General features: G+C 62.8%; 42 protein-coding genes and 3 pseudogenes (2 of these 45 cut by a window edge). 30 read left to right on the top strand and 15 right to left on the bottom strand.

Features of this window, described 5'->3' with window-relative positions; all coding sequences use genetic code 11:
• The 4 genes from PAB09_RS03200 to PAB09_RS03215 form a co-directional block, all read left to right on the top strand.
• Window positions 1-154 carry the end of a DUF6912 family protein gene (locus tag PAB09_RS03200; RefSeq protein ID WP_271034635.1) on the top strand. Its footprint begins 353 nt before the window's first position, so the window shows 154 of its 507 coding nt (coding positions 354-507); its start codon lies off the left edge, out of view; its stop codon occupies window positions 152-154.
• A gap of 445 nt (window positions 155-599) precedes the next feature.
• Entirely contained in the window at window positions 600-1,658 is a 1,059-nt protein-coding gene (locus PAB09_RS03205; RefSeq protein WP_271034636.1) for a ferredoxin reductase, read from the top strand.
• Window positions 1,659-1,699: 41 nt separating this feature from the next.
• Window positions 1,700-2,968: a fatty acid desaturase family protein gene (locus PAB09_RS03210; RefSeq protein ID WP_271034637.1), complete on the top strand. Its 1,269-nt coding sequence runs from the start codon at window positions 1,700-1,702 to the stop codon at window positions 2,966-2,968.
• A gap of 463 nt (window positions 2,969-3,431) precedes the next feature.
• Window positions 3,432-4,505, top strand: a complete 1,074-nt coding sequence (locus PAB09_RS03215) for an alkene reductase (protein ID WP_271034638.1) — start codon at window positions 3,432-3,434, stop codon at window positions 4,503-4,505.
• 219 nt (window positions 4,506-4,724) lie between these two features.
• On the opposite strand, the gene rsgA is transcribed toward PAB09_RS03215, so the two are convergent.
• Entirely contained in the window at window positions 4,725-5,747 is a 1,023-nt protein-coding gene (rsgA, locus tag PAB09_RS03220; protein ID WP_271034639.1) for a ribosome small subunit-dependent GTPase A, read from the bottom strand.
• Window positions 5,747-7,084 carry a 3-phosphoshikimate 1-carboxyvinyltransferase gene (gene aroA, locus PAB09_RS03225; protein WP_271034640.1) on the bottom strand — a complete coding sequence of 446 codons (1,338 nt, stop codon included), beginning with the start codon at window positions 7,082-7,084 and terminating at the stop codon, window positions 5,747-5,749. Before aroA ends, rsgA begins: the two co-directional genes overlap by 1 nt.
• Before the next feature lie 18 nt (window positions 7,085-7,102).
• Here aroA and PAB09_RS03230 point away from each other — a divergent pair, with 18 nt between their 5' ends.
• Window positions 7,103-7,789: an SOS response-associated peptidase gene (locus PAB09_RS03230; protein ID WP_271034641.1), complete on the top strand. Its 687-nt coding sequence runs from the start codon at window positions 7,103-7,105 to the stop codon at window positions 7,787-7,789.
• A gap of 27 nt (window positions 7,790-7,816) precedes the next feature.
• Here PAB09_RS03230 and ybaK read toward each other — a convergent pair whose 3' ends face one another.
• Complete coding sequence (gene ybaK / locus PAB09_RS03235) at window positions 7,817-8,323, bottom strand: Cys-tRNA(Pro) deacylase (protein WP_271034642.1); 507 nt, start codon at window positions 8,321-8,323, stop codon at window positions 7,817-7,819.
• A gap of 305 nt (window positions 8,324-8,628) precedes the next feature.
• Between ybaK and PAB09_RS03240 the strand changes: the two genes are divergently transcribed.
• Window positions 8,629-9,258, top strand: a complete 630-nt coding sequence (locus PAB09_RS03240) for a sigma-70 family RNA polymerase sigma factor (protein WP_271034643.1) — start codon at window positions 8,629-8,631, stop codon at window positions 9,256-9,258.
• Complete coding sequence (gene rsrA / locus PAB09_RS03245; RefSeq protein ID WP_271034644.1) at window positions 9,251-9,520, top strand: mycothiol system anti-sigma-R factor; 270 nt, start codon at window positions 9,251-9,253, stop codon at window positions 9,518-9,520. The genes PAB09_RS03240 and rsrA overlap by 8 nt, the downstream gene beginning before the upstream one ends.
• Before the next feature lie 114 nt (window positions 9,521-9,634).
• Here rsrA and PAB09_RS03250 read toward each other — a convergent pair whose 3' ends face one another.
• Window positions 9,635-18,547 (bottom strand): type I polyketide synthase, encoded by an 8,913-nt coding sequence (locus PAB09_RS03250; RefSeq protein ID WP_271034645.1) that lies wholly within the window; start codon window positions 18,545-18,547, stop codon window positions 9,635-9,637.
• Between the two features lie 257 nt (window positions 18,548-18,804).
• Between PAB09_RS03250 and PAB09_RS03255 the strand changes: the two genes are divergently transcribed.
• Genes PAB09_RS03255 through PAB09_RS03265 form a run of 3 tightly spaced genes read left to right on the top strand, consistent with a single transcriptional unit; the run spans window position 18,805 to window position 20,624 of the window.
• Window positions 18,805-19,923 (top strand): pirin family protein, encoded by a 1,119-nt coding sequence (locus PAB09_RS03255; protein ID WP_271034646.1) that lies wholly within the window; start codon window positions 18,805-18,807, stop codon window positions 19,921-19,923.
• A complete protein-coding gene (locus PAB09_RS03260) occupies window positions 19,904-20,158 on the top strand; it encodes a GNAT family N-acetyltransferase (RefSeq protein ID WP_271034647.1) in 255 nt (84 codons plus the stop codon). The genes PAB09_RS03255 and PAB09_RS03260 overlap by 20 nt, the downstream gene beginning before the upstream one ends.
• Window positions 20,139-20,624: a hypothetical protein gene (locus PAB09_RS03265; RefSeq protein WP_271034648.1), complete on the top strand. Its 486-nt coding sequence runs from the start codon at window positions 20,139-20,141 to the stop codon at window positions 20,622-20,624. Before PAB09_RS03260 ends, PAB09_RS03265 begins: the two co-directional genes overlap by 20 nt.
• Window positions 20,625-21,072: 448 nt before the next feature.
• Here the strand turns inward: PAB09_RS03265 and PAB09_RS13300 are convergent, their stop codons facing one another.
• Window positions 21,073-21,147 (bottom strand): 50S ribosomal protein bL37, encoded by a 75-nt coding sequence (locus PAB09_RS13300; RefSeq protein WP_370443781.1) that lies wholly within the window; start codon window positions 21,145-21,147, stop codon window positions 21,073-21,075.
• 120 nt (window positions 21,148-21,267) lie between these two features.
• On the bottom strand, window positions 21,268-21,528 hold the full coding sequence (locus PAB09_RS03270) for a WhiB family transcriptional regulator (protein WP_271034649.1): 261 nt from the start codon (window positions 21,526-21,528) through the stop codon (window positions 21,268-21,270).
• 779 nt (window positions 21,529-22,307) lie between these two features.
• Between PAB09_RS03270 and PAB09_RS03275 the strand changes: the two genes are divergently transcribed.
• Window positions 22,308-22,700, top strand: a complete 393-nt coding sequence (locus PAB09_RS03275) for a hypothetical protein (protein WP_442873733.1) — start codon at window positions 22,308-22,310, stop codon at window positions 22,698-22,700.
• A gap of 316 nt (window positions 22,701-23,016) precedes the next feature.
• Here the strand turns inward: PAB09_RS03275 and PAB09_RS03280 are convergent, their stop codons facing one another.
• Window positions 23,017-23,799 (bottom strand): glucosamine-6-phosphate deaminase, encoded by a 783-nt coding sequence (locus PAB09_RS03280; RefSeq protein WP_271034650.1) that lies wholly within the window; start codon window positions 23,797-23,799, stop codon window positions 23,017-23,019.
• Between the two features lie 66 nt (window positions 23,800-23,865).
• Entirely contained in the window at window positions 23,866-25,038 is a 1,173-nt protein-coding gene (locus PAB09_RS03285) for an N-acetylglucosamine-6-phosphate deacetylase (RefSeq protein WP_271034651.1), read from the bottom strand.
• A 222-nt stretch (window positions 25,039-25,260) separates the two neighbouring features.
• Here PAB09_RS03285 and PAB09_RS03290 point away from each other — a divergent pair, with 222 nt between their 5' ends.
• The 3 genes from PAB09_RS03290 to PAB09_RS03300 all read left to right on the top strand — a co-directional run bounded on the left by PAB09_RS03290 (window position 25,261) and on the right by PAB09_RS03300 (window position 28,099).
• Entirely contained in the window at window positions 25,261-26,211 is a 951-nt protein-coding gene (locus PAB09_RS03290; RefSeq protein WP_271034652.1) for a dihydrodipicolinate synthase family protein, read from the top strand.
• A 99-nt stretch (window positions 26,212-26,310) separates the two neighbouring features.
• Complete coding sequence (locus PAB09_RS03295; protein ID WP_271034653.1) at window positions 26,311-27,360, top strand: ROK family protein; 1,050 nt, start codon at window positions 26,311-26,313, stop codon at window positions 27,358-27,360.
• Between the two features lie 16 nt (window positions 27,361-27,376).
• Window positions 27,377-28,099 carry an N-acetylmannosamine-6-phosphate 2-epimerase gene (locus tag PAB09_RS03300; protein WP_271034654.1) on the top strand — a complete coding sequence of 241 codons (723 nt, stop codon included), beginning with the start codon at window positions 27,377-27,379 and terminating at the stop codon, window positions 28,097-28,099.
• Window positions 28,100-28,564: 465 nt separating this feature from the next.
• On the opposite strand, the gene PAB09_RS03305 is transcribed toward PAB09_RS03300, so the two are convergent.
• A complete protein-coding gene (locus tag PAB09_RS03305; RefSeq protein WP_271034655.1) occupies window positions 28,565-29,293 on the bottom strand; it encodes a FadR/GntR family transcriptional regulator in 729 nt (242 codons plus the stop codon).
• 519 nt (window positions 29,294-29,812) lie between these two features.
• Between PAB09_RS03305 and PAB09_RS03310 the strand changes: the two are divergent.
• The 3 pseudogenes from PAB09_RS03310 to PAB09_RS13305 all read left to right on the top strand — a co-directional run.
• Window positions 29,813-30,157: pseudogene (locus PAB09_RS03310) on the top strand (twin-arginine translocation signal domain-containing protein); the annotation flags it as partial.
• Window positions 30,156-30,692, top strand: a pseudogene (locus PAB09_RS03315) (oligopeptide/dipeptide ABC transporter ATP-binding protein); the annotation flags it as partial. The pseudogenes PAB09_RS03310 and PAB09_RS03315, both read left to right, overlap by 2 nt.
• Window positions 30,693-30,844: 152 nt before the next feature.
• Window positions 30,845-31,003 (top strand): annotated as a pseudogene (locus tag PAB09_RS13305) (ABC transporter ATP-binding protein); the annotation flags it as partial.
• Window positions 31,004-31,171: 168 nt separating this feature from the next.
• Here PAB09_RS13305 and PAB09_RS03325 read toward each other — a convergent pair.
• Window positions 31,172-32,422: an Rv3212 family protein gene (locus PAB09_RS03325; RefSeq protein WP_271034657.1), complete on the bottom strand. Its 1,251-nt coding sequence runs from the start codon at window positions 32,420-32,422 to the stop codon at window positions 31,172-31,174.
• Between the two features lie 109 nt (window positions 32,423-32,531).
• A complete protein-coding gene (locus PAB09_RS03330; protein ID WP_271034658.1) occupies window positions 32,532-33,881 on the bottom strand; it encodes a DEAD/DEAH box helicase in 1,350 nt (449 codons plus the stop codon).
• Window positions 33,882-34,105: 224 nt separating this feature from the next.
• On the opposite strand from PAB09_RS03330, the gene PAB09_RS03335 reads away from it, so the two are divergent.
• The 10 genes from PAB09_RS03335 (at window position 34,106) to PAB09_RS03380 (ending at window position 48,861) form a co-directional block, all read left to right on the top strand.
• Entirely contained in the window at window positions 34,106-34,333 is a 228-nt protein-coding gene (locus PAB09_RS03335; RefSeq protein WP_271034659.1) for a DUF3107 domain-containing protein, read from the top strand.
• Window positions 34,334-34,338: 5 nt separating this feature from the next.
• Window positions 34,339-35,223, top strand: coding sequence for a DUF3152 domain-containing protein (locus PAB09_RS03340; RefSeq protein ID WP_271034660.1), 885 nt, complete (start codon window positions 34,339-34,341; stop codon window positions 35,221-35,223).
• 121 nt (window positions 35,224-35,344) lie between these two features.
• Window positions 35,345-36,478 (top strand): CE1758 family FMN-dependent luciferase-like monooxygenase, encoded by a 1,134-nt coding sequence (locus PAB09_RS03345; RefSeq protein ID WP_271034661.1) that lies wholly within the window; start codon window positions 35,345-35,347, stop codon window positions 36,476-36,478.
• Between the two features lie 29 nt (window positions 36,479-36,507).
• Entirely contained in the window at window positions 36,508-37,176 is a 669-nt protein-coding gene (locus tag PAB09_RS03350) for a CE1759 family FMN reductase (RefSeq protein ID WP_271034662.1), read from the top strand.
• A gap of 143 nt (window positions 37,177-37,319) precedes the next feature.
• A complete protein-coding gene (locus PAB09_RS03355; RefSeq protein ID WP_271034663.1) occupies window positions 37,320-38,159 on the top strand; it encodes a TIGR02569 family protein in 840 nt (279 codons plus the stop codon).
• A 3-nt stretch (window positions 38,160-38,162) separates the two neighbouring features.
• Window positions 38,163-41,312 (top strand): ATP-dependent DNA helicase, encoded by a 3,150-nt coding sequence (locus PAB09_RS03360; RefSeq protein ID WP_271034664.1) that lies wholly within the window; start codon window positions 38,163-38,165, stop codon window positions 41,310-41,312.
• The gene (locus PAB09_RS03365) at window positions 41,309-44,644 is read left to right on the top strand and encodes an ATP-dependent helicase (protein WP_271034665.1); all 3,336 of its coding nucleotides are present in this window, start codon (window positions 41,309-41,311) and stop codon (window positions 44,642-44,644) included. The genes PAB09_RS03360 and PAB09_RS03365 overlap by 4 nt, the downstream gene beginning before the upstream one ends.
• A 253-nt stretch (window positions 44,645-44,897) precedes the next feature.
• A complete protein-coding gene (locus PAB09_RS03370) occupies window positions 44,898-45,971 on the top strand; it encodes a potassium channel family protein (protein WP_271034666.1) in 1,074 nt (357 codons plus the stop codon).
• 25 nt (window positions 45,972-45,996) lie between these two features.
• Complete coding sequence (locus tag PAB09_RS03375) at window positions 45,997-46,710, top strand: NUDIX domain-containing protein (RefSeq protein WP_271034667.1); 714 nt, start codon at window positions 45,997-45,999, stop codon at window positions 46,708-46,710.
• A gap of 99 nt (window positions 46,711-46,809) precedes the next feature.
• Entirely contained in the window at window positions 46,810-48,861 is a 2,052-nt protein-coding gene (locus PAB09_RS03380; protein ID WP_271034668.1) for an ATP-dependent DNA helicase UvrD2, read from the top strand.
• A 166-nt stretch (window positions 48,862-49,027) separates the two neighbouring features.
• On the opposite strand, the gene PAB09_RS03385 is transcribed toward PAB09_RS03380, so the two are convergent.
• Window positions 49,028-50,227 (bottom strand): hypothetical protein, encoded by a 1,200-nt coding sequence (locus tag PAB09_RS03385; RefSeq protein ID WP_271034669.1) that lies wholly within the window; start codon window positions 50,225-50,227, stop codon window positions 49,028-49,030.
• Window positions 50,228-50,345: 118 nt separating this feature from the next.
• On the opposite strand from PAB09_RS03385, the gene PAB09_RS03390 reads away from it, so the two are divergent.
• Window positions 50,346-50,867, top strand: coding sequence for a M48 metallopeptidase family protein (locus tag PAB09_RS03390; RefSeq protein ID WP_271034670.1), 522 nt, complete (start codon window positions 50,346-50,348; stop codon window positions 50,865-50,867).
• A gap of 187 nt (window positions 50,868-51,054) precedes the next feature.
• Here PAB09_RS03390 and PAB09_RS03395 read toward each other — a convergent pair whose 3' ends face one another.
• Window positions 51,055-52,515 (bottom strand): zinc-dependent metalloprotease, encoded by a 1,461-nt coding sequence (locus PAB09_RS03395; protein ID WP_271034671.1) that lies wholly within the window; start codon window positions 52,513-52,515, stop codon window positions 51,055-51,057.
• A gap of 232 nt (window positions 52,516-52,747) precedes the next feature.
• Between PAB09_RS03395 and PAB09_RS03400 the strand changes: the two genes are divergently transcribed.
• A complete protein-coding gene (locus PAB09_RS03400) occupies window positions 52,748-53,797 on the top strand; it encodes a YlbL family protein (RefSeq protein ID WP_271034672.1) in 1,050 nt (349 codons plus the stop codon).
• 7 nt (window positions 53,798-53,804) lie between these two features.
• Here the strand turns inward: PAB09_RS03400 and PAB09_RS03405 are convergent, their stop codons facing one another.
• A complete protein-coding gene (locus tag PAB09_RS03405) occupies window positions 53,805-54,515 on the bottom strand; it encodes a hypothetical protein (protein WP_271034673.1) in 711 nt (236 codons plus the stop codon).
• 73 nt (window positions 54,516-54,588) lie between these two features.
• Complete coding sequence (locus PAB09_RS03410) at window positions 54,589-55,140, bottom strand: PPA1309 family protein (protein ID WP_271034674.1); 552 nt, start codon at window positions 55,138-55,140, stop codon at window positions 54,589-54,591.
• Window positions 55,141-55,326: 186 nt separating this feature from the next.
• On the opposite strand from PAB09_RS03410, the gene PAB09_RS03415 reads away from it, so the two are divergent.
• On the top strand, window positions 55,327-57,671 hold the 5' portion of the coding sequence (locus PAB09_RS03415; RefSeq protein ID WP_442873734.1) for a UPF0182 family protein. 664 nt of this gene lie beyond the right edge of the window; only the first 2,345 of its 3,009 coding nucleotides appear in the window; it begins with the start codon at window positions 55,327-55,329; the stop codon falls past the right edge of the window.

Raw genomic sequence — 57,671 nt, forward strand, 5'->3', positions numbered from 1 at the left:
GGTCAGCGAGGAAGCTACCGCCAAGGCCATCGAGGCCATCGATGCCGCCGACCTTGGTGATGAGGATGCGGAGCTTATCGTGGGTGACGCCGTCGACAACTTCATGGCGTGGTACGACCCCACCGAACTGCCGGTGCTGGTGCAGCTACTCTAACATCGCTCATTGTCAACCCTGGCCTGACGGTCAGGGTTTTTTATTGCCTGCGGCCGGGCATGCACAGGACAAACGCGGAACCCACGGTTGGTGGTTGTTAGCGAGGCAGTGGTTTTCTTAAGTGAAAATCGGAGGTTGGATCAAAGCAGATCGACGAGGTACCGGGGCTGGAAAACTAGGGTGAGTTTGCTCATCGCGTCCATAGGACCCACGGGGTAAAGGAGAGTGGGGCCGGTGGATGCCTGGGGGCGTCGGAAAGCAGCAATCCGAGGGTGACAACCGCTAAAGGATGGGCATCCACGGGTTGCTAAGAATTGCGCAGGGTCGGTGCGTGGGAAGCTGTATGGCACCCGCGCCCACCCTTCGGTCTGGACAAATAGCCTACGTTAACGTAAGCTACGTACCCGTAACTTTTTGAACCGAAACTTCTTCGAAGGGGGAATGAGTGCCTTCCGACAAGCTGGCAGCCGTTCGCGGCATCCTGAAAAGGTTCACCACACCGCTGCTCCCGGACGACTATTCCGCGCTGATCAACCCGCTGTGGTCCACGCGCGAGCTGCGGGGCAAGATCGTGCGCGTGCAACGCGATTTAGAGGTCGTGCATCTCGACATCATCCCAGGCTGGGGTGTGCCCACCGATTTCCATGCGGGCCAGTACATTGGCATCGGGGTGCTTGTCGATGGCCGCTACACCTGGCGCTCCTACTCGCTGACCAACGCACCCGGTCATGACCATGGAACCTTGAGCATTACGGTGCGCGCTGTGGAAAAGGGCAAGCTGTCGAATCATCTGGTCGACAACGTCGTACCCGGTACCACGATCCGCCTCTTGGCGCCGGCGGGCGAATTTCACCTCACCGATCCGTTGCCGCCGGCGATCGCGTTCGTCACCGCCGGTACGGGGCTGACCCCGGTGATCTCCATGCTGCGCACGATGGATGAGCGCGGCCAGTTCGAGGATACCGACGTTGTGCTCGTGCATTCGGCCCGTACCCAAGACGACGTCTTGTTCGCTAGCGAGCTGCGCAGGCTTGCCGACGCCCACCCCAGGCTGCATGTTCACACCCAAATCACGGGCGAACAAGGCCGCATCAGCCCGGCGCAGCTGCCCGAGCTCATCCCCGGAATCGGCGACCGAGTGGTCTATGCCTGCGGGCCCGCAGGAATGCTTGATGAGCTCGAGGACTGGGCCAAAGAAAACCGCGTTGAGCTGAAAACCGAGCGCTTCACACTAGAGCGCGAATCGGATGCGCAGGGCGGGACGATCACCTTCCCCGGGCGCGCCACCGTCGAGGTCGATGGCGCCACCACCATCCTCGAGGCTGGCGAGAAGGCCGGAGTCAACCTTCCGTTCGGGTGTCGCATGGGCGTGTGCCACACCTGCGTGCGCCCGCTGGTGGAGGGACATGCCCATAACCTGGTCACCGGCGAAGTCCACGAACCCGGTTCCCGGGTGCGCACCTGCGTCAGCGTGGCCGCGGGCGATCTGACCATCGAACCTTAAAGTTTGTGGCCTCACAATGAACCTGCCGGAAGGAAAAACTCATGGCAATCGATAACATCAAAGCCTATTCGCACCTGACCGACGAGGACATCGCCGAGATCGGTGCCCGCCTCGATCAGATCAAGAAAGAAGTTACGGATTCCCTCGGTCCCACAGACGTGGCCTACATCAAAAACCTCATCCGCGTCCAACGCAGCTTCGAGGTTGCCTCGCGCGTGGCGCTGCTATTTTCGGGGAACAAGAAGATGTGGTGGCTCGGTACCGGCCTGTTGTCTACGGCCAAGATTCTGGAGAACCTGGAGATCGGCCACAATGTGCTGCACGGCCAGTGGGACTGGATGAATGATCCGACCATCCACTCCACCACCTGGGAGTGGGACATCGTCTGCCCGTCCTCGCAGTGGATGCACTCGCATAACTACGTCCACCACACCTACACCAACGTCCTCGGCATGGACAACGATGTCGGATACGGCATTCTGCGCGTGACCCGCGACCGCAGGTGGACACCCATGCACGCCTTCCAGCCGGTGATCAACACCGTGCTGGCCACCTTGTTCGAGTGGGCGGTGGGCTACTACGACGTGGAGCTGGGCCGCTACTTCGTCGGCCGCGCCACGTGGGACGAGACCAAGGAAAAATTCTGGGAGACCACCCGCAAGGCGGGAAGGCAGACCGGGCGCGACTACCTTTTCTATCCGGCGCTTTCCGGCAAGAACTTCAGGCACACGCTCACCGCCAACCTCACCGCCAATCTAGTGCGATCCATCTGGGCTTACGCGGTGATCTTCTGCGGGCACTTCCCGGATGAGGCGGAGACCTTTACCAAGGAGCAGTTCAAGAACGAAGACCACAACCAGTGGTACCTGCGTCAGATGCTGGGCTCGGCCAACTTCCGTGGCGGCAAGCTCCTGACGATCATGTCGGGCAACCTCAACTATCAGATCGAGCATCACTTGTTCCCGGACATGCCCTCGAACCGGCTGGCGGAGGTCGGTCGCAAGGTGGAGGCATTGTGTAAGGAATACGATCTGCCCTACAACGTGGATTCCTTCCCGGTCCAGCTGTTCAAGGTGCAAAAGACCCTGCTCAAGCTGGCCCTGCCGAATAAGTACCTGGTTGCCGATCCAGATAACGCGCCGGAGGTGCGTTCCAACCGGGCATTTAGCAAGAACCCGGCCGTGGAGGAGCAGCTGTGGGTGGGTGAGCGCGAGCATTCCCGCAAGGGTCTGCGCACCGGCCTGAAGCTGCTCAAGAAGCTGCGCCCCGGCGTCGGCGATGTGATCAAGCACTACACCGGTCGTCGTTAGTAGGTAGCACGCATCGCTCGCCCTTGTTGCTTTCCGACGTCCAAGCTCGCAAGGCACGCAGTTCAAGGACTGAAGCGAGGGGAAGAAGCCAATAACACCTCACCCGGCATCACGCAGTGTGATCATGCCGGGTGAGGTGTGCTCACTTCAGGCAGATCCCCCTACATCGACAGGACCTACCGCGGGGCAGGGGAGTGCGGTTGGGATGGGTAGATCATGAAGGCTTCCAGCCTGAAGGCCATTGGCTCCCGCATGTTGTCCATGTCTGGGTGCATTGGACTGCGAAGCCGTCGGCGCATGGAAGGAGCGGTCTCAGCGTAACCACCGGCGCGCGGTGGACGTCGGAAAGCACAAAGCGCGCCCTACACTATTGCCCAACCTACGGGATGGGTGTTGGGTGCTTGTGCCGTTTAATTCTCGCGAGTTGGGAATATTGTGCGCCGGGGGTGTTGTTGAACCACTCATGACTTCCTTGTTTGAAAGTGCCCGCGCGGGCGAGATGAATCTGAGCAATCGCGTCACCATGGCGCCGCTGACGCGCAAGCGTGCCGAAGAAGATGGTGTGCCTGGTCAGCTGCATGTCGACTACTACTCGCAGCGTGCAAGCGCGGGCATCGTGGTCACCGAGGGGACCTTCCCCTCCTTCGTCAGCCGCGGCTTCGAAGGCCAGGCGGGCATCGTCAATGCCGACCAGCAGGCGGGCTGGCGCAAGGTGGCCGACGCCGTGCACGCGAAAGGTGGCACTCTAGTGATGCAGATCATGCACGCGGGACGAATGACGCATCCCTCGATGAACCGTGGACAGGAGCCGGAGGCGCCGTCGGCGATCGCGCCGGGGGTCAGCGCCCATACCCCGGCGGGCAAGGTGGAACTACCCACCCCGCGCGCGCTCGAGGCCAACGAGCTTTCCCGGGTGCGCGATGAGTTCGTCAGGGCTGCCCACCGGGCGGTGGACGCCGGCCTTGACGGCGTGGAACTTCACGGCGCCAACGGCTACCTGTTGCATGAGTTCTTGGCGCCGTCGTCGAATACTCGTACCGACGCCCACGGTGGCTCGCCCGCAGGCCGCGCTCGCTTTGTCATCGAGGTGGTCCGCGCGGTGGCCGAGGAGATAGGTCCGGGTCGAGTGGGCCTGCGCATCTCCCCGGAGCACAACATCCAGGGCGTGATCGAAGATAGCCGCGAGGATGTCATCGCCACCTATGATGCACTCATCGACGGCATCAAAGACCTGGGGCTTGCGTACCTTTCCATCCTGCACGCCGACTACAAGGGTGACTTCGTGGCTCACCTCAAGCAGCGCTTCGGCGGATTTGTCATCCTCAACTCCGGCTTCGGGGGCGTAACCGACCTCGAGGAGGCAAGGGAGATCGTCGAAGGTGGATACGCCGAGGCCGTGGCCGTGGGACGCGAGCTGATCGCCAACCCTGATCTCGTGCGTCGCTGGGAGGAGAGCTTGGAGTTAAACGCTATCCATCCTGAGACCTTTTATACGCCAGGGGCTGAGGGATACACGGATTATCCCTTCGCTGAATAAGAATCACGTGCGCAGCACATGTTTGGTACTTAACCAAAGCCACGGTGGTTACTGATGCTTCTTGCCTGCGCGTGAAAGATTCTTCTGACGAGGCCTGAACCCAACCGATACGGTCTTGCCGCCGTACTCCGCAATTGGAGTGCGGCGGTCTATTGCTATGGGTGCGCCGTTGTGCCAAGACTGACAAAATGCTGAACGGGAATCAGGAGAGAACCGAAACTAGCTCTCCCAGTCCACGTTGGTGCGCAGCGCGCCGAGGAGCTTGCGTACTGCCTGCACGCGGCGCCCGGTGGCGGAGTCGGGGTCGAACTCGTCGAGCTTGCACTCGGGGTCGGCGGGAGGACCCATGTGGGTGCAGCCGCGCGGGCAGTCCTCGACGGCTTTGGCTAAATCCTCGAACACGCCGATGACGGTATCGGCGTCAACGTGGGCGAGGCCGAAAGAGCGGATGCCGGGGGTATCGATGATCCAGCCGCCATGCGGCAAGCGCAGCGCAACAGCCTGGGTGGAGGTGTGCCGCCCCTTGCCCACGCCGGAGACCTCACCGGTCTCCCGGAAAGCATCGGGGACGAGGCGATTGACTAGGGTGGATTTGCCCACCCCGGAGTGGCCGATGAGCGCGGTGAGCGTGCCATCGACGATCTCGTTAACTGGATCAAGGGGATCCTCGATGCCACAAACCACCACCGGCACATTCAAGGCGGCGAATTCGGCGGCGAACTCGGTGGGATCGGCGAGGTCTGACTTGGTCAGGCAGATAACAGGCTGCAAATTGCCCACGAACGCGGCGACGAGCGCGCGTTCCACAAAACCCGAGCGCGGCGGCGGGTCGGCCACGGCGCACACGATGAGTAGCTGGGAGGCGTTAGCCACCACGATGCGCTCATAGGGGTCGGTGTCGTCGGCGGTGCGGCGTAACACGGAGGTGCGTTCGGCGAGCTTGACGATGCGCGCCAGCGAGCCGGGACGCCCAGTAGTATCCCCGACAACACCCACGCGGTCGCCGACCTCAACGGGGGTGCGTCCCATCTCCCGCGCGCGCATGCACACCACCGGCTCCTCGCACCCGTCAAGCACGACCCCCCACCGGCCGCGGTCTTTGGTGACCACCATTCCAAACTCGGCGTCATCATGGGTGGGACGATCCTTCGTGCGCGGGCGCGAACCCTTGCCCGGTCGCACCTTCACATCGGATTCGTCGAAGCTGCCGCGCCCGCCGCGGTAGCGGGTGGAACGGGCCATTAGTTCGCGTCCCCGAGATCCCCGGCGGCGCTGCTATCAAGCATGTTCGCCCACATGGTCTCAAAACCAGGCAGAGTCTTGGAGGTGGTCTGGATGTTTTCGACCTCCACGCCTGTGACCCTGAGGCCGATGATGGCGCCAGCGGTGGCCATGCGGTGGTCGGCATAGGAGCGCCAGTGGCCGCCGTGCAGGGTTGCGGGTTCGATGCGCAGTCCGTCGGCAAGCTCCGTGCATGAGCCACCTAGGTTGTTGATCTCGTGACTGAGTGCTGCCAGCCGGTCGGTCTCGTGCCCGCGCAGGTGCGCTATGCCGCTCAGCCGGGAAGGCGTAGTGGCCACTGCCGCCAGCGCGGCCACAGTGGGGGTCAGCTCGCCGATGTCGGACATGTCAAGGTCGAGTCCGCGCAGCGAACCGCCCTCCGGGCCGGTGACGCGAAGATTGTAGGTGCTGCCTGCGGCCATGAGCTCCACATCGCAGCCCATCGTGGCAAGAATCTCCCGGATGGCGTCGCCGGGTTGGGTGGTGCGAATCGGCCAGCCGGGGATGATGACCGTGCCACCGGTGACCGCAGCCGCCGCAAGGAAGGGGGTGGCGTTGGAAAGGTCAGGCTCGATGACCCACGTGCCGCCGCCGATGGGGCCGGGGTGCACGGTCCATTCATTCTCCACGCTGGTGTCGACCGTGACTCCGGCGCGGCGCAGCATGTCCACCGTCATTTCGATGTGCGGCAAGCTGGGCAGGCGCCCGCCGCGGTGGCGCACGGTCAGCCCCATTTCGTAGCGGGGTGCCGCCAGCAGCAGACCGGAGACGAATTGGGAGGATCCGGAGGCATCGATTTTTACGATGCCACCTTTCGGGTGCCCGTCGCCGTCGATTTCGAAGGGGAGGCCATCGCCCTTGACTTTCACGCCCGCTTCGCGCAGGCCTTCGAGGATCTGGTGCATGGGGCGTTTGCGGGCCTGTGGGTCACCGTCAAAGAACACGGAGCCCTCGGCCAAAGCCGCCACGGGCGGAACGAAGCGCATGACCGTGCCGGCCAGCCCGCAGTCCACAGCGCCGCCGTGGAGGGGAGCAGGGTGAACCTTGACGGTGATAGAGGCGGTGCCGTGGGTGGTGGAGGATTCCTGGAAGCCCACGCCCATCGCCGCCAGTGCGGCCATCATGAGGTCGGTATCACGTGAGCGCAGCGCGCCTTCGATGGTGGAGGAAGAAGATGCGATGGCGGCAAGAATGAAGGCTCGGTTGGTAATCGACTTGGATCCGGGGATGTTGACCGTTGCCTCGACCGGCGTGCCCGCGTACGGCGCCTGCCACAAGTTCGCACTTCGCTTTTCCATATCCACCATAATAAAGGCATGTGCGGAAGATTCGTATTGTTCAGCTCCGAGGAGTCCCTGTTGCGGGTACCCGGCTTTCAGGAGGTGCACGCCCCGGCGGGGCTGCCACCGGCGCGCTATAACGTCGCACCCACCCAGATCATTCCGATCCTGCGCCCGGGCACGACTCCCACCGAGGCCCTGGTCGAACCCGCGCGCTGGGGGTTGCTTCCGCATTGGAAGAAGGATGAGTCCGGGCCGCCGTTGTTTAACGCCCGCGCAGAAACCGTGACTGCCAAGCCAAGCTTCCGCGACGCGTTCAAACACAGTCGGTGCCTCATCCCGATGGATGGCTACTACGAATGGCACACCGACCCCGAGACGCGGGAGAAAACGCCGTATTGGATCTCGACCGGACAGCTCGTGTGGGTGGCCGGCCTGTGGGCTACCGGCCTCGACCGCCTTTCGGCGACCATGATTACCACCGCCTCACGCCCGCCGCTGGATTGGGTACACGATCGGATGCCGCGTTTTTTGCTTCCCGACGAATACGCGACCTGGCTTTTCGGCACCCCCAACGAGGCAGCCACCCTGTTGCATCCGGTAGGCGAAGACCTGCTCAACAGCTTCAGCGTGAGGACCGCCGACAAGGCGGTAGGCAACGTGCGCAACGACTACCCCGAGCTCATCGCGGTCCAGGGCGAACCCGACGACGGTCAGGTTTAACAACCGGTGGAAGTCCTTGGTAGTTGGCTATTCGGCCTCCACATCGACGAACGTCGCCCCCACCACCTGAGCTAGGTCGTCGGGGCTTAGCTCTACGTCGAGCCCACGACGCCCGCCGGAGACGAAGATGGTGTCCCAGAGCTGCGCGGTCTCGTCGATGACGGTGGGCAGTGGGTTCTTCTGACCGATGGGGGAGATCCCGCCGGGGATGTAGCCGGAGGACTTGGCCGCGTCATTTTGGTCAGCCATTGTGGCCTTGGAGGCACCAAAGGCCGCGGCCGCCTTCTTGAGGCTGAGCTTGGAGGTGACCGGCAGACAGCACACGGCGAGCTCGCGCTTGGGGCCTTTTCCTGCGGTCAGGTCGATGACCAGGGTCTTGAATATACGCTCGGGATCGACGTCGAGGGCTGCCGCCGCCTGATCGCCGAAGTGGTCGGTGCCGCCTTCAAAGGTGCTCACCGAATGCGCAATGCCTTCCTCCTCCAGGATCTTGAGGGCGGGGGTCGCCGCGTGTGGCTGCTTCTTCTTGCTCATGAATATATGGGTACACGCTTTCTTGCCCGAGTGGACAATCCACGCTTCCGTTTCCTGTGGGTTATGTCCTGTTTCGTGGTCTGTCTCGGTTGAGGTGCTGACTGTCGGGCCGCGAACGTCCGATAGTCGAACGTGCAATAGTCTCGGTACCTGACAGTCCGACACCACGCGCCGGGCGGGTGAGGGCCGGATGTGGCCTAAGATGGAGGGAAGCTGAATCTTTCGGCCCCATGGCCGGGAAGGGGTTTCTCTTTTGGGAGAGGTCCTCACAGGGAAGTCATTTTCGAGAAAAGAGTGCGAAACAAGTGGTAGCAAAGACCCCGCCCGCGCCAGGTTCTGCCTTGGCCAAGCGGTTTGAGCAGGAAGCCCTGCCGCTTCTGGACCAGCTCTACGGTGGCGCCTTGCGCATGACCCGTAACCCGGCTGACGCCGAGGACCTCGTACAGGAAACGTACGTGAAGGCTTTCCAGGCCTTCGACTCCTTCAAGGAAGGTACCAACCTAAAGGCGTGGCTGTACCGAATCATGACCAACGCCTATATCAATACCTATCGCAAGAAGCAGCGTCAGCCCTACCAATCCTCCACCGAGGACGTGACGGACTATCAGCTGTTGGAGACGTCCTCGCACGAGTCGACCGGGCTGGAGTCAGCGGAGGTTGAAGCCCTAAAGAACCTCCCTGACCAGCAAATCGCCAACGCGATGAACGCCCTGTCGGACGAGTACCGCATGGTGGTCTACTACGCCGACGTGGAAGGTCTGCCCTACAAAGAGATCGCCGAAATCATGGGCACACCCCTGGGCACAGTCATGTCCCGCCTGCACCGCGGAAGAAAACAGCTGCGTGACGCGTTGAAAGGCGTAGCCCACGAACACGGGATCGGGTTAGGTACGAAGGCGTCCCCACGAGCGGAGAAAGCGAAGACTCATGACTAATGACGGTGCACAAAACTGCGGCTGTAACTGCGAGGAGCTGCACCTGCACATGTATGCCCTGCTCGACCGCGAGCTGACCGCAGATGAGTGCTCGCGCCTGGAGCGCCACCTCGCCTCCTGCCCCGAGTGTCGTGCTCGCTTCGAGGCCGAGGCAGACTTGCGCAAGCTGCTCAAGAAGTGCTGTTGCGGCCCCGCCCCGACCACGCTGCGTGAGAAGATCACCTATTCCATCCGGCTGGAGGGTTTCATCGTCAGCGAGTGACGGTTCCTGTGGCTTCGTAGTCTCAGTCTTGCTTGCTTTTTAGGACCCGCCGATGCGAATGAGGCTGGCCAAGTCCCATTTCAGGGCCTTGACCAGCCTCTTCTTTGGCGTGAGCTAACGTGCGCCGGGGTAGAAACCGTCGCTGCCTAGCCGTGAGGCGTCGGAAAGCAACATGGCAATCTCTGCTTCCTGGGTATCTACCTCAGGCAGTCGGCGATGCTCGGGAGCTTCGAACAAGGCTGCACGGCCGAGCATGCCCTTTTCCACGCGGGCGCGACCCTCATTGAGCCGACGGGTGGCTGCCGTGCGCCAGGTCTCACCCGCCACCGCGGCGAAGACGCCTGGGTGGGCGAGCACCACCACCGCGGAGACGTGTCCAAACCCCAGCGAGGTGAGCACACCAGCCTTGACCTCCCCAATCTTCAAGGGGGACTTGAGCCACACCATCGGTCCGGCCTTAGCCTCAAGCTCTTTGTCGACGTTGTCCAGGCTGATGTTGCCTGGAAGCCGGCCGTGGGCGAAGATGTCCACGAGTCCGCCAATCTGGAACAGGGCCGCACCGCCTTTGGCGTGGCCAGTCAAAGACTTTTGAGAGACCACGAACAGTGGGTTATCGGCGTCGCGCCCCAGGTGCTCCCACAGCCGCGTGTGCAGTAGCGATTCATTGGGGTCGTTGGCGCTGGTGGAGGTGTCGTGCTTACTGACGACGCTGACGTCGTCGGGGGATAGTCCCAGAGCGCGCAGCGAACGGGCCAGCTGCGAATTCTCCCCGCCGCGGGCAGCCCCCAGCGCCCCCAAACCCGGTGCTGGAATCGAGCTGTGGGCACCGTCGCCATAAGACTGCGCATGCGCGACCACGGCCAGGACTGGAAGGCCGAGCTCCGCGGCCACGCTTCCGCGGGCGAGGATCACCGTGCCACCGCCCTCGGCCTCGAGGAAGCCACCGCGCCGGGAGTCATTGGCACGGGAGATGAACCGAGCATCGATGCCTCTGTCTAGCATGGCCTGGGTATCGGCGGTGGCGTTCATGGCACCGAAGCCCTCCAGTGACTCAACCTGAACATCGTCGATGCCTCCTGCCACAACCACGTCGGACTTTCCCAGTCGGATCTTGTCCACAGCCTCCTCAACGGAGACCGCCGCCGTCGCACAGGCTGCCACTGGGTGAATCATCTGACCGTAGCCACCGATATAGGACTGCATGACGTGCGCGGCAACCACGTTAGGCAAGGCCTCCTGCAAGATGTCGGATTGGCGATCCTCTCCGATGAACCGGCTGACGAATACCTTGTGCAGGCTCTCCATGCCGCCGATGCCGGTGCCCTGGGTCGAAGAGATAGCGCCCGGGTGGACTGCCTGCAAGAGTTCAGCAGGGCTAAAACCCGCGCTGAGGAAGGCATCGACGGCAGTGACGAGGTTCCACGCCGCAATTCGATCGATCGATTCCGCCATCGCAGCCGGGATTCCCCAGCGTGTGGGGTCGAAACCGTCTGGCATCTGACCCGCGACGAATCGCGTCAGGGTGGCCTTGCGCGGGATCATCGCGCGGGCACCGGAGGCCTTGCGAACCTCCCACTCGCCGTCGGCAGTAGGCGAGATGGTGGTGCACTGCGGGTCGGCCTCCACATACTCGCGCGCCTGCGCTTCGCTATCGACCAGGAAGGAGATCGCATGGTCCAGGTAGACCGGCGCGACGTCCACGGAGCCGCGCCCGGTGAGGAAGTACTTGTCGGTCAGCTCTCGGATGCCGCAGTGGGCTATGACCTCGTCACGAAAACGATCGTAGATTTCCTCCTCCGGGACATGCTGGTCCTTCGCGTCGTACCAGCCCGGTGTGGGATCCTCCTTCCATTGCACAAGCCGCATCATCCACGCCAACTCCAGCACCCCGGCGGCGCTCAAGTCCACGAAGCCATCGCGCTGAAGACCGTATTCAGCCTCGAAGCGGGTGCGGCCAGATCCCCAGGAGCTGACTTCGCCGAGGCCCACGATGACCACCATGTCCTCGAGGGATTGGGTGACCTCGCCGAGGTCGATCGCGCCGGGCTGTTCGCGCAGAACCGGGGTAGGAAGGGCCGGGATCCGTGTCGGCTCGTTCGCTACCTGCGCCTCGGCGGGCATCCCTGGCTCCGGCACAAAGGCGGCGAGGTCGATGTCGGCGTTGCCGAGCCCGCCGGTGAAGTCGGCTTCCAAGGGGCTCAACTTGGCGTGCGCCCGCGAACTGCGGCTGGCCAGGTCGACCAGCTTCTCGGCGATCTCTCCCGGTGTAAATACCGTGATGCCCGCTTCTTGCGCTTTGGGGACGAGCTGGTCGTTTCCTGCCATCAGGTTGGTGCCCGCGACCCAGCCGATCTGTGCATGTGCCAGGGTGATCTTCTCCGGCCAGCCGCTTTCTACGTGCCACTTGTTGATGAGGGCGTCGAACCCGGCCTTCACCTCTCCGTAGGCGCCGTCGCCTCCGAAAAGGCCTCGGTTGGGCGAACCGGGCAGCACCGCGTGGACGGTGGAGGACCGGTTGTACTGCGCCGCCGCGCTGATGAGGCGCTCGACGCTCCATAGCAGGACGCGGGCTTGGTTTTCCTGGACCGGTCCGGCGTCGGTCATCACGCCATGCACCTTGGGTGCGGCAAACGGGAACACCAGCGTTGGCTCGAGCGCAGGCTTGAGCACAATTGTCGTCCCACCCTGGGTCTGCTTGTCCTCGGTGCCCACCCAGTGCATCAGTGCGTCGATGTCGCGGTAGCTGGATAGGTTGGCGGGCACCAGCCACAGCCTTGCCGACGCCGAGGCATGCCTAGCGTAGAGCAGCCGTGCGAACTCCTTGCGCGATTGGTCGATGTGAGAGGCCGTCATGATGACGGTGGCGCCCTGCGCAAGCAGCTTCTCGACGATAGAGGCCGCAATCGAGTTGGGTGAGGCGCCGGTCACGATGGCCACGTCCTGAAGCATCGGCTCTGTCGCGGAAGCGAGGGCGGCCTGCTCAATTTGCGCGAGTAGGTGTGCGCGCTCCGGTCGGTGCTGTGCCCACCAACGTGCCTGTTTTCCTAGTTTTTCGCCGAAGCCGGTGAAGCGCGAGGGGTCCTCGACGGCCTGCCCGGTGGCAACGCGGGCGAGCAGCTCGCGGGCACTTGCCCAGATGTCGTCGAAGACGATGGCTCTTGCTGGATCGAACGCTGGGGTGACTAAACTGAGCCAGTCCGATCCGAGCTCGGCGTCCATGGCCTCGTAGATCGCGTGATCATCGACGGGAAGCTGCCTGTCTGGCTCCGCGAGCCCGAGCTGGGCCAGGATTCCTCGGGCGGTGGTAGCCAGGATGCCCTCCGGGCCGGTGATGGAGTCCGCAAATGCCGACAGTGCCGCGGAGTCCACCATGGCATCCGCGCTGTTCGACGATGCGGCCTGAGATAGGGACACGCCATGATCCTTAGCAACGGCGGCGACTGCCGCATCCACCAGTGCTTTCGCCTCGGCTACGGTAGTGACCGATCCTCTGAGTGAGCCGAGCTCGCCACCGCGCACGGATTGTCCCTCACGGGTCTCCAGCAGCAGAGTCAGCTCGACATGGGGCATCCAGGATTCCGGGACACCCCAGGTGGCGGCGTGCTCCCTGACGAAAGCGGGCTTGCGCCCGCTGGCGCCGAGCAGCTGCCGCAACCGGGCGGTGATCGCCTCCCCGAGTACTGGGCCGAAGGCCTGATAAGTGGGGGCGGCGGCGACCACCTTGGGGCGCAGGGCGGACATCTCGGCATCGGCAGCACCGTCGATGGCTGCCACGCCCAGCTCTGCGGACAGATCCATGAGCAGCTGGTTGCGGCGCGAGGACACCCCAGAAGTGAGCACCTCGAGGGTGTCGGCGTCAGTAATCTGCTCGACGCGGAGCTTGTTCTCGTAGGCGAACAGTGCTTCCACAGCCGCTGCGGCGTCGAAGCTTAGCTCCGGCAGTGGGCCGTTGGATGCGGCGGGCTGTGCGACCGAGGGCGCTTTGGGCGCGTGCGCCTCGTTAGCTGCGCTCGGCGCCGGAGCGGACGCCGTGGTGGACACACCTGCGGCGTCGTTGGCTGGCACCGGAGTAGCTTCGTCCATTGCGGGGGCCGAGACGGCGTCCTCTAACTGGACCCGTTCCTGGTCGCGTTCGAGGTTGAGCACCTCCAATTCGAGGCCGAGCACCTTGAGGCTTCGCTGGGCCAGATTGGTCAGCGTCGGCGAGGCGGCTAGGCCCACCTCGATAACCTTGTCGACCTTCTCAAACAAGAGCTCCTGGGTTTCGATCCAGCGCACGGGGGAGGCGAATTGCCAGCTCAGAAGCTCGATTAGCAACAGGCGTGCCAGCGCCATTGGTTCGAGGTCGCAGGCGTGAATGCCCTCGAGTCTCGTGGATGGCACCACGGCGCGGATGGAGTCGATGAAGTCATCGTCGAGCGCAAAAGCTCGGGCGACGAGGTTGGGAACGTAGCGGCCGACCAGCGCCTCTAGGTCGATCTTCGTGGGCAGGAGTTCATCGAGCTTCTCGGCGAAGGCGGGCACGCCGGGACGAAGTATCTCGGAGTGGAAGGGAACATCGATGCCGGGAATGAGCACGAAGGCCTTAGGGTGTGCGGCTGCGGCTTGGAGCGCAGCTAGGCCTGCCAGCGTACCCGCGACGGCATATTGCTGGCCTGCGATGTTGTGATTGACAATCTCCAAGAATTCGCCGCTGTCGGCGCGAACCTTGTCGACGAAGCCAGCAACCTCCTGTGCACCGAGTCCCAGGAGGTTGGGACGCAGCGCTGCGAGGCCATAATTGGAGCGTCCCAAATCGTCTCGGGGGACGAGGTTGTGCATGGCCTGCCCGCGGGCGAAGACGATGTCGATGACTGACTCCAGCCCAAAGAGGTTGCCCATGCAGGCTAGCGCGGTGTACTCGCCGAGGGAGTGCCCGGCAAACATCCGCTGGCCACTTATGGCCCCGGCCTGCTCAAGGCGGGCCGACTGCGCGGCAGCCACCACAGCCAAGGCGACCTGCGTGAATTGGGTGAGGTTCAGTATGCCCTGCGGGTGAGCATAGCGGGTAGCACCCACCTGGAGCTCGGTCGGGTTTTCGTCCACCACCTGCTGAATGGAAAAGCCCAGGGACTTTCGAGTGTGGGCGTCGGCACGGGCCCAGACCTGCCGCGCCGCGGCGCTGGCCTGGCGATCGCCCGAGCCCATGCCGCGGGACTGGATGCCCTGGCCGGGGAAGACGTAGGCGATGGTCGGCTCGGCAAGCAGGGCCTGCCCGCGCGAGACCACGGCGCCGCCGATCTTGCAGGTCACCTCCAGTGCGGCCTGCGTTCCGCAGCGACCCACGCGCTCCACGGTGATGTCGACCCGGTCGCAGAGGTTGACCATGCCATACATGGAATAGGTCCATCCTACGACCCGGCCGCTGTGCCCGGCCAGCTGTTGGGCGGTAGCCGACAGCCACATTCCGTGCACCAGCGGTGCCTGGAGTCCGACAAGGGCGGCGGCGTTGGTAGAGGTGTGAATCGGGTTGTAGTCGCCGGTCACGGAGGCAAATGCGGTCATGTCCGTCGGCGCCTGTACTGTGTGGGAGGCGATAAACGCCCGTGGGGTGTCGGTGATCGATGCGGCCTGTTTCCCACCGCCGAAGGCCGGGGCGGGCGTGGGAGTGGACTTGCCTTGGGCGCGCCCGCGGATGGCAAAGCGCTCTCTCAGCGTGGCCACACGGCGTTCGGACGGTGCTCCCGCTCCATGCCCGGTGCTGGGGTGCTGAACCAAGTCGCCGTGCCCCTCGGCAGCGCGCAGCAGGGATAACTCGACGGTCACGATCCTGCCGGACGCGGATTCCTCGATGCTTGCGCAGCGCCCCTCGACGCGGATGGCGTGGCCGTCGGCAAGCGAAGAAAGCGGAACCTCAAGGTCGATGGCGTGATCGAGATGAACGGCGTTGAGCAGCCCCTCAATCACTGGGAAGCCGTCGCCAAGGCGCCCGGTGCCCAGTGCGGTGTAGATGACGGGCCAGCATAGGCCGGCGAGCACGTCCGGGGTTACCTCGTCCGGGTTCCCGGAGGCCACGCCAGCATGCGTGCGCATGAGCTCAGCTGGGAGGGTGATCTCGTCGTGCACAATGCCGTCGATGACGTTCGGTAAAGCGCGGATCTTGGTGCCTGCGGCGTTGGTGGAGCCCACCCCCGCGACGCCGGCCAACAGCGTGAACATGGACTCCTGTAGGCGTTGCTCATCCACAACGGGGCTTGCTCCGGTGTGGGCGTCCTCGGTCAGCTCAAGCGGGATGTCCACGTACTCGACGTAGTAGGGTCGCTCACCTGCGGGAAGCTCATCCCAATAGCTATCGGCGTGAACGCGCAGCGTGAAGTGGGTGGGGTCGACCTCGATGAGTTCGCAGGCCTCTTCTGAAAGCTGCCCGAGAGGGTTGTCGATGAGGTGCCCGTGCCAGAAAATCGTCGGCGCGGCCGCGATCACCTCGCGCGCGGTGGTGGCGTTGCGGGAAAACTGTGGGGTCGGCTGACCGGGGATGGCGTCCACGCAGGCGCGCTCGAAGCGGCCGAGGATGCTGGCTACCGGCTCGTCGATGGTGTCGATGCCGCCCACGGAAATCGGGCCAGGAATCACGCGTACGGCTTGGGCGGGGTAGGAAGGATCCTGGGATTGCCACAGCGAGTCGAGGCCGAACCAGCGCTTGAGGTCTCCGTCGATGATGGGCACCCAGGGCATCGGCTTATGGTGCTTGCGGTTGAGCGCGATAAACCACGCAGCGTCTTGCGGCAGCACCTTCATCACGCCAGCCTGCGGATAGGCTGCTAGGAGCTTGCCGACGGCCACCGGTGCGTCCTCCACATCGGTGATATCGGAAAACAGGGTAGGCACCTCGCCATGGTCGGCCAGATTGAGCCTAGCCTCCACACGGTGCATCAGATCGAGGAAGCGGTCCGACCATGTGGGATCTGTAAAAGGGAATGCTAGTTCGACGAAGCGTCGAACCCATTGCTCGTACGTCATGTCTTCGATCTCGCCGAAGTAGGGCTTGGCCGTCTTATTGATCGCCGTGATGATCTCGTCTTTGTGGGCGGGGTATTCCTCGATGTCGAGGCTGGTGATCAGTCGAGAAGCGCGGGCAAAGTCGTTGTCGATCTCGTACATGTCTGCCAACAAGTGAGACTGACCTGAGGTCATGCCGCCCGCGCTACGCAGCCGTGGAACCCAGCCTTTGTCGATGCCGGGGGTCTTCTTCAGCAGCTGCTTGACCTGCGGGGAGGTGGCCGCCTCTTTGGCGGCCATGGCGGCAGTCCCCACCAGTACACCGTCGACGGGCATCGGGCGCCGACCATGGGCGCCGGACCAAGAGCCGGTGATAAACTCCACCGCCCGCGCTGGGGTTCCGATACCGCCACCGACCACCAGCACCACGTTGTCGCGCATTCGGGTCTCGGCGTAGGTGGCAAGCAGGAGTTCCTCGAGGTCGACCCATGAATGGTGTCCACCTGCGTGCCCGTCCTCGACCTGCATGATGATCTCGGACCCAGGGTTGGCGTCGGCGATAGCGAGCACGTTGAGGATCTGCTCCACGGTGCCCGGTTTGAAGGCGACATAAGGGAAGCCTTCGGCATGAAGGCTTTCTAGCAGCGCGGTGGCCTCGTCGAGCTCCGGGATTCCAGCAGAAATGGTGACGCCGTTGATGGAAGCCCCACCAGCGCGGGCCTTGGACACGATCTTTCGCTGCCCGAACTGCAGGTTCCACATGTAGCGGTCGAAGAACATCGAGTTGAATTGGGCCGCGCGTCCCGGCGCCAGCAAGCGCTGGAGATTGCCCTGGTTATGCTCGAAGACTTCCTCGGAATACTGACCTCCACCAGCTAGCTCTGCCCAGTGCCCCGCGTTGGCAGCAGCGGCGACGATGGTGGCATCCACCGTGGTCGGGGTCATCCCAGCCAGCAGGATGGGGGAGTAGCCGGTTAACTGGCTAAACTTCGTGCTTAGCACCTGTTGGCCGGTCGGCAGCGAGACGACTCGGGGCAGAAACGCCGAGTAGTCGAGTGGGGCTGGCAAGACGGTGCCCGGGGTCAGCAGCAGGTCGCGCTGGGCTGGTGAGGAGGCGTCAATGATGACGGCGTCGGATTGCCCGCCGGTGATCACGCCGAGCGTTTTGTCGAGGCTGAGCAGGTAGTCGTGTTCTCCAACACTCCACGTAAACGGATCGACGAGGATCGCCTCCGCCAGCTGGAATGCTTGTACGTTCAGCCCGCAGGTCTGCGACCACTTCACTGTCTGCTTCACCGCCTCGCGCAGGCCTTCGTGGTGGAAGCCCGCCGCCACCCCGAGGTCCTCGATGACTGGGGTCAGGGCTTCGCCGCCGGTGAGTCGCTGTTCAATCCGCTCGTTGTACTCGGCGACTATAGCGGCGATCTGCCGGCGTGCCTGGCGCAGTTCCTCGTTGGACCCGCTGATCACGGCGCGGGTGGGGCCATTGATCACGCCCAGAGTCAATCCAGACTGCGCGAGTAGCTCGACCGGGATACCGCGGACGGCCAGCATCCGACCGAAGTGAGCCTGGGAGGTGGCCGCGCCCAGCAGGATGGCGAAGGCAAGGTGGTCGACGACTCGCGGATCATCCCAGTCTCCGGCCGCAAGGTGGGCAACTTCGCAGGTGATGATGGCCTGGGAATGTGGATATAAGGTCGCGGCGGAGGTGTCGATCCCGGAGTCGTTGAGGCTGCGCAAAGCGGCGAGGTGTCCGACGGTGATAGCCGGCACCGATACGGCGGGTTCGGTATCGATGGCTGCCACGGGGGCGTCGTTCAAGATGGCCGCGACGCGTTCGCCGGCACCCGGCACGATCGAGGCGACCTCGCGCGCCACGGGGGCGATGCGGTTTCGGGCGGAGTTGAGGGCAGCGAGGATGCGATCGCGCATGGGGCGGTCATCGCGGTATCCACGCAGGTCCTCGTACCAACCTGAGGCCTGTCCTCCGAGGAGGATGCCGAAATTTGAACTGTTAAGCACGTCGGTTGCGAGCCGTTGAAGCGACATGTGACCTACTTTCGGAAAGGAAATGAAAAATACCTACGTTAGCGTAGGTTACGGAACCGTAATAATGGAAGAAACTATGTGCCACCTCACAGTGTGGGGTCGGTGTGGGACGACGGTGTCTCGCCTTGGTGGCCTGCATCGTCTCAGCGTGGTTGCACTGCTGGGCGTCGGTGTAAAAGCCGAGGGTGGGGGAGCCGGGTATGTTGTGCATTCAACAAAGGCCAGCGCTGGAGGGGGTGACTGAATAGACTGACCTTATGAGCAATCTTGAGCGGAAGCCGGAGGAATTCCTCTGCCGATTGCATCCCGAAACTCTCGATCCCAAGGCTGATCGGTGTCCAGTGGAGATCATCACCTCCCGCCTTGTTCCCCTAGGCGGACCTCGCGCGATGAAGGTCAATCGGACCCTGCCGCAAAAGAAGCGTTCCCTGATCGGAGCCTGGTGCTTCGCGGACCACTACGGCCCCGATGACGTCTCGGTGACCGGCGGCATGGATGTCGCCCCGCATCCGCACACCGGGCTGCAGACCGTCAGTTGGCTGTTCGAGGGGGAGATCGCCCATATCGATTCCGGCGGAAACCGGGGTATGGTCCGCCCCGGCGAGGTCAACCTCATGACAGCAGGCGGCGGCATCTGCCACTCGGAGACCACGACGGACACCGTCACCACCCTCCACGGCGTGCAGCTGTGGGTCGCACTTCCGGACTCCGTGCGCGCGAGTACCCCACGTAACTTCGAGCACTACCGCCCAGAACCCGTGACCTTTGAGGGAGGTAGTGCCATCGTGTTCCTGGGATCGCTTCTGGGCGATACCTCGCCGGTGGCCACCTTCACCCCGCTACTGGGTGCCGAGATCCGGCTGGAACCCCACGCCAGCGTGAGCCTGGAGGTGGACCCATCCTTCGAGCATGGGCTGCTCGTTGATAGCGGCGATGTCCGACTGGAGGGCGTGCGCGTCGAGTACGCGGCGATCGGCTATACCGGCATCGGGGCGAGGTATCTTCACATCGACAATGTCGGCGACGAACCTGCGCGCATGGTGCTCCTCGGCGGCACGCCCTTCGGTGAGGACATCGTGATGTGGTGGAACTTCGTCGGCCGCGATTCGGGGGAGATTGAGGCCTTCCGCAAAGAATGGCAGGAGCGCACCGAAAGATTCGGTCAGGTGGAGGGTTATGTCGGGCACGGCGGGCCGAATGCCAACATCTACGGGCAAAGCTGGTTGCCTGCGCCCGAGCTTCCCAAGGCCAGGATCCGCGCACGCAAAAACCCGGAGCCGGTGGCCCGCCCGGAGCTGCCCAACCCCGGCGACTACACCGAGACCGTCACCATCACAAAGGAAGGCTTCACCCGCGATGAGCACATTCAAGGATAAGACCTGCGCGGAGGTTGAAGTCATCCGCGATGATGCGCTCGGTGCCTTTGCTATCAAGGATGTCGCAACCGGGCAGACGATGGGCCGCACCTTCTATGTGGATGTGGAAAACGGTGGGGCAACCGATCGAATCTACTTCCACACGGAGGTCCCCGAGGCTTTTGGCGGGCGCGGGCTAGCCACCATCCTCGTGGAGCAAGCACTGCGGCATCCTTTTGGCGGTTCCACAGGGTAAGCCCGCCTTGGAGGACATCAACGTTATAGCCGTGGGGCCGCTCGACGCGGCCACGCACGTCAGCCTGCTGGACATGGACGCCGTCGACCTCGACGCGGACGGTGTCGAGCTCGTCCTCGGCAACGAGGTATATTTGGCCGATCGTGCGGACATTGACCAGGCGCAAGGTTCCGGCATTCGCGATCGAGGTGTCATTGTAGATGGCCACCTCATAGTCGGTGGTGGTCACAGTGAGGTTTTCCACCGTGTTGTCGGCGCTAAGCCGCAGACCCTTTGCCAGGAAGGCGAGGGTGGCGTCATCGCCGATACCGCGAATGGTGGTGCCCTTGGACAGGGTGACGGAGGGGGAGCCGGTGATGGTTCCGGAGACTTCAATAACCTTGTCCTGCTGCTCGATGGCGTGGGCGAGCTCGGCTGCTGTGGTGACGATGGCGGTCATGATGTGCTCTTTGGGCAGATGACGTAGTGGTCTATTAAGTAATGTGTCCTAGAAAAATTCGGCGGTATGGGGTGAACCCCACCGAGGCTTTGTTGATATATCTACATATTCTAGCGCGGTGATATAGGAATGTATTCCCTATGGGAAAAGTGGCCTGTGTATGCACGGGGCATGCGGGCTTGTGGAATGTTAGTTCACCGAGGGGCGCTCCTTGTGTGAACGTGGTGGAAAAACCCTTGACCTTATTGAGGTCCTTTGTTGGGTGAGTTCCTTTGGCTATCTTTCCACTCGTGCCGGGGGTGGGTGCGCATGGTGCTGACTCATCCGCATTTGTCAAAGCCTTCCAACCCGATGCTTTACCCTGAAGGGTTGACTACGGTGTGGAAGGGGGATGATCGCGGCGGGAAAGAAAAAGGAAGGCGACTAACACCACGGGTGCTAGTCGCCTTCCTAAAGTGAAGCGAAAAACGCTTGCTTATGCGTTTGGACGCTTACCGTGGTTAGCCTTCTTCTTACGGCGGTCCTTGCGCTTACGGCCTCGCTGGCTCATGGGGCACTCCTCATTAATTGGGGCAAATAACAGTCCTCCAGTCTAGTGCTAGAGGGAGGCTGAAAAGAAATTGGGTACCTGTAAACCCTTGACCCCGCGTAGGCGGAGGGGAAGGGGTTCTTAGATGGTGGTGCGTGCGCGGCCGCGACCGCGGTTCTTGCGGCGCTTGAGCGCGCGACGCTCGTCCTCGCTCATGCCGCCCCACACGCCGGCATCCTGGCCGGTCTCCAGCGCCCATGCCAGGCATTGAGAGGTAACCGGGCAACGGTTGCATACAACCTTAGCGGCAGCGATCTGGGCAAGGGCGGGGCCGGAGTTGCCAACTGGGAAGAACAGCTCAGGATCTTCGTCGCGGCAAACGGCTTCGTGGCGCCAATCCATCGTAACTCCTTCAAAAGTTTGTCTAAGTGGGTGTTCCTTGGTGAGCGCGCGCGTAGTAGCCCGAAAAATCGGGTGATACTTGAAAGAGGCGTTGGGCGCGGGCGTAGAAACATACCCCACCCCGTCCGAGCGTGGGGTTTAGGAAATGTTTACTGTGCGGTTTCCCAAGGTTGGGCAAGCGTTTACTTCTTGCTTGCCGCGAAGTACTTAGAAATAATGACATGTCCACCGGGTAAGCGCTAGACCTTAAGGTGAAAATGTTGTAAGTATCACACTTTTAGGGGAGATTTGAGAGCCGTCTCACGGGTGTGGCTTTCGGAATTCCTGTGGGGCGTAGGGATAAAAACTTAGTTACCTGCTGATTTTCTATAGAACGTTAAAAACTAGATGAGACCGCTAGGTCAAATCGGCGTATCATCCCACGTGCCCTCGGTTGTCTGATGATCTCAGGAAAGGGTGCGTGAGGCCACTCAGCGCGGGGTAAACGTCGAGTTACATTCACGGTGCCGGGCAAGCGCGGGTATCGAATATACGGTAAACGAAAAGGCACACCTGAGTGAAGGTGACCTGGTGGCGTCGTCAAGCACGCGATGGATGCCGCACATGCGCGCACCGGATTGCAATGGTGCCGCGATCGATCGCAGGGCAGTGGTGTCACCGTCCTCAGCCCACCGCGAGCCCCCGTGGCGTGGCTAACCCCCGCTGCGTTTCGCCCGATCCTCGGCGCGCGCGGTGGGCTAGACTTCTTGGACGTGAATACTAAGCCACCAGCACCTGTGATGTGGGCGGGCGTGATCGCCCTTGCTCAGTCGGCCCTCGGCATCGGCTACGCGATCGTGCTCATCGTGCGCTCGTTCATGGGCAAAACCGATCCTTCGCTGTACTACGAGACCGAGAACGCAAACACCGCGGTCGGGCTGGGCACCGCCGCATTTTTGCTCATCGTCTTCGGCACCGTGATCGCCGGCGCGATCATGATGATGCGCGGCAAGCGGTGGGGCCGCGGCCCTGTCATCATGCTGCAGATCCTCCTGCTGCTGATTTCCTATTACATGTTCAGCGGTGGGCAGCCGCTGTGGGGCGGGCTCACCGCCGTGACCTGCCTGGTTGGCCTGGGATGCTCATTTAGCCCGCTGGCCGTGCAATGGGCCGCCGCGCAATACAACCGATAGTCCCAGGCGCCCCGCGTTGGCGCCGGGGAGCGCCCATGTGGAAAACCCTTTTGCGGGCACCGGTTGTGTGCACGATAGCCGATGCCGGGATGGCTGAAGAAGGAAATCGCCCAACCACCACCGTCGTAAGGCGGTAGATGGTTGGGCTTTGCTCTGTGAAAACGAGCTTTCATGCTAGGTTTTTGCACATATCGGCGATGTCAGGCAAGCCTCTCTCATGTTTGACTCCTTTGATGTCAATAGGGCGATGGCGCGGTGGAGCGCTTGGGGGGTCAAACGCGCCCAGCGCGAACGTATGTTGCGAAAGGAGCGCTGCCTAGTAGGCCTGCCAGTCGGGCTTGTGGGAGTCGGTGAGTTGGTAGTACTCGCGATTGACTAGCAGGGAGGCTGCGGCCTCATCGACGATGACGGTGGCGTGGCGGTGCCACTGCAAGATCGAGGCCGGGCACATGGCGGATACCGGGCCTTCCACGGCCGCGCGAATGGCCTCGGCCTTGCCTTCGCCCGTAGCCAGCAATAGCAGGTGGCCTGCGCGCGAAATCGTGCCCAGGCCCTGGGTGAGCACGTGCAGGGGCACGTTGTCAGCGGAGTCGAAGAAACGGGAATTATCGCGGACGGTCTGTGGGTGCAGGGTCTTTACGCGGGTCAGCGAGCTCAGGGAGCTGGAGGGCTCGTTGAAGCCGATGTGGCCATTCGAACCGATGCCCAGCAGCTGGATGTCAATGCCGCCGGCTTCAACGATGGCGCGCTCGTAGGCTGCGGCGGCTTCGTCGGGACGGGCGGAATCATCGTCGCTGCCTGGGCTTTTAACCAACTCGTCGGGGATATCGATGTGGCTGGTGAACTCCCGGCGGATGGTGGAATAGTAGCTTTGCTCGTGCGCACGGTCGAATTCGACGTACTCGTCGAGCAGGAAGGCGCGGCATTGCGCGAAGCTTAAGTCATCTTCCTTATAGCGTCGGATGAGCTCAGCATAGGTGGCAACTGGTGTGGATCCGGTGGCCAGGCCGAGCGTGGCACCTTTCTTGGCATAGCCAGCCAGGATATCTGCTGCCAGGACGGCGACCTCATTGGCGTTGGGACGGATGAGAATCTCCATGGAATGCTCCTAGTGGGAAAAGACTGTGAATACGGGGTGATGAAGGGGCTGATCGACTGTGAGTGGCTAGCGAGTTGCTACTTCCTCGCCGTGGCGTAGGACGCGAACGGGGGTTGGAGTTCGATCAAGGCCCACTAGGTCGGCGTCGAAGCCTACATCGATGCGGCCGCGACGAAGACCAAGGCCTGCGACATCCGCGGCGACGGTGGAGGTAAATTCCACGGCCTCTTCGAGGCTGTGGCGGCTGGCAAAGCGGGAGAATTGCTGTGCGAGGGTGGAGGTGCCACCGGCAATTGCCGCGGGCTTTCCCGCCTCGTCGGTAATCCGGGCCACGCCGTCGATGACGATGACATCCAGCTGGCCCAGACGATACATCCCGTCGGGCATGCCGGCGGCCTCCACGGCGTCGGTGACCGCGAAGGCGCCGAGTCCGGCGACCATGTCGACGGTGCCATCGTCGAGGTGGACGCCGTCGGCGACGAGTTCGACGTGGGCGAGCTGTGCCCGACCGGCGGTGATCAGGGCGGCCGCCGCGCCGGGGTCGCGATGGTGGATCTGCGGCATGGCATTAAACAGGTGCGTGGCGGTGACCGTCGCGCCGAGCTGACGGCCGTATTCGACCATCGCGAGGGTGGTGGCGAAGTCCGCATCGGTGTGGCCCAGGCTTGCGATGATGTTGTGTTTCGCGCACAGTTTCATCAGCTCTGTGGCATTGTCGGTCTCCGGCGCGAAGGTGATCGAGCGGAGGTGCCCGCGGGCGGCTTCGATCACGTCGGCGAAAAACTCCGGGTCGCCTTCGGTGATGCGGCTGGGGTCTTGGGCGCCGCATCGGCAGGCGGAGATGAAGGGGCCTTCCATGTGAATGCCGTGGATGAGGCCGCGCTCGGCGAGTCCAGCCAACAGCTCGGATTGGGAACATAGCTCGTCGCGGGTGCCGGAGACCAGACTGGCTAGCAAAGTGGTGGTGCCGTGGGCGAGGTGGAAGTTGGCTGCTCGTTCGCAGTCCTCGACGGTGCCGGTGGGGAAGGCCCCCTTGTTGCCGCCGTGGTTGTGCAGGTCGACGAAGCCGGGGACCCACGTGAGGTAGTCGTCGTGATCGCTGTGTGACGAAGCCGTCGCGATGTGCGTGCTGGCTCCTTGCTCTGAAACGGGCTCGATGGCGGTAATGATTCCGTCTTCGACGGTGATGGCCTGCGGGTTTTCTTGCCCAGGGAGGAATCCGAAAAGGGTGTTAGGCATGTGATTTCCCTAATGCTCGAGGTTTATTCAAGAAATATCCTATCCCAGAACACACATAAGACGTAAGATGTCTGATGTTATCCGCGTTATGGCATTTCTTACGCCGCCAACGCTTCCCATATAGCCAACCGCACTCGCTGCACCGGTTGTATGGCTGGTTGCCACTTGCCGGTTGTACCTTCGTGCAATCCATGTGTCATCCACGTCGTATCCCCACAATGAATGAAGGAGCATCCTCACCTGGCTAAGTCCTTTACTGGTGTCGTCCCGCCGGTTCTTACCCCTTTCACTGACGACTTTGAAGTTGACACCGCGACCCTGCGCAAGCAGGTCGATCGCCTCATCGCCGCTGGCGTGGATGCACTGTTTGCCCTCGGCTCCTCCGCGGAGACGGTCTTCCTCACCCGCGAACAGCGCAAGCTTGTCATCGAGACCATCGTCGATCGGGCCGCCGGTCGCGTTCCCGTCACTGCCGGCGTCATCGACACCACCTTGCCGCGCGTGCTACAGCTGGTAGCCGACGCCAAGGAAGCCGGTGCCCAGGGCTTGGTTGCCACCGCGCCGTTTTATGTGCGCACCCACGACAACGAGATCCGCGACCACTTCCGCCGCATCCACGAGGCCGCCCCGGACCTGCCCCTTTTCGCCTACAACATCCCGGTTTCCGTGCATGTGACCTTGTCCGTGCCACTGTTGATCGAACTGGCCAAGGAAGGCGTCCTGTCCGGTGTGAAGGATTCCGGCGGCGTTGATTCCTTCACCCGTTCTCTCGTCGAGGCGCGCAATGATGCCGGTATCGAGGACTTCACCATCCTCACCGGTTCCGAGACAACCGTGGACATGGCCTACCTCGGCGGCGTCGACGGCGTCGTTCCGGGCCTGGGCAATGTCGACCCTGTTTCCTACGTGCGCCTGCATCGCCTGCTCGTCGCGGGCAGCTTCGCCGAGGCCGCCAAGCTGCAAACGGCCATCAACCGCCTGTTTGCCATCGTCTTCGTCGGCGACGGCGCCCGCATGGGCGGCTCCTCGGCAGGCCTCGGCGGATTCAAGGCTGCCTTGCACCACCTGGGCGTGTTCCCGAACCACCTCATGGCCCCGACCCACCAGCCCCTCAACGATGACGAGCTCGCCCGCATCAATGCCATCGTCGACGCTGCAGGCATCGAGCTCTAACGAAAGGCTGCTTGCCGACGCCCACCAGGGCGTTTCCGCGCAGCGTTGCTCGTTCTGATACCACTTACCTAGTTAGTTTCTTCCATGATGGGTGAAGCGATGACAGCACACGAAAGACCCCTCGCAAGCCAACCCGGCCTAAGACCCGCCAGCCTCGTGTTGGATATCGGTGGCACGAAAATTGCCTATGGGTTAGTCCCCGATGACGAACCCACGGCGGTTCTCGGCGAAGGGCGTATACCCAGCCAGCCAGTCGGCGGGCGTATCCGCGATCAGGTCACCGCGGCGGCGCGCGAAGCGCTTGCGCAGGCCACGGGACTTGGGCTTGACGTCGTACGCGCGGGCATTGGGGCACCGGGGGTCGTCGACACCCACACCGGGACGATCGTCTACGCCGGCGCGACGATTCCCGGCTGGCAGTCCACCACCCTGGCCTCGCTCATCCCCGGCGATGGGCAGGCGACCGCGCTGCCCATCGCGGTGCACAACGACGTTCGCATTTGGGCCTTTGGCGAGCACCACCTCGGTGCGGGTAGGGCCATCAATGCTGGAAGTCGTGCCGAAGGAGCCAACGATCGCGGGAGGGTGCTCTACGTGTCCGTCGGAACCGGCATCGGCGGCGCCGTGATGATCGATGGCCAGCTTGCCGACGGCCCCGCGGGTACTGCGGGCGAGCTCTCCGAACTCGTCGCCGCCGACTGCCGTGGCATGGCCGATCGAGTAGAAAACATCGCCTCTGAGCCTTCGCTGGTGCGCTACTACGAGGCACTTGAAAACGACCCTTCTGATCGCGCCCGGATCCCCTGGTCCGACCCGCGTGACGCGCACACCACGCTCAAGGCGATCATCGAGCGCTATCGTGCTGGGGAAACCCTAGCCAAAGAGGTTAGTGACGGCAATCTCTATGGACTAGGCCGAAGTGTGAGCGCGCTGGTAACCGCCTTTGACCTTGAGGCGGTTGTCCTCGGCGGCGGCGTGGTGGGCATCGGCACGATCATCACCGATCCGATCATCCGCGGTATCGGCGACACCGCCCTTGCACCCAACAAACAGGTTGCGGTGCTCACGAGCACCCTCGAGGGCACCGCTCCACTCGTGGCTGCCGCGGCCTATGCCCGCGCGGTTCACAACAACGAATCAATCAAGTAGAAACCCGGAATCAACCATGACTTTTCAGTTTCAATCCAGCAACCTTGACGGCCGCCGCCAGGAGATCTTCGACCGCGTGCGGGGCCAGCTTATCGTTTCCGTTCAGGCGCCCGCCGGGCATGCCATGCGTGACACCCACACGCTGACCCGCGTCGCGATGGCCTGCGTCGACGGCGGCACCCCGGCCATTCGGTGCGGCGGCTATGGCGGGCTGGAGGACATCGCCTCCATCGCACAGGCCGTGGACGTACCGATCTTTGGCCTCACCAAGGAAGGCACCACCGGCGTCTACATCACCCCGACGAAGAAGTCGGTTGCCAACGTCGCACGCGCAGGTGCGGCCGTCGTGTGCGCGGATGCCACCTTCCGGACCCGCCCAGACGGTTCGGAGTTCGCCGACCTGGTCCAGGTGGCCCACGACGAGGGCGTTGTGATGATGGCCGATTGCGCCACCCCGGAGGAAATGGCCGCCGCCTACGAGGCCGGTGCAGATATCGTGTCCACCACTTTGGCCGGCTACACCGACCACCGCGCCAAGACCCACGGCCCGGACCTCGACTGCCTGCGTGCCGGGCGCAAGCTGGTCGGCCCGGACGCCTTCATCATCGGCGAGGGGCGCTTCCACGAGCCAGCTCATGTCGCTCATGGCCGCCTGGCTGGTGCCGACGCGGTGATCGTCGGCACGGCAATTACCGCCCCCGACTGGATCACCGCACACTTCGCGGAACTGCTCAAGTAAGCAGTCTTCCTTGGTGCCACCGCCCGCGTGGCTGCAAGTGTCCCCAGCGCTGCCGTCCCCGATTTCTCGAGGAGGGCGGCGCTTGTGCGCATTCGCCTTCAAAAAGTAGGCGTCCGCTTCCGCCGGCAGTGTCATTAATATGTATCCAGTGGAAATTATTGACAAAAGGGAGTGAGCTTCAAGTTTGCGGTCGAAAGGAGTCGGTCGAAAGGAGTCTGCTTTCGACCCCGGGTTGCTGGCCGGGCCGCCATGTGCAGGCTTTTTTCTGTGGATGCTCGAGACTGAATTCGACCGCAAATCTGAAGCCCGCGGGAATTCTGGCCCCGTGTGCATAATTTCCGCTCGCCGTGCGGCGCGTGAGGGGTGCGGGCTCGAATGATGGGTGCGCGGCAAAGAAGAAGCGCCACCGAGCTTCGAGCGGGTATCGGCAGCGCTTGTGGCTGTGCGGTTGGCCGAGGTGGTGGCCTAGGTGGTGGGCTGTGACTCGGGAGCGGCGCTGATTTGGCGCGCGATGGAGCGTCGCAGCGGGGTGTAATGGGTGTCGACGAGCTCGGAGAAGCGGGTGGCATCCCCGTCGTGGAGGGCGCGAATCATGGACTCGTGTGCGCCGAGGGTTATCTGGACATCTTCGGGCATGGAGAGTTTGACCAGGGGTAGGACCTCCATGTGGACCTGCCAGAAGGCGTCGGAAAGCTCTTTGATAAGCGGATTGGAGATGGGCGCGAGTAGGAGCCGGTGGAACTCGCGATCCTCCTCAGCGAAGTCCACGCCCTGGACATGCTTGGCGCGCATTTTGTCTACCACGGCCAGGATGGGGGAGATGTCCTGGCCTTTCCATCGCTCAGCAAGTTCGTCAGCGAGCGCGTGATCGAAGGCGGCGCGCAGGTCGACGACGTGTTCGAGGTCTTTGAGGGAGTCGTCCACATTGAGCATGACGCGTAGTACCATGCCGCGCACCAATGGTTCAAGGGACATTCCGGAGACGTACGTGCCGTGCCCGTGGCGGACCTCGACGATATCGAGGGAGCTGAGGGTGCGCATGGCCTCTCTGACGGAGGAGCGCGAACAATCCAGCGTTTCGCACAGCTCGGTCTCGCTGGGCAATGCGTCCCCCGAATGGAGGTGGTTGGTGCGAATAAAGCGCACAATTCCATCGACAGCCATGCTTGATGCGCTTTTCGGTTTGATGGCCATGACCTACTCCTTCGGTGTGCAATCGGGCACAGGTGATAGAAAATAATACCCCAGAGGGTGCGAAAATCTATTTCACTTTTATCTCAACTCGCTCGTGGCTCGATTAAAAGGGGCAGGCCACGAGCTTTTTATTTCTTGGGCTGCGATGAGGCATAGACCCAAAAGATGTCCCTTATGTGAACTACTACCAAATAATATTTGAATAAGTTCTGGCTAACATCAGATGTCTGATGTACATTGTTGAGTGTAACCCCCCTGAGGTCTTGTGGGGAACAAACTTGGAGCGGTTGTAGCCAACACGACACCAAGGCCAACTACATACCTCCCGCCCCGGGAAACTCTTGGTCCGTAGGCTTGCGGCACTTGGCTTCCACGCTGGTAGGGGCGGGAAAGCCTCACACACTTCACTGCTTTAGGTTGGGGTGCGCGCGGTTGAATACGCACATTTGGCGCCTACCACGCAGCACTTAGCACACGCCTCAGGCACCCTCCCAATATCCATGAGAAGAGGAGCCAGTCATGGCAAATCTCTCCCGCCGCAACTTCCTACGCATCACCGGTGTCTTGGGTGCTGCCGCCGGCCTCTCTGCCACCATCTCCGCCTGCGCACCTGACAAGCCGAACAACACCAGCAGCGGGGGAAGCACCGCAGCGGCTGGTTCGGAGAACAAGGACGGCACCATTAAGGCCGCCATCTCCTACGAGCTGGGCACCAACGGCTACGACCCGATGACCACCACCGCCGCGCTGACCGTGGCCGTCAACTGGCACGTCCTCGAGGGTCTGACCGAGATGGATCCCGCCAGCGGCGAGACCTACGCCACGTTGGCCAAGACCCTGCCGTCGTCGGAAGGCACCAGCATCTCCGCATGAGCTTTCCGGTGGCCAGCGTCAGCGCGTGCTCATCGCCATGGCGCTGACTCGTAACCCGAAGCTGCTCATCGCCGACGAGCCGACCACCGCACTCGACGTCACCGTCCAACACCAGGTGGTGGAGCTGCTGACCGAGCTGCGCGACAAGCTGGGCTTCGCCATGATCTTCGTCTCCCACGGCTTGGCACTGGTTGCCCGCCTGGTGCACAAGATCACGGTCATGTACGCCGGTCAGGTGGTCGAGGAGGGCAAGACCAAGGAGATCCTGTCCGATCCTCGCCACGAGTACACTTGCGGCCTGCTGGGCTCGGTGCTGTCCATCGAGGCCGGCGTCGACCGTCTCTACCAGGTGCCCGGCACCGTGCCCAGCCCGCGCGAGTTCGTCGATGGCGACCGCTTCGCGCCGCGCTCCCTGCACCCGACGGTGGGCCTGCACGAGAAGCCGAAGATGCGCCACATCGAAGGCACGACGCACTCTTATGCAGCAACCGATGAGTTGCTGGCCCTGATTGGAGAGAAGAAATGAGCAAGGAACAGGCCATCATCGAAGGCCAGGTGCCCGTGGTGGAGCTGCGTGACATCAACGTCATCCACAAGACCCGCACCGGCAAGCTCTTTGCCCCGGATACCGTCCACGCCAACAAGAACGTCAACTTTAAGGCCTTCCGGGATGACGTCCACGACATCAACACGGTGCGCTGCGTCTCCGACCGCATCTCCGTGATGCTGCGTGGCGAGATCATCGAGTCCAACACGACCGAGGAGATCTTCAATAACCCGCAGCAGGAATATACCCGCACCTTGCTGGCCGCAACCCCAAGCCTGCTCGATAGCTAGCCGGGCCGAGCCCACCTGTGCCTTGAGGTCACGGGGAGACACTGCCGTCGACGTCGACCGCGCCATGTGCGCCAGGCGCCGATGGCAGTTTCTTGTTTCTTGTTTTTGCTTACCGACGCCCACAGGCCGCAGGCCTTGCCCAGCCCTGTGTGCCACCGGTGCCGCCGATCAGGCAGGTTGCAAGGCCACGAGTTGCTCCCCGCGCTTTTCGATCACGGTGGCGCCAGCTAAGCCCAAGCTTATGGGGCCGGAATATCCCGCGCGATCGATGGCGATGGTGGATTCGGTCTCGCCGGTTTGCCAGTTATAGACTGCGATTCCTTCCGCGACCGGGACCAGGAGGCGATCAGCGACGACGGTGCCGGTGCCCAACGCGCCGTCGATGACACGCTCCACGGCGAGTGTATCGGGGCGCAGCAACAACAGGCGCTTGCCATCAAACCAGGTCATGTGGTGCGGCATGTCAGCTGTTGCGGGGCCGAACACGCCCTCGTGATTGCTCACGATCGGCGCGGGATCCACGTCTTGAGAGGTGGTGAGGGTACCTGCGTCGTTGTAGACGTTTAAGGTGGTGCCGGAGGCGGAGGCGGCGTAGACGGCTGCCCCATTTTGGCTGATAGCAACCACCTGTGCTTCGGGGGACGCCAGGACGGTCTCGCCGATGATCTCCGGCTTGCGGGAGTCCTCCGGCGTGGCCTTGAGCATGCGCAGCCAGGATACGTTGCCGCATTGTTCGACCACGGCGAGGAGCTCCTTGCGGGTCAGAGCCGAGCGGATGGTGCAGTCCTCGTTGGGCTGGTACCCGGCTTCCTGCTTGGCCTCCACGTCGCCATACTCGACGGTGCGCACGAGGTCATTGCGCCACAACTCCACACGATCCTCGCCGACAATGCCCACGCGGTCATTGGAGGAAACCGGCACGGGATTGTCGCTGGCGATGGCGCTGCGCGTGCGCGCATAGGTGCCCTTCTGGGCGTCGATGGCCACGACATCGCCACAGCCCACGCCCGTGCGGAAGTCCACCACGGCCTTCTTCCAGGCCTGCCCCAAAGAACATAATTCCTCATCGCGAGAATATGTCCACAGGGCCTGGCCGGTGGACGGATTCACGCCCGTGATCACCGTCTTGGCCCCTGTGGAGCCGGAGGTATCGGCGGTGATGGCAACCCCGTCGGCGATGATCGGCTTGGTGTTGAAGGCGTCCGCAGGTCCGGTCCAACTGGGGGTAAGGCCAGCCGGTATCGTGGTGGGAGCAGCCTGGGCCTGATACTGCTGCGTGGCCGGGCTGAGCTCCGCGTTGCGGATAGGTGCTGTAGCCCACGCCGCGGACACGGCGACCACGCTTATCGCGGTGATAACCGAGGTGGCGATCCAATTCTTGCGGTTGCTGCCAACCGTGGCGGACAAAGAGGCGGACATGGTCTCCTATTGTGCTCGAAAGGTATAGCGCTGACAATTACGCCCCTTGACGGGCATGGAGGTCCCAAGACGGCGCTGAAGATAATACGGGAGATGATCCGGCGGCTGCTTAGTCGCCGCGGCGTCGTCCGCGACCGCGCGAGCTGCGCCCACGGGCACCACCGGTCCCACGCCCGGACCCTGAGCCTGCCGTGCGCGGGTTGCGGGCGCGATCGCGGGTACCGCCGATGACTTTGCGTGCAGGGCCGATCTCCTCCGTGGCATCCTCCGGGATGTCCAAAGCCTCATACAGCTCCGGGGAGGTGCTAAACCACTGCGGCGGTACGGGCAGGTCGAGGCCGATCTCCTCGTTAATCAGCGACCACTTGGTCACCTCGTCGTATCCAACCAGCGTCACCGCGGTGCCGGAGTGTCCTGCACGCCCGGTGCGTCCGATGCGGTGGACATAGGTCATCGGATCGTCTGGGGTCTGGTAGTTGATGACGTGAGTGACATCGTCGATGTCGATGCCGCGGGCGGCCACGTCGGTGGCTACCAGGATCTCCACCCGGCCGGTGCGGAAAGCATTCAGTGAGGTCTCGCGGGCAGCCTGGCCTAGATCGCCATGGACGGCGGCGACGGAAAAGCCACGCGCGGCGAGGTCGTCGGCAAGCTCGGCGGCGGTGCGCTTGGTGCGCGCGAAAATAATGGTCTTGCCACGGCCGCGTGCCTGGAGGATGCGGGCGGTGACTGCGGGCTTGTCCATGCGGTGGGCCTGGAAGATCACCTGCTTGGTGCTGGCGTGGGTCTGCGAGGCGCCCACGTCCTCGGCGCGGATGTGAACCGGCTGGGTCATAAACGTGCGCGCCAATGTGAGCACCGGGCCGGGCATGGTTGCCGAGAACAGCATCGTCTGGTGCTCGTGGGTTAGTGCCTGCAGAATCTTCTCAATATCGGGGAAAAAGCCAAGATCGAGCATCTCGTCGGCCTCGTCCAGCACCAAGATGGCCACCCGGTCAAGCGCAAGGTTGCCCCGCTTGAACAGATCCAGCAGGCGGCCCGGGGTACCGACGACGACGTCGACGCCGCGCGCCAGCGCCTGGACCTGATCCTCGAAAGGATGCCCGCCATAGATGGTGGTCACCCGCACCGGGGTGAGCTTGGCTGCGCGCACTAAGTCATCGCCTACTTGCTGCGCTAGCTCGCGGGTGGGCACCACCACCAAGGCGCGCGGGGTGCCGTCGAGCTCCTCGACGTCGGCGGAGTCGAAGACCCGGTCAAGCAGCGGGACGCCGAAACCGAGGGTCTTGCCCATGCCGGTGCGAGCCTGGCCGATGAGATCGCGACCGTCGAGGGCGATCGGCAAGGTGAGCTCCTGGATGGCAAAGGTATGGGTGATGCCTTGGGCCGCAAGAGCGTCGGTAAGCTCTACGGCGACGCCGAGCTGCGTGAAAGAGGGATGCGAATTTGGTGCTGACACAATCTCGATACTAACTGTTGGCCGCTAAGATAAGTGAGGTTACGCGGCCAAGTTGCCCACACGTTGGCAACGGTGTGAAACTTAAGCGGTTGTTTGAGCGTTGAAGCACATGCCCGCAAAAATAATTCCGCGCGTCAAGCCAGCGTTATCGGCGGGCAGCGCGCAAGGGGCGCGCCTTTAACAATCGAAACAAACACATAAACCTACAAGGAGTAGCCAACACTATGGATATCAAGATCGGTTTCGCAGATTCCCCACGTGAGCTCGTCATTAACTCGCAGTCCTCGCAGGAGGAGATCGCGGCCCGCGTGTCCGAGGCGCTCGGCAACGATAGCGGCGTCCTCGATCTTTCCGACGAAAAGGGCAACCGTTACCTGATCCGTAATTCCCGCATCGCCTATGTCGAGGTGGGTACTCAAAACACCCGCACCGTTGGATTCGCGGGGGCCTAACATCGATGTCTTCTGAGTCGGCGAATGAAAGCTTCCTTGTCCGCTTTGCCAAGGAATACGGTTGGCGTGCCTACGCCATCCCGGTCCTGACCGTCATCACGGTGTGGGTCTTGTACGACGTTTTCATTTCGCCGACCCCAGAGCCCATCGTCGCCACCTCCGGCACCCAGGCCGGGGAAGGATCCGGCCACGAAGAGCAGGAGGGCAACGTCGGGCCTGACCCGGCCGACCAGCCCGCGATCGCCATCGCGGCGGAGGAGCTGCCTGCAGGCGGCCCTTACACCGAAAAGGGCGATACCACCTACCGCCAGGTGGGCGTTGCTGGTGCCGCTGCGGGCGAAGGCAAGGAGAAGACCTTTACCTACGTGGTGGAGGTGGAAAACGGCGTGGACACCGCAGGTTATGGCGGCGATGACGCTTTTGCCACGATGATCGATGCGACGTTGACTAATCCCAAGAGCTGGATTGCCGATCCGGCCTTCCGCTTCGAGCACATCGCCGATCCGGAGCAGGCCGACTTGCGCATCCAGCTCACCTCGGTGGGCACAACCCACGAGCTGTGCGGGCATGACATCGCCATGGAGACCAGCTGTTTTTACAACGACGGCGGCCGTGTGGTGCTCAATGAGTCCCGCTGGGTGAGAGGGGCTACCCCCTTCAACGGCGACATTGGCGGTTACCGCCAGTACCTCATCAACCACGAGGTCGGCCATGGCATCGGCTATGCCGCACACGAGGCCTGCACCGAGGACCGTCAGCTCGCGCCGATCATGATGCAACAAACGCTGAGTCTTTCCAACGCGGAGTTGCATGCCATCGACGCCACCGAGGTCTATGAGGACAACGGCAACGTGTGTCTGCCGAACCCCTGGCCTTATCCGCGCGCCTAGTGTAACCCTAAAAGACCTGCTCAGACGGGTCTTTTTCGTATTCAGCCGCGGAGCGGGGAAGGGGGAAAAACACTTGCCCAAAGTTGTTGACGAATCAACAAACATGGCTTATGATGGCATCATGCAATTCGGAATTTTTACTATCGGCGACGTTACCACCGACCCCATCACCGGCAAGACCCCTAGCGAGCACGAGCGCATTCAGAACACGATTGCGATCGCGAAGAAGGCGGAGGAGGTTGGGCTGGATGTCTTTGCCACCGGCCAGCATCACAACCCGCCTTTTGCGGCACCGGCCAACCCGCCTATTTTGCTCTCTTATCTGGCAGCGCAGACCGAAAAGATTATGTTCTCCACGGCCACCACCTTGATTACCACCACCGACCCGGTGCGGTTGGCAGAAGATTATGCCTACGCCCAGCACCTGGCCAACGGCCGGCTTGACCTCATGCTTGGCCGCGGCAACACCGGCCCGGTGTACCCGTGGTTCGGCAAAGACATTAGGAAGGGTATCCCGCTGGCGGTGGAGAACTACCACCTTTTGCGCACCCTGTGGCGCAAGGAGAATGTGACCTGGTCGGGCGAGTTCCGCACCCCGCTGCAGTCCTTTACCTCCACCCCGCGCCCGTTCGATGACACCCCGCCGTTTGTGTGGCACGGCTCCATCCGCTCGACCGAGGTCGCCGAGCAGGCGGCCTTCTACGGCGATGGCTTCTTCCACAACCACATCTTCTGGAATATCGAGCACACCCAGGCGATGGTCAACCTCTACCGCCAGCGCTTCGAACACTATGGGCACGGCTCTGCCGACCAGGCGATCGTCGGACTCGGCGGCCAGGTCTTTATCGGGGAGACGGAGCGCAAGGCCAAGGACTTCTTCCGCCCTTACTTCGACAATGCGCCCGTGTATGGGCACGGTCCGTCGCTCGAGGAGTTTGAGCGCCTGACCCCGTTGACCGTAGGCACCGCGGAGCAGGTTATCGAGCGTTACCTCGGCTATGCCGACGCCGTTGGTGATTACCAGCGGCAGCTGTTCCTCGTCGACCACGCCGGTTTGCCGCTGGAGGTCGTGCTCGAGCAGATTGAGATCCTGGGTACCGAGGTCGTACCGGTGCTGCGCAAGGCATTTGAGCTGCGCCGTCCGGCACATGTGCCATCCGACCCGCCGACCCATGCAACCCTGGTGGCGGCAGGCCCCGAGCACTACCACCACGAGATCCAGCCCGCGAGCGCGCTGGCGGCCAGTGCAAAGTAAGAGACTAGAAACGAAGTGATGACACCACCATGAAGACTCTTCTTGTTGTCCACGCCGGACTGTCGCACCCCTCGCACACTGCTACTGTCGCCCAGGACATCGCCGATGCCGTGGTCGCCCAGGTGAGCAAGCGAGGGGAGGGGCTGGAAGTTGCCACCATCTCCATCGCGGAGTACATGCAAGACATTGCCACCTATTTCACCACCGGGGTGCCGACCCCGAAGCTGAGCGAGGTGCAGTCGCGCATTGCCGACGCCGACGCGATGATCGCTGCAACCCCGGTGTTTACCGCGAGCTACTCCGGTCTGTTCAAGATGTTCTTCGACACCCTCGATCCGAAGCTCATCGTGGGCAAGCCCATGATCATCGCCGCCACGGCCGGCACCCCGCGCCACAGCCTCGTGCTCGAGCATGCGGTGCGACCCCTGTTTGCCTATCTCAACGCCGTGGTGGTTCCCACGGGCATCTTCGCCGCCACCGAGGACTTCGGCGAGGAAACCAACCTCAACGCACGCATCACCAGGGCCGCGACCGAGCTGGCCAAGCAGCTGGTAGATACCACGGGCGTGGTTGGCTTTGGCCCAGACTTTAATGACGGCGCTGCCGTACCGGAGCAGGCAAAGCCTGCGACAAACCCCTTCCTCAAGCCCTCGAGCAGCTTCGCGGACCTGCTGCGCGGGCATGACGGCGGCAACTAATCCGCCCGCTGCACAGCGTTGTGCAAGCGTCCATCGATTCCTTTTTCAAGCCCCGGTACCCGAGACGGTGCCGGGGCTTGAAAAGACGCACCGGAAAACGTCGGAAAGCAAGGCGCAGGCGGGGCGGACTAGAATCGACGTTCATGGAATTTACTGCGTTGCCCGATCACGTCCGCGATGCCTTTCACGCCTCAGATCACGAGGCCAAACAGCTAGGCCCCGCGTGGGACTACGGCTGGCGCGTGGGCACGATGGTCTTTAGCCAGGTCGCCCACCATGATCGCAGCGCTTGGTCGGCGCGCGTGCGCGAAAACCTACATCCGGCAGGCGTGCGCATCGTGCGCCCCATACGCTCGGCAGATGGCCGCTTCACCAACGCCGGGTGGCGGGCCAACACCTACGTCGCAGGCATCGTCACCAAGCGGGTCGACGAGACCGTGGCCGCGGCCTTGCGCCTCGACGAGGCACTCGCCGAGCTGGAGATTCCGGATTCGTTCTACGAGGTGGACAACTCCGACCTCTTTTCCATCGCCGATCACTGGGCATGGTCGGACAACCCCTTTGCGCAATTAGAGTTCGACCGGGATATCCCCGCCCAGGAAACCAGCGCGGAACTGCTAGAAAAGATCTCCCGGCTGCTCGCCCCCATCGACGCGCCCGTGCAGGTCACCCACGCCGATATGTTTGGCACCACCATCTACGCAGGCTCTCAGGCCCCCACGGTCACCGACCTTGTGGGGGTAGCGCACCCCTATGGGTATACGGCGGCGCTGAGCATCATCGACGGGCTGGCCATCGGCGCCATCGATGAGGCCATCATCGACCGCTACAACCACATTCCCCACATTGACCAGCTCTTATTGCGCGCGTTGGCCTACCGGGTGTGCGTGCACGCGCTGCACCCACAGGCAACATCGAACACAGGTACGAATTTGAATTGGGTGGCGGGCGCAGTCATGTCGCGCGTTTCTGTCACACTCTAAGGTATGACTCCGCCACTACCACCCACACCCCGCGTCCGCCTCGTCGCCCCCGCCAACACCCATGTCTACCGGCACTGGGACAATCCGCTCTTTGAAAAAGCACAGGGAAGCTGGCGGCTGACCGGACCTGCTGGCAGTGGTGTCACCAGCCTCGTGTGCGATGTGGTGGCAAAGCAGATTCGCAGTGGTGTCGATCCCTCCACCATCCTGGTGATAGCCACCTCCAAGGAGGCGGCAGCGCAGCTGCGCCGGGGGATCACCGACCGGCTGTCGGATTTTTCTTTTAGCTCGGCCACCACCATGGTCCGTTCCGTTCACTCGGTGGCCTTTGCCATCCTGCGCCAGACCATGGATGAGGGATTAAGGCTGATCACCGGCTCCGAAATGGACGCCGTCATCCGCGAGCTGCTGGAGGGCAACGCCGCCGAGCGCACCGTGGCCTGGCCCGCGGATGCCACCGCCGCGCTGGAAATGGTGGGATTCGCCCGTGGCCTACGCGATTTTCTCCTGCGCGCCTTAGAGCGCGGCTTAGGGCCACAGGACCTCATCGAGCTGGGCTCGAGGTACAACCGTCCGCTGTGGATGTCAGCGGGGCAGTTCCTGCGCGAGTATCAGGCGGTCATGGCGCTATCGGGAAGGCGCAGCCTTTCTGCCTCCGAGCTTGTCTCCGAGGTCTTGCTGCACGAGATCCCAGACATCGGTGCCCGCACCGTCATCGTCGATGATGCACAGCACCTTGACCCCAAATCCGCGCAGCTGGTGGCCACTCTCGCCGAGCGGGCGGAGTTGTCCATCATCGCAGGCGATCCGGAACAAGCTGTTTTTCACTTCCGCGGCGCGGATCCGGACTTCCTGAGAAAGCACCCCGTCGAGCATGAGCTGCGCCTAGAAAAAAGCTTCCGTGCCCCGCATACCGCCGGCTACATTTTGCCTACCGACGGTGCCCAGTGGGAGTTCGTCGCCGATCGCCTGCGCCGCGAACATCTGCTCGAGGGCGTGGCCTGGAAAGACATGGCGGTCATCGTGCGCTCCCAATCCCAGATCGCCCCCGCGCGCCGTGCCTTGTTGGCGGCGGGTGTGCCCGTCCACGTGGATCCAACAGATCTGGTGCTGTCCACCCAGCGCATCGTGTCCTCGCTGCTCCTTGCCGTGCGCGCGCTGCACGGAAAACTGACCGCGGCCGAAATAGAGGAGCTGGCCTTGGGCCCCATCGGTGGCGCCGACCCGGTGACCTTGCGCAGACTCTACCGGGGCTTGCGCCTGGCCGAGATTCGTCGCGGTGGGACACGGCGGGCGGCACAGATGCTCGAACGCCTCATTATTCCCGATGCCCGCTTCGCCGACGAGCGCGCCGAGTTGGAGGCGGACGCGAAAGACGTCCTCACCGATCGCGAGCAAGACATCCTCGACCGCGTGCGTGGGGTGCTCGACGCAGGTCGTGCGGCGATCGATGCCCACGGCAGCGTGGAGGAGGTTCTGTGGGAAATATGGCACGCCACCGGATTGTCGCAGCACCTGCAGGCGGTGAGCCTGCGCGGGGGTGCCGCAGGCTCCCAGGCCGATCGCGACCTCGACGCAGTGATGGCCTTGTTCGATGCCGCCGGTGACTTCGTGGAGCGGCGCCCGTCGGCGTCGGTAAGCGCCTTCGTGCGCCACATCGAGGAACAAGAACTCCCCACCGGCGTGCGCGACCGGCGCCTTGCCACCCCGGACGCCGTACATGTTTACAGCGCGCACGGTACCACCGGCAAGCAGTGGCACATCGTGGCCGTGGCGGGCGTACAAGAAGACGTGTGGCCGCAACTGGGGGAGACCGGCTCACTGTTCGGTCAGGAAGAGCTCGTTGACCTGCTCGATGAGGGGATTGTTCCCGGAACCCCAGTCTCACATGCCGCAGCGCGTCTGGCCGAGGAAAAGCGCCTGTTCCACCTGGCGTGCACTCGCGCTACAGGCACGTTGATTGTCACCGCCGTCGATGCCCCCGACGCCGATGAGGTGCGCGAACCCTCCCGGTTTATGCGGGAGCTCGGGCGCGTGCATTACCTGCTGGACAGCGAGGCGGATGCGGGCAATTCGCCAGCCCAGGCAACAGAAGGCGACGCCTCCGCCACCGACGACGCCCTTGCGCTGGAATTCGCTGAGCCCGGTGCCGTAGCAGAGCCGACCTACGTGCGCCTGCTCAGTGTTCCGAGTATCGTCGGCGAGCTGCGCCGGGTCGTGGCATCCGGCGCGGATTCGCCATTCGATGCCGCTGACCGGGAGCAGGCGGCCCGTCAGCTGGCCCGCCTGGCCGCGGCCGGGGTGCCCGGTGCCGACCCCGCAACTTGGTGGGCCGCCGGTGGCAGGAGCGAGTCGGAAGAACTCGACGTGCGTGCCATTTCCCCCTCACTACTGGAGACGGGATTGGAATGCCCCCTGCGCGCCAGCCTGTCGCGGGTGCGCGTGGAATCGGAAAACACGGTGCCTATGATGCGCGGTACCTTGGTCCACGCCTTCGCCGAGGCGGTTGCCAACGGCGTGGATGCCCCCACCGCGCGCGGGTTGGTGCGCGCGGCCTACGAACAACTCATCGGGGTGCCCTCCTGGCTCGTGCCCTCCTCGATGCAGGCCTGGGACACGATGGTTTCCCGGCTGGAGAAATGGATGGTGGAAAACGCCGCCCGGTTCGAGCTCATCGGTACCGAAGTCCCCGTCAAGGTCGACGTCGGCCACGGGGTCACCATCGCCGGGCGCATCGACCGCCTTGAGCGATCCAAGGATGGCCTGCGCATCCTCGATCTGAAAACCGCCAAGACCGCGATCACCAAGGCCCAGGCCGCCGAGCACAAGCAGCTCGCGGCCTACCAGTTAGCCCTGAGCAAGGGCGAGTTGCACACCGATGAGGAAGGCAAACCAGAGGTTAAAAGCGGCGGCGGCCTTGAGATCGACATGGCCCAGCTGGTCTACCCGGCCCCTGAGACCAAGGCCATGACCACCCGCGAGCAGGTGGCCAAGACGCAAGAAGAGCTCGATGAGCTCAACGCGCAGCTGCCCACCCTGCTGGCCCAATTGCGCGGGCCGGAGTTTATCGCGCGCATCAACCCCAACTGCCAATACTGCGACTTCCACACCATCTGCCCAGCTACCGCCACCGGAAGGATGACCCCACAATGACGAACCCAACAGCAGGTGAGCAGGTGCATGCACCCGTAGTTGACCCCATCCAGCTGTCGGCCATGCTGGGACAGAAGTTTCCGCCCACCCCGCAACAGGCCAAGGTCATCGCCGCCGACCTTAGCCCCATGCTGGTGGTCGCCGGTGCGGGTGCCGGTAAGACCGAAACCATGGCCGCGCGCGTGGTGTGGCTGGTAGCCAATGGCTATATCACCCCAGATCAGGTATTGGGACTGACATTTACTCGCAAGGCCGCCCAGCAGCTAGGACAGCGCATCCGGCACCGCCTGGAGCAACTCGCAGGGATCGAGCAGCTGCGCGATCTCGATCCGACCGGGAAGTTGGCTCACACTTTGGAGGCTATTAGCCCCCAGGTGTCTACCTATGACTCCTTCGCGGGTAGCCTGCTGCGCGAGTTTGGGCTGCTGCTGCCGATGGAGCCCAGCTCCCGGCTGATCACCGAAACGGAGCTTTACCAGCGCGCACACCAGATCGTGAGCACCTATTCCGGCGAGCTTTCGGTGAGCAACTCGGTAGGCGATGTGGTGGGAAAGGTATTGGCCTTGTCCCAGGAGATGGATAACCACATGGTCAACCCGGCGGACATTGCCGAGGAGACCTTCCCGTTTGTGAGCCTATTCGACGAGCTTCCCAAAGCACCGCGGCAGCGCGACAGCCTCAACAAGGACATGACCAACTACCGAGACACGCAGCTTCACCGCCTGCAGTTCTTGGACCTTGTGCGCCTGCTGAAAGAGGACCTCAAGGACAACCACCTCATTACCTTCGGCGAGCAGATGTCGCTGGCGGCCCGGCTTGCCGAGGCGAACCCCTCCGTGGGGCAGCAGCTGCGCCGTCGCTTCAAGGTAATCATGCTCGACGAGTACCAAGACACCAGCCACGCCCAGCGCGTGTTACTGTCAAGCCTGTTCAAGGGGCAGGCGGTCACCGCCGTGGGCGATCCCATGCAGTCCATCTACGGTTGGCGCGGTGCGACGGCGGCCAACCTGGAAAGCTTCGTCACCGACTTCGCCGCCGATGATAAGCCCGCGCCGAAGATGGAACTGACCATCTCCTTCCGCAACCCCGCCGAAGTCCTCGACCTCGCCAACGCGGTGTCAGCGACGGTGCTGGAAAAGCCCGGCGGCGGCCCGCGCCCCGTGGCGCCGCTGTCACCGCGCCCCGGCGCAGGTCCCGGCAAGGTGGAGCTGGGCTTTTTCAAAACCCAGGAGGCAGAGCTGGACTTCGTGGCCGATGAATTGGCCGCAGAATACGCACTCGCCAAGCAGGAGGCCCGGCCGTTTACCGCCGCGGTGCTCGTGCGTAAGAACCGACAGGCGCAGCCGATCGCGGATGCCCTGGCCGCGCGCGGCATCCCCTTTGAGATCGTGGGCACCGCCGGATTGGTGGACGTCCCGGAGATCCAGGACCTGATTGCAACCGCCACGATGCTGGTGCGCCCGTGGGACTCCCATGCGGCGATGCGCATGCTTTTCGGCCCGCGGGTAGGGTTGGGCATCAATGACGTGAAGGCCTTGGCCGAGCGCGCAGCCAACCTTGCGGGACGGTCCAACAAGAAGGTGGAGTACTCGATTGATCCACTCATCAAGCTGGAGCAGATCATCGCCGAACAGTCCACCCAGGAACCGGAGACAGTGGTGGGGCTGGCCGACGCCCTGGCAGACCTCGGCGAGCCGGAGCGCTACTCCGCCGAGGGCTATCGGCGTCTCCAAGAATTTGCCTCCGTGCTGCGCTACCTGCGTACCTATGGGCTTAGCCAATCGCTGCCGGACCTGTTCACCGAGATCGACAACCAGCTTGGCCTGCGCACGGAGGTACTTACGCGTCAGGACCCGCGCGAAGATGGCGCGGTGGGAACCACCCACCTGGAGCGCTTTGCAGATGTGGTCGCCCAGTTCGCTGCGGTGCCGGGCAACACGCTGCCGATGTTTTTGGACTATCTTGCATTGACCCGCGACCACGAGGGCGGGCTGACCCCGGGCGAGGTTCAGGTGCGCGCCGACCGGGTGCAGATTCTTACGGCCCACAAGGCCAAGGGATTGGAATGGGGTACCGTTTGCGTGCTCAACGCCGACGCGAGCACCTACGGGGGCAAGGCGGAGACCTGGCTGACCAGGGTAGAAAGGGTTCCCTCTACCCTGCGCGGTGACGCCAAGCACGATGCCGGATTGGGCAATGGCGCGCCGGTCCTCAACGTCGAAGACGTCACCAATCGCAAGGAGTTTGAGGAGGCGATCAAGGCCCACATCGATGACTTCCGCAACGATCTGGCCGAGGAGTCCACTCGTTTGTTCTATGTGGCGATGACCCGCTCCGAGCACCGGCTCATGATCACCGCGCACGCGCTCGACGGAACCATCAAGGGCGCCGAGCCCTATGAGAATTTTGAGCTACTCAAGCAGCGGCAGGACATTCTCGCCCCGGAGACGGTGGTCTCCTGGTATGACCGCGCCGAGGACGCCGACGAGGCCGCCGCCAAGGCGCCGGTGGAGGCTATCTTCCAGTCCGGGTGGCGCCCGCGCGGAATGGCGGTGGTGGAAGAGGCGATGGCGTCCCTGCCGGAGCTCAGCCAAGACAAGGAGATCTACACCACCTGGGAAAAGGAGGTGGCTGCGCTGATCGAGGAGTACACCGCCGCCCAGACACCGGTGGTGGAGGTGGAGTTATCCCGTGAGCTCACCGCCACCGACATGGTCGCGCTGAAGGCGAATCCGGAGCAGTTCGCCCGCCGCCAGCGCCGCCCGGTGCCCTTTAAGCCCAATAGCTATGCAAAGCGCGGTACGGCCTTCCACCAGTGGTTGGAGGATCGCGCCGGCGGGCAGGCGTTGCTCGATGTGGATGAGCTCCCCGGCATCGACGAGGAACTCACCGATGTGGATCTGGAGGCCTTGAAGCAGGCGTTCCTTTCTTCCGAGTGGGCCGACCGCATGCCGCGTTTCGTGGAGCAACCCTTCGAGGTTTCGATCGATGGCATCGTCTTGCGCGGGCGCATGGATGCGGTCTTTGAATCGAGCGACGGCCACTGGCAGATCATCGACTGGAAGACCGGCCATCGTCCCACCGCGGCGCAGATGGTGGCCACCCGCCTGCAGCTTGCGGTCTACCGCCTGGCATGGTCGCGCTTGAAGGGCATCGATGAGCAGGAAATCGAGGCCGCCTTCTATTACGTCATGGACGGCGAGCTCATCGCGCCGAAGGATCTGCCCGGCGAGGCGGAGCTGGCGAGGTTATTGCGGCAGGCGCAGGCACATGGTGCCTCGGATCTCTCGGATGGTTCCGGAGGAAAACCTATTCACATCTCGACCCAATAGAGAAAACAATCCACATCGAAGCAAGAGATTTCCTATGCACGCTAGACCGAACCTTCCCCGCAACGGTGCTCGCCGAAAGCCTGCGTGCTGCGGGGCAATAGAAAGAGGCGAGGGGTGTGGTCGTGGGAAGTGGCATTCCTAGGTTTGGTGTTTTGGATTGAGAAGTAGAATGGCAGAATACTGTGGGCTGCGTGTGCGGCCCACGCCGTTCTATTCCCTCAATTGATCAAAGTGTCTGGACTTGTGATGCGTCATGGCTAACCGTTATTTCGAGCGCTTCCGCTCGGTGGACAAGCTTACGGGCATGCCTGAGCACACCTTGTTGCATGTCATCGGGATGCCTGCGAAGCAGGTCGCCAGCCCGGTCAAGCTGATCTTGAGGCGTTTCGTTTACGCTTTGGGGCTGATTATTGCCGTGGCTTTGATCGTGTACTTCGACAAGGGCGGGTACACGGAGCCGCTGACCTTCATCGATGCGTTGTACTATTCGGCGGTGTCACTGTCGACGACAGGTTATGGTGACATCACCCCGGTCACGCAGCAGGCGCGCCTGCTTAACATCATCATCATTACCCCGCTTCGCCTGTTGTTCGTCGTCCTCCTGGTCGGTACCACCTTGTCGGTGCTGACGGAGGAGTCGCGCAAGGCATGGCAGATTCAGCGCTGGAGGAAGAGATTGCGCAATCACACCGTGGTCATCGGATACGGCACGAAGGGCCGTTCGGCGGTTGCCGCTTTGCTTGCCGACGGCGTACCGCCGAAGGACATCGTCGTCGTCGACACCGACCAGCATGCCTTAGAGCTAGCCGCAAGCGCTGGCCTGGTAACCGTGACTGGTACGGCCACCAAGTCGGATGTCTTGCGCCTGGCGGGCGTGCCCAAGGCGAAGGCCGTGGTCGTGGCTCCGAACCTGGATGACACGGCGGTGCTGGTGACCTTGAGCGTGCGCGAGCTTGCCCCCTCCGCGTGGATTGTGGCAAGCGTACGCGAGTCGGAGAACCAGCATCTGCTAGAGCAGTCGGGCGCAGATTCGGTGGTGATCTCCTCCGAGACGGCCGGCCGCATGCTTGGCCTGGCAACGGTGACGCCGTCGGTGGTGGAAATGATGGAGGACCTTCTCTCACCCGATGAAGGCTTCTCCGTCGCCGAGCGCCTCGTGGCCGAGGATGAAGTGGGTGCCAACCCCCGGCACCTTGCAGACATCGTGCTCGGCGTGGTGCGATCCGGCGAACTCTACCGCATCGACTCGCCGGAGGCCGAGACCGTCGAGCCGGGCGATCGCCTGCTGTACGTGCGCCGCGTCTTCGCCGACGATGGCCAGAACTAGTCCCCTGAGGTGAGCGTTTATTCAGATGCATGAGGATTGCCTGCTTTTCGACGCCTACGGTCGCATCCAACACGAAAACGGCACACCGAAACTGTCGCAAAGGGTGGCCTTATTGCCCGCCTTCCCGATAGGAGATGGCCTGTGGGTGCAGCGCCTAGGCCATAAGGGTGAGGGCCCACAGTGGCACAGGGCAAGCGATAAATTGGCCGTGTATGCCCTCGGCGTCTTGGGTTTTAGAGAGCGTACCCGCGTCGATCCCACCAGCGGTGACGAGCTGGATTTCCAGCATCCCACCGTCGGGCGCACCGAAGCTGGAAGGGAGGTGTTCCCGCGCATCGATCCGGCGGTCATCGGGATCATCGAGCTCGCTGGTCAACAGCGAATCCTCCTGGGCAAGAATCGGCTGCGCCCGAGTTTCTACTCGCTGGTGGCCGGCTACGTGGATCTGGGCGAGACCTTCGAGGCGGCTATGGTGCGCGAGGTCAAGGAGGAGACCGGGCGCCGCATCGAGGACGCAACGTATGTGGCCAGCCAGCCATGGCCGTATTCGGGTTCGGTGATGGTGGGCATGAAGGCCACCACCACCGACGAAGATCCCGTCACCCAGACTGACGGGGAACTCATCGACATCGTGTGGGCCAGCAGAAAAGACATCGACGACAAGGTGTATCCGCTTCCCACCACGGGCTCGCTTGCGGCACGGCTGATCGGGGAGTGGATGCGCCAGCCCCGCAGCTAACAAGCACTTGTTCCACGGCTGCCTCACACTCAGCGGTGACGCGAAGGTTTGTCACAACTACATCAAGGATCCACATTCATCAAGGGGAAGGAATAGCACGTGGGTGTAAACCTCGGCGATCTCGATTCCGATCAGCTTCAGGCGGCCACCGCCCCGCGGGGCCCGGTGGCGATCCTGGCCGGGGCGGGAACGGGTAAGACCCGCACGATCACCTACCGCATTGCCCACCTCATCGATCAGGGGCTGGCCAGCCCCGGGCGCGTGCTGGCGGTGACGTTTACCAACCGCGCCGCCGGCGAGATGCGCCACCGCCTAGGGCTCATGGGCATCGGCGGGGTCCAGGCACGTACCTTCCACGCGGCAGCGCGCAGGCAGCTGCGCTATTTCTGGCCACAGGTGGCAGGGGATCTTCCGTGGCGGCTGGTCGACAACAAGTTCCCGCTGGTGGGACGCGCGGCCCGTTCGGTGGGGCTACAGACCGATACGGAAATGGTGCGCGACCTCCTCGGTGAAATCGAGTGGGCGAAGGCGATGCTGATCGCCCCCGACGGCTACCTCGACCATGCGGGAAGTCGCAAGCCGCCGACGGCACCGGAGAAGGTGGCCGAGGTCTATCGCCGCTACGAGCAGATGAAGACCACTCCTGAGGGCATCCTCTTAGACTTCGATGACCTCTTGCTCCACACAGCGGGAGCCTTGGAGAATTCCTCCGCCATCGCCGAGGAGTTTAGGGAGCAGTACCGCACCTTCGTCGTCGACGAGTACCAGGACGTCACCCCCCTGCAGCAGCGGGTCCTCAACGCCTGGTTAGGCGAGCGCGATGATCTCACGGTGGTCGGCGATGCCAACCAGACCATCTATTCCTTCACGGGGGCAACCCCGGACTACCTGTTGAATTTCTCGCGCACCTACCCGCACGCCACGGTGGTCAAGCTGCAGCGTGACTACCGTTCCACCCCACAGGTCACCGACCTTGCTAACCGGGTCATCGGGCAGGCAACCGGCCGGGTGGCGGGCACCCGCCTCAAGCTGGAGGGCATGCGTCCGGCAGGTCCGGAGCCGACGTTTTTAACCTTCGAGGATGAGCCCAGCGAGGCCCGCGCGGTGGCGGGCCACATCAAGCAGCTGCTGGCCAAGGGCCTGCCCGCGCACGAGATCGCGGTGCTGTATCGCATCAACGCCCAGTCGGCGGCCTTCGAGCAGGCCCTGGCTGATGCGGGGATCATCTACCAGGTTCGCGGTGGCGAGGAGTTCTTCCAGCGCGCTGAGATCCGCCAGGCTATGAACCAGCTGGCGCGCGCCGGGCAGGTGGAGGATTATCTCGCCGCCACAGGTGAGCACCTGCAGTCGGTAGTAAAGGCCGCGCTGGCGCCACTGGGTTTGACGGACGCTGAGCCCGATGGCGCGCAGGCCCGTGAGCGTTGGCAATCGCTCAAGGCGCTGTCCGAGCTGTGCGAGGAACTGACCCGAGCCACCCCTGACCTTGATCTCGCTGGGTTGATCCGCACCTTGAATGAGCGCGCCAGTGCCAAGCACCCGCCGACGATGGAGGGCGTGACCCTGGCATCTTTGCATGCGGCTAAGGGGCTGGAGTGGGATGCGGTTTTCCTGGTGGGTTTGACCGAGGGCATGATGCCGATCAGCCATGCCATCAAGGCGGGCGATACTCAGATAGAGGAGGAGCGTCGCCTGTTCTATGTGGGCATTACCCGCGCGCGCGAGTACCTATTTCATTCCTGGGCGAAGGCGCGCCAGGAGGGCGGGCGTGCCACCCGCAAGCGTTCCCGCTTCCTCGACGGCATCGCCCCGGACGTGGATGCGATCACGATGGGGCGTCGCAGCAGGGTGCAGCGCTGCCGCGTGTGCGGCCGAACCCTGGAGACCGCTACGGCGAAGGTGTTGGGGCGTTGCGAGACTTGCCCGTCGGAGGCGGGCGAGGGCGTATTCGAGGCCCTGCGCACCTGGCGCCTGTCCGTGTGTACCCATCTGCAGCAGCCGGCCTACATGGTTTTTACCGACGCGACGCTCATGGCTCTGGCCGAGGCTATGCCCGAAACGGAAGCGGACCTGCTTGCGATCGCAGGCGTTGGCCCCGTCAAGGTGGAAAAGTTCGGGGCGGATGTTTTAGAGGTGCTTGAGCAGTTTCGTTAGCCCAGCTAGTCAGGCTAAGCGGGGATCCTGGCGAACGGCTGGGCCCCGCACCGTTCGACCGAGATGAGGGACATCATCTTAAGGTGTCGGATCGATGACCGCAGCTTATGATGTGAAAACGTCGAGGGGTAATTCAAGGCCGGCGCGCAATCACCCGCGTCGAGTCTCACGCGGTGGCGCCGCGGCCTGCTTCGCATTCGGCGCCGTAGCAGGCGGTGCCGTCAGGTTCCCTGCTGTCATTGCACCTGCTGTCACATGCACAGCCTTCATTTTCTTCGCCGTTGCACCCACACCCGGAGTGCTTTCCGACGTCGCGGGCCTCGCCTTCGATCCAGGTTTCCACGCCCGGCACGCTTGACAGGCCCCTGCAGGCGGGGCTTTCTAAGCTGTCGAGGGCCTCGAGGTCTTCGGTTGTTACGATGGCGGGCCTAGCAGGCGGGTAGCGCAGTTTGTTCTTGAGGTCCTTGGCGTCGCGGTGCGCGAGCACTTCCGCGTCGAGCAGCGGTGGCAGTTTTCCTTCGGGGTGCTCGCACAGCGGGCACAGTTTCAGCCTTTCCATAACACCCACGCTCACCTCGTCGCGGTAGGGACTCATGCGCACCACCTGGCCCGGTTCCGGCCTTTCAACCTGCATCCCGGGGCCGGGAAGAGGCTCGGTGAGGTTGTGCAGGATCGCGGCCACCCGGGATGCCAGCATGTGCTCGCACAGGGGGTCAAAGCGCATGGCCGCGCTGAGCTGGCTGCGCAGGATGCGGGCCTGCGGGTCGGCGCGCAATTCGTGAAGGTCGATGCAAAATGGGCACGGCCCGTCACCGTCGATACGCAAGGGGCCGATGATCACCTCCCCGTCCACGATGCGGGCGGGAATGATGGTTCTTCGGCGCGCAAGCAGCGCGGATCGCGCCGAGAGCAGGTGGCGGAAGCCGATATCGATGGCGGGGATGGATTCGCTGATGCGAAGCAAGAAGCTGCCCTCGGACTCGTCGCGCTGCGGCAGGCGTGGCTTCATGCCTGTCTCGGTGAGGATGTCGGCGACGAGGGAGGCGGTGTGCGAGCGGCCGAGGATGGCGACCTCCCTGTCGGGGACGAAGACAGTGAGCACACCGTGGGCCAAGAGATCGCTAATCAGGTTGCGGCTGGGGATTATCCCCAGGCCGGTGTTGCGCAGCTGCCTCGGTAGGGTCAGGGTGGGGCGTCGACAGGCGGCGAGCACGCCTGCCACCTTGGCGATGAGATGCTCGGGCAGCGCGACGATGCCCGCGCGTTCCGGGTCGGTGCCACACTGCAACCCGGTCGGCGGGCGCAGGATGATGTGGGCATTGCGGCTTAACACCAGCGGGGCGGCGGTGGTGTCGATATTGTCCAAGGCGCGTACCTTTCGTCGGGCTCGAATACGGGGCCGTGCCTCAACGAGCATGCGACGGGGAAACCTTTCCCTCCAGCCGTCGGTGCGGTTGGCGGGTGGTTGGCTAAGGTTGTCTACTATGCAAGACCACGTAGAGCCCGCAACGGATTTCGCCGTTGAGGTGATTCGTTCTGCTCGTCGCAAGAAGTCGATCGCGGCAAAGCTGGTAGACGATAAACTTATCGTCCGCGTTCCCGATTGGCTTTCGCCGACGGAGGAGGCCGAGGCGGTGGCGCAGATGGTGGCCAAGGTCAAGGCCAAGAAAACCTCCCATGGACTAGGCGACGATGACCTCGCCACCCGTGCCCAGCGCCTCAACGAGCAGGTCCTCGACGGACGCGCCCGGTTTGAGTCGATCCGCTGGGTGACTAATCAGAACACTCGCTGGGGAAGTTGTACCCCCGCGACTGGGACGATCCGGATTTCGCACCTTTTGCAGCAGGTGCCGTCCTACGTCCTCGACTCCGTGATCGTCCACGAGCTGGTCCATACCTTTACTAAAGGAGGTCACAGCGATGAGTTTTGGTTCTGGGCCGACAAGGCCCCCAAGGCCGAGCGCGCGAAGGGATATCTCGAGGCCTATTCCCGCTTTGGGCGTTGATGGCGGCCGATTCCCAGTGATACCGCCTGATATCGCTTGTTTCCGCCACAGCGCTCATCTCCGCCGTGGAATACACGTGGCTGCCGTGAAAACACTGGTGGCTTTAAGGCATACAAAACCCCGGGTCACCACGCACGCTGTGGTGGATCACGCGGGGTAAACAGCCTTTGACGAAGCCGTCTACGGCTTAGGACGACTTGTCGTCGGTGCCAGCATCGGTGTCATCGCCGTTGTCGGTAGCGTCAGTGTCTTTCGTGTCTTCAGCGTTTTCTTTCCCCTCGGCACTGTCGGCCCCGTCAGCCTTCGCGGCATCCGGCTTATCTGCATTGGCTTGGTTGGCAAGCATCTCCTCGAGCGCGTTGATCTCGGCGATGGGGTCGAAGCCGTCGATGTCGGCGGAATCGAGCAGGGAGTCGATGAACTCGGCGGAGTTGCCCAGATCCTCGGCTGAGGGGAGGAAATCCGGGTGATCCCAGATGTGATCGCGGCGGTTGACGTCCACCGCCACGGTCACGCGGCGCCACAGCTCCTGAGCCTCGGCGACCTTAGGGGCACCGAACTCGATGCCCACCACGGCAGAAAACGCCTTCTCCGCGGAACCACCGGTGGCACGGCGGCGGCGCCACGCCTCGCTTAGTGCCTGGGTGTTGGGGATGCGATCGGACATGCAGTCGAGGACCACGTTTTCCACCCAGCCCTCGATGAGTGCGAGCAAAGTCTCCAAACGGGAGACGGCGGCGGCGTTGCGGGAGCTAATACGCGGAGACATGTCCAGTCCCTGCAGGCGCTGCATAGCATCCTGAATGGCTGCCGGGTCGCCGGATTCAAGGTTGAGCTCCCGCATGGCCTCCTCGATGTGCGAGGTATCGATCACAAGACCTGCGGCGTATTCCTCCACGGAGGAAACCAGGGTCTCCAACAGCCACGGGACATGCTTAAACAGGCGCTGGCGAGCGGCTTCGCGGGCGGCGAGGTAAACGAGCGCATCCTGCCGCGGCACCTTGAGGTCGCCGGAGATGCGCGCGAGGTTGCGCGGCAAGATCGCGGTAACGCCAGTCGGCGCCACGGGCACGCCGAAGTCGGAGCCGGTCAGCGTCTGTGAGGCCAGGTCGCCGAGGGCATTTCCCAGCTGCATGCCGAAGTTCATGCCCGACATTTGGTTCATCATGTTCAGCATGGGGCCGACCATCTCGCGGGCTTCCTCGGGCAGCGACTGCATCTGAGCCTCGTTCATGTGCTCGGCTACCGGGGTGACCATGCGTTTCCACATGGGCAGGGTGCCATTGAGCCACTGCTCCTCGTTCCACACCTCGACCTTGTTGCCCGAAACCGGCAAGATGGTGGCATCGTCGAGCCACATCTCCGCTAGCTGCACCGCGGCGGTGACGGCCGACTCATCCTCCGGTCCCAGCGGGGTGGGAGTGCCGATCTGCTGGCGGGCGATGCGCTCGGCGAGGGCATAATTAACGGGGCCTTGCCCATCGGGGGAGTTCATTGACGATCCCATCCCAGACAGCATCTGCCCGAATTGATTGAGCATGTCTCCTAAACCGCCGGCACCAAAGGGGTTGGGGCCGCGGTTAGCGCCGTTATCGTCATCGTCGTTGCCGCCGAAGTTAAAGGAAAAGCCAAATCCGTTAGAGTTCATGCCCTAAACCTACCTGCCTTCGTGCCGATATGGCCATGATTATGCACGTATTGCGCAACGCTCTTAGCGAACACCGTGCGCTTGGCATTTAGGTTGCGATACGGCGCGTGTTCGCGAGGCCCTGCTTGCCGACGCCTCACGGTGGGAAAACTCCTTGTTTGCGTTCGGCGCACGCGAGCTCCCCAGTGGTGGGGGAGCATGCCGGCCACCGCGGGATGTACCCTTATAAACCGTGAATCGACAACTGCGCACCATCGCTTTGGGGGCTGTGCCCCTGGTCTTGCTTTCCTGCCTGGTTACCTTCGACCGCATCCCCGGAACAGACATTAGCCTCACGGTGCCCTACGCCGCCGAAGGTCCAGGACCTACTTTTAATACCCTCGGCGAGTACGACGGGGAGCCGGTGGTGGACATCCAGGGCGCCGACCTGGATGAGACCAGCGGCAACCTGAACATGACCACGGTGTCGGTGCGCTCAAACATGACGCTCCTGCAGGCCATGACCCGCTGGCTGCTCTATGGCGACACGCTGGTGCCCATCGAACAGATCTTCCCGCAGGATCAAACCGAAGAAGAGGTCAACCAAGCCAACGAGGAGGCCTTCTCTGTCTCCGAGGCCTCGGCGACCATCGCCGCGATGAACTACCTCGAACTTCCGGTCAGCACCCGGGTTGCTCAGACCACCGACGCCTCCCCCGCCAAGGACGTGCTGCAAGAAGGTGACATCATCCTCAGCGTTGACGGCGAGGATAAGACTAGCCCCTCCCAGGTTCGTGATGCAGTGCAGGCCAAGAAGCCGGGCGATGAGCTCACCATCGGCTACGAGCGCGAGGGCATCAAGCAGGAGGCAACGGTCACCCTAGCCGCGCATCCGCACGATGATTCCGTGGCCTTTCTCGGCGTGTCGATGGAGGCCATCCCCGCCGGTGGCATCAGCGTGAATTACAACCTCGAGGACGTCGGCGGGCCGAGTGCCGGCATGATGTTTAGCCTGGCGGTGATCGACAAGCTTTCCCCGGGGGAGCTGACCGGAGGCAAGTTCGTGGCCGGCACCGGCACAATCGATGACGAAGGCACCGTGGGACCAATTGGCGGCATTACCCACAAGATTCAGGCGGCCAAGGACGCCGGCGCGGAGGTGTTCTTGGCCCCTGCGGACAACTGCGCCGAAGCCGCGAGCGAGGACGACGGCATCACCGTGTTGAAGGTCACCTCCATCGACGATGCCATCAGCCAGTTGGAGGCCTACAGCGCCGGCAAGGACGTGGTCACCTGCGACTAGCGTGGCGCTAGGCGTCTTCCTTCGCGGTCTCGTCGGCATCCGGCTCGTCGGTAGCTGAGGCGGGCTGGTCTGCTAGGCCCAGCTCGTAGATCCGCTCGGCCGGATCATACTCGTCGCTCGAGACCATGTGCTGCAGGATCAATCCCTTGTCATTGTCCACCACGGTGATCACGGCGATGCTGCCGAGTGTGGACCAACCCACAACCTTTGTGCCCGTATCCTCCACCACGCGTGAGGAACGCAGCTCGGTGAGCAATTGTGTGGTCGAGGCGGCCTTCGCATCCGAGGCATAGAACTGGAACTGGCCTACTTCGTCGCCATCGCAGGCCACCGAGTCCTGCACTCCGTTGGGGGCGCAGGAGTCAAACTGGTCGAAGAGGGAATCCGGGGCCAGCGAGCCGAACTTTTTCCGCGCATCCTCGATGGCTTTTTGTTTTTCGCCGCTGGCGGAGGTGACAGAGCCGGTTGGGCGCGGTTTCGACGAGGTTGCGGTCGCCTCAGTGCGGGCATCGTTGCTTTCCGACGGTTCCTGGGTGCGGCTAGGAGAAGGCGTCGCGCTGGTGGTCTCCGGGGCCTGCGCAGGGGCCTGAACCTGAGTCTCGCCTTCGGGGGCGGCCTCGGATTGGTCACCGCCGCCGCACGCCACCAGCGTCAAGGCGCAGCCCGCGACAACAGCCGCCCGGGTGGCCTTCACGGAAACTCTCAAGGTAAAGCGCACGGTGTGCCAAGCCCTTCCGCCGAAATAAAAAATAAAAAACTTAAGTCAACACCCATCCTAAACGCATGTGCGATTAGAGCGTCCCCAACCCATCATCAAACTCATCAAAGGAGTTATCAAAAGTCGCCTTCAACGCCAAGATGACACCCGGTGCAACACCTGGGCCACCGCGCAGCTCCACCTTGTCCTCAGCAAAAGGACCCAGCGCAGCCAGTTCCTCCTCGGAACGCCGCAGCTGCAACAAGGTCAGCTCCGCATCTGAGCGCAACACCCCGGAAAACAGGCGCGCCGGGCGGGGGGTGGGATCTGTCGAGGAGGTATCGCGGAACATGATCTCCTGAGCCAAGATCGCCCCCACCACCTGCGGTGGCCAGGCGATGCGGGAGATATAGTCACCCAATTCCTCCGAGCCGGGCAGGATGGTCTCCGGTAGGTTGTCTTGGACCACCAGGGTCAAAGGAGCGGTGTCTTCTTCGAGCAGCGCCGGGGAGGCGTCGGCAAGCAAAGAAGCAGGAACCAGCGCAAACAAGGTGGGGGAGGCGTCCCAGCCCTCGGCGTGGATAAAGTCGACCGCTTCCAACATGGCCTTATTTAATGCCTGGGGGGAAAGCTCGGGAGGGGTCATCCGAAATTCCTTATAGTCTCGAAGTAACTACTGTGACGTAGAGTAGGAAAATACACGCACAAGCTGCCACCGGCCTTATAGCTTGCTTCCTTCTTACTGGGAAGGGGGAACGGCTTTCGGTGCCGCAACGTTGTGCCAATGACAGTAAAGTACACCACTGCCCAGAATGGAAAAGGAGAGCAGGAGTTGGCTTCGTCCATGAACCCTCCGTCCCCGCAACTTCGGCGGCCGCCGCGGGCCTTGGGCACGACACTGGTCGTGCTGTTGGTCATCGTCGGTCTCATCCCCACGATCGTCGGTTTTTACACCGACTGGTTGTGGTTCGGTGAGCTGGACTTTAGGGGGGTGTTTAACAAGGTAATCCTGTCCCGCGTCCTCCTCTTTGTGATCTTTGCGGCCCTCGGCGCGTTCATCACGTGGCTTGCAGGCTGGCTGACGTTTAGGGGCAGGCCCGATGAACTAGAAACGCTCACCCTCGACGGTCCGATGGCGGGGTACCGCGCCACACTGGATCGAACGGTCAAGCGTTTCCTCGTGGGGCTGCCATTTTTCGTCGGTCTGCTTTCCGGCGTGCTGGGGCAGCGCTCGTGGCGCACGGTTCAGCTATTCCTCAACCGGCAAAGCTTCGGCGTGCAGGACCCGCAATTTCACATGGATTACGGTTTCTACGCCTTCGATCTGTCATTTTTCCGTCTCATCTTGAGCACGTTCACCATCTTGGTGGCGTTGGCCTTCTTCATCACCCTTGTTGGACACTACCTGCTGGGTAGCATCCGCATTGGCAATCAGGCCGCCGGTGTGCGTGGGCACGTGAGCAATAATGCCCGCATCCAGTTGGCAGTCTGGGCAGGAACCTGGATGCTATTGAAGGTCGTCGGTTATTGGTTCGACCGATACGATCTCCTCAACCGCAATCAGGGAACCTTCACCGGTGCAAGCTACACCGACATCAATGCGGTGCTGCCGGCGAAGATCATCCTCATGATCATCGCGGTGGTGGTCGCGGCCAGCTTCTTCTCCGCGATCGTGATCAAGGATCTGCGGATCCCGGCAGTGGCCACCGTGCTCATGCTCTTGTCCGGCATCGTCATCGGCTCGGTGTGGCCACTGCTGATGGAGCAGTTCTCGGTGCGCCCGAACCGTGCGGAAAAGGAATCGGAATACATCTCCCGCAATATTGAGGCCACCCGCTTTGCCTACGGCATCACCGATGACAAGGTCAACTACATCGACAACTGGGGTGCCTCCGTCAGCTCTGATTCGGAATCGAAAGATCGCACCTCGGAGGTCTCTCAGGATACCGCGACGATCAATAACATCCGCCTGCTGGACCCAGAGGTGTTGTCGCCGACGTTTACTCAGCAGCAGCAGCTGAAGAACTTCTACGGCTTCCCCGACTCTTTGTCGATGGATCGCTACGTCATCGACGGCGAGCTGCGCGACTTTGTGGTTGCCGCCCGTGAGATCAACCCGAACTCGCTGCAGGACAACCAGCGGGACTGGATCAACCGCCACACCGTCTACACCCATGGCAATGGCTTCGTGGCCGCCCAGGCCAACCAGGTCGATGAGGTCGCCCGCGACGTCGGATCCGCCCGCGGTGGCTACCCGGTCTACACCGTCTCCGATCTGCAGGCTACCAACCAGGAAGCCGAACAGGTGGGCATCGAGGTCACCGAGCCGCGCATCTACTACGGTCCGGTGATTGCCTCGGCACAGGACGGGGCTGACTACGCAGTGGTGGGCTCTGCTGACGGCAATAGCGTGGAATATGACTCTGATTCCTCCACCTACACTTATGCCGGTGAAGGCGGCGTGGGGATCGGCAACGTTTTCAATCGCACGGCGTACGCGCTGCGCTATCAGGAGATGAACCTGATCCTGTCGGATCGCGTGAACTCCGAGTCCAAGATCCTCTACGACCGGGACCCGCGTGAGCGCGTCCACAAGGTCGCCCCGTGGCTGACCACCGACTCCACCACCTACCCGGCAGTCATTGACGGCCGCATCAAGTGGATCGTGGACGGCTACACTACGTTGAGCTCGCTTCCGTACGCTGAGCGCACGAGTTTGTCGACCACCACACTGGATACCTCCGGCTCCGTCGGCGCGGCCCAGCAGCTGTCGATGTTCGATCAGGTCGGTTACATCCGTAACTCGGTCAAGGCCGTGGTCGACGCCTACGACGGCTCGGTGCAACTGTATGCCTTCGACGAATCCGACCCGGTGCTCAAGGCCTGGCAGGGCGTGTTCCCGGGCACGGTGCAGCCGAAGTCGGAGATCTCCGACGAGCTGATGAACCACCTGCGCTATCCGGAGGATATCTTCAAGGTGCAGCGTGCGATGCTGTCGAAGTACCACGTCGACGATGCTCGTGAGTTCTTTACCAATGACCGCTTCTGGTCCGTGCCGGAAGATCCCACCGCGGATGAGGCCAACAAGGCAAACCAGCCCCCGTACTACGTGGTCGCCGCCGACCCGGATACCGGCAAGTCCAGCTTCCAGCTGATCACTGCCTTCCGTGGCTTAAA

This window comes from Corynebacterium sp. SCR221107 (assembly GCF_027886475.1).
Taxonomy (GTDB): Bacteria; Actinomycetota; Actinomycetes; order Mycobacteriales; family Mycobacteriaceae; genus Corynebacterium.

Excerpts from the sequence above, each read along its gene's own strand:
- PAB09_RS03345 (WP_271034661.1), top strand. The coding sequence starts at position 35,345 with ATGCAATTCGGAATTTTTACTATCGGCGACGTTACCACCGACCCCATC.
- PAB09_RS03305 (WP_271034655.1), bottom strand. The coding sequence starts at position 29,293 with ATGGCCATCAAACCGAAAAGCGCATCAAGCATGGCTGTCGATGGAATT.
- aroA (WP_271034640.1), bottom strand. The coding sequence starts at position 7,084 with ATGGAAAAGCGAAGTGCGAACTTGTGGCAGGCGCCGTACGCGGGCACG.
- PAB09_RS03260 (WP_271034647.1), top strand. The coding sequence starts at position 19,904 with ATGAGCACATTCAAGGATAAGACCTGCGCGGAGGTTGAAGTCATCCGC.
- PAB09_RS03335 (WP_271034659.1), top strand. The coding sequence starts at position 34,106 with ATGGATATCAAGATCGGTTTCGCAGATTCCCCACGTGAGCTCGTCATT.
- PAB09_RS03410 (WP_271034674.1), bottom strand. The coding sequence starts at position 55,140 with ATGACCCCTCCCGAGCTTTCCCCCCAGGCATTAAATAAGGCCATGTTG.
- PAB09_RS03230 (WP_271034641.1), top strand. The coding sequence starts at position 7,103 with ATGTGCGGAAGATTCGTATTGTTCAGCTCCGAGGAGTCCCTGTTGCGG.
- PAB09_RS03270 (WP_271034649.1), bottom strand. The coding sequence starts at position 21,528 with ATGGATTGGCGCCACGAAGCCGTTTGCCGCGACGAAGATCCTGAGCTG.
- PAB09_RS03395 (WP_271034671.1), bottom strand. The coding sequence starts at position 52,515 with ATGAACTCTAACGGATTTGGCTTTTCCTTTAACTTCGGCGGCAACGAC.
- PAB09_RS03290 (WP_271034652.1), top strand. The coding sequence starts at position 25,261 with ATGAAGGAGCATCCTCACCTGGCTAAGTCCTTTACTGGTGTCGTCCCG.
- PAB09_RS03370 (WP_271034666.1), top strand. The coding sequence starts at position 44,898 with ATGGCTAACCGTTATTTCGAGCGCTTCCGCTCGGTGGACAAGCTTACG.
- PAB09_RS03325 (WP_271034657.1), bottom strand. The coding sequence starts at position 32,422 with ATGTCCGCCTCTTTGTCCGCCACGGTTGGCAGCAACCGCAAGAATTGG.
- PAB09_RS03340 (WP_271034660.1), top strand. The coding sequence starts at position 34,339 with ATGTCTTCTGAGTCGGCGAATGAAAGCTTCCTTGTCCGCTTTGCCAAG.
- PAB09_RS03365 (WP_271034665.1), top strand. The coding sequence starts at position 41,309 with ATGACGAACCCAACAGCAGGTGAGCAGGTGCATGCACCCGTAGTTGAC.
- PAB09_RS03390 (WP_271034670.1), top strand. The coding sequence starts at position 50,346 with ATGCAAGACCACGTAGAGCCCGCAACGGATTTCGCCGTTGAGGTGATT.
- PAB09_RS03255 (WP_271034646.1), top strand. The coding sequence starts at position 18,805 with ATGAGCAATCTTGAGCGGAAGCCGGAGGAATTCCTCTGCCGATTGCAT.
- PAB09_RS03250 (WP_271034645.1), bottom strand. The coding sequence starts at position 18,547 with ATGTCGCTTCAACGGCTCGCAACCGACGTGCTTAACAGTTCAAATTTC.
- PAB09_RS03375 (WP_271034667.1), top strand. The coding sequence starts at position 45,997 with ATGCATGAGGATTGCCTGCTTTTCGACGCCTACGGTCGCATCCAACAC.
- PAB09_RS03350 (WP_271034662.1), top strand. The coding sequence starts at position 36,508 with ATGAAGACTCTTCTTGTTGTCCACGCCGGACTGTCGCACCCCTCGCAC.
- PAB09_RS03280 (WP_271034650.1), bottom strand. The coding sequence starts at position 23,799 with ATGGAGATTCTCATCCGTCCCAACGCCAATGAGGTCGCCGTCCTGGCA.
- PAB09_RS03285 (WP_271034651.1), bottom strand. The coding sequence starts at position 25,038 with ATGCCTAACACCCTTTTCGGATTCCTCCCTGGGCAAGAAAACCCGCAG.
- rsgA (WP_271034639.1), bottom strand. The coding sequence starts at position 5,747 with ATGGCCCGTTCCACCCGCTACCGCGGCGGGCGCGGCAGCTTCGACGAA.
- rsrA (WP_271034644.1), top strand. The coding sequence starts at position 9,251 with ATGACTAATGACGGTGCACAAAACTGCGGCTGTAACTGCGAGGAGCTG.
- PAB09_RS03360 (WP_271034664.1), top strand. The coding sequence starts at position 38,163 with ATGACTCCGCCACTACCACCCACACCCCGCGTCCGCCTCGTCGCCCCC.
- PAB09_RS03215 (WP_271034638.1), top strand. The coding sequence starts at position 3,432 with ATGACTTCCTTGTTTGAAAGTGCCCGCGCGGGCGAGATGAATCTGAGC.
- PAB09_RS03210 (WP_271034637.1), top strand. The coding sequence starts at position 1,700 with ATGGCAATCGATAACATCAAAGCCTATTCGCACCTGACCGACGAGGAC.
- PAB09_RS03295 (WP_271034653.1), top strand. The coding sequence starts at position 26,311 with ATGACAGCACACGAAAGACCCCTCGCAAGCCAACCCGGCCTAAGACCC.
- ybaK (WP_271034642.1), bottom strand. The coding sequence starts at position 8,323 with ATGAGCAAGAAGAAGCAGCCACACGCGGCGACCCCCGCCCTCAAGATC.
- PAB09_RS03355 (WP_271034663.1), top strand. The coding sequence starts at position 37,320 with ATGGAATTTACTGCGTTGCCCGATCACGTCCGCGATGCCTTTCACGCC.
- PAB09_RS03275 (WP_442873733.1), top strand. The coding sequence starts at position 22,308 with ATGTGGGCGGGCGTGATCGCCCTTGCTCAGTCGGCCCTCGGCATCGGC.
- PAB09_RS03300 (WP_271034654.1), top strand. The coding sequence starts at position 27,377 with ATGACTTTTCAGTTTCAATCCAGCAACCTTGACGGCCGCCGCCAGGAG.